The sequence below is a fragment of the Priestia filamentosa genome (assembly GCF_900177535.1).
Classification (GTDB): domain Bacteria; phylum Bacillota; class Bacilli; order Bacillales; family Bacillaceae_H; genus Bacillus_I; species Bacillus_I filamentosa.
The window spans coordinates 54,609-110,577 of the sequence record NZ_FXAJ01000005.1 but is presented as its reverse complement, the minus strand read 5'-3'; the positions used below and the strand labels follow the sequence as shown (position 1 = coordinate 110,577).

The window sequence follows — 55,969 nt, the reverse complement described above, 5'->3', positions numbered from 1 at the left end:
TGGCGAGATTTACGAGAAATATATTAATAACTAATTTCTTTCATTGAAAAGAAGAATAGATCTTAACAAGGTTCACTTTATTTTAAAGTGGACCTTGTTATGTAAAGAGAACACATTTCCAAATAGAAGAGAGGAAGGTGTATATGAAATATGGCTATCTTAAGTATGAAAAATGTTGAAGAACGAAAGGGAAATACCATTACGATTCCAAAAATGAATTTACATATTGATAAAGGGGAAATTGTTGCTATTCAATGCAATAGTGAAGTGGGAAAGAACCTATTAGGCATGCTTAGTGGAGAAATAGCAGTATTGAACGGAGAAATAACCCTTTTAGATGAGAAATACCCTTGCCCATTTCATAAGGTAGCTAATAAGATCGGAATCTTTTCATTAAATGAAGGAATGTACGAGCGCCTAACAGTTAAAGAATACTTGCAGCTATTTAAACGACTGTATGATGTTGCAATAGACGTTGAAGAATATATACATAAAGCAGGCTTAACGGAGCTTCGGCACAGTAAGATTGGCAAACTTTCTTACTCAGAGAAAAAAAGACTTCAGCTTGCTAAAACAATTTTACATCATCCGCAGTTAATCCTAATGGAGGAACCTGATCAAAACTTAGATATTGAGAGCAAATTTATTATCCAACAGGTGATTAAAGAGCTTGCAGCACAAGGTACTTCTTTTCTTATTACAACAAGTAATTTTGAAAGTGCTGTGCTTCTTACAAATCATGTATACAAGCTAAATGAAGATGGAATGAAAAAAATTAAAGTTGTGGAGGAGATAGAAGAAATAAGTGCAGCTTCTGATTCTGAAGTAAAGGAAGAAGAGAAAATAGTAGAAGAGATCCACCCGATTAACTTTGAGAAGATTCCAGCAAAAGTGGATGATAAAATTATTCTTTTTGATCCTACGGAAATTTCTTATGTTGAAAGCAATGAAGGGACAACATATCTTCATGTGAAAGAAGAAGTATTTCCTTGTACATATACTTTAAATGAACTGTTCAATCGTCTTCAACCATTTGGTTTTTTTAGATGTCATCGTTCGTATATTGTTAATTTACAAAAAGTACGAGAAGTTATTACATGGACAAGAAATAGCTATAGCCTTGTATTAGAAGATACCAAAAAAAGCTCGATTCCTCTTTCAAAAGGAAACTTAACAGAACTAAAACAAATTCTTAGAATCTAATTTTTACTTCCCAACATGTCGTTCTCACCTTGAAAAGGTGTTGATTCACCTTCAAAATGACTCCTTTTAAGATGTTCTATACTCTTTTTACCCTTATTTTAATGCAGGTAAGCTTATCTCTCTCTAAACTTAAAGTAACAAATACACCAAACCACATTTTAAGTTGGTTTGGTGAAAGGGAGCGAAATGGGTGGAAAACGTAATCGAAGTGAAAAACCTAGTAAAGTCTTTTGGAAATAAAACAGCTTTAAAAGACGTATCATTTAGTGTGAAAAAAGGAGAAACAATCGGATTTTTAGGGCCAAGTGGGTCAGGGAAAACAACGACAATTAAAATCCTTACAGCGCAGATTCAACCAACAGGTGGAGATGTAAAAGTGTTTAATACATCTCTTAAAAAATTAAAAGATCCTCAGTATATGAGAAAAATTGGTGTGTTAACAGATAACAGTGGTTTATATGACCGTCTTACTGTCTATGATAACTTATCTCTTTATTGTGACTTGTATGAAATAGATAAACGTCGTATTCATGAAGTTCTTGTTGATGTTAATTTAGTTGAGGAAAAGAAAACGCGTATTCAAAAACTATCAAAAGGGATGAAACAGCGCGTTACACTGGCAAGAGCTATTTTGCATAAGCCCCAATTATTGTTTCTCGACGAACCAACGTCAGCTCTAGACCCTGTAAATACTAAACATATTCACAAAGGATTGAAAAGATTAAATGCGGAAGGAACGACAATTTTTTTAACAACGCACGATATGCTTGAAGCGGAAGAGCTTTGTGATAGGGTTGCTTTTCTTCATAATGGAGAAGTTAGACTTTTTGATGCTCCTGAAAAACTGCGCAGTCAACATAGTGACTCAACCGTTTCCCTGCTTTTAAAAGGACAGCGAAAGGTTGTTGTAGAAACAAATGAAGAAGGAGCAAAAGAAATTTATAATTATATGAAACAAGGCGAGTTATTAACAATTCATTCAAATGAACCAACACTAGGAGACCTATTTGTGAAACTAACGGGGAGGGAACTGTAATGATTTTATCATATAAACGCATTCAAGCTATTTTTATGAAAGATTGGAAGGACTTAATGCGAAATAGCTATGTTCTTGTTACATTGGTTCTTCCGCTTGTTTTTGCTGTCATGTATGACAGAATGGGAGCTGGAGAAGTTGGGGCTTTGTTTGCCATCAACTTTGCTTTTGTTATTGCTGGAGCCTTTATTCAGTCAGCAATGGTTGCGGAAGAAAAAGAGAAAAATACGTTAAGAGGCTTACTGCTTTCTCCGGCAAGTATAATAGAGGTGTTTATTGGGAAAAGTCTTTTATCAGCATTTGCTACCATATTAATTATTGCTGGTTGTATCCTTTTATCAAATTATGAGATTCCTTCTCTAGGCCTTTTTATTCTTCTTTCGCTTATTAACATTATTACGTTTGTTGGAATAGGGACAATGCTTGGTTTAGTGTCAAAAACTGTTATGGAAACTTCTATCATTGGTATGCCTATATTAATTGTTTTTGGAATGGCATCACAAATAAAGCTAATGATAGAAAATGAAACGATCTTAAATATTATAGAATACTTGCCAAGTGAGCAATTTTCAACGGCGTTGATTGAACTTAGCAAAGGATCCGAATTGGTTGATATTACTAAAAACATAGCTATATTAGGAATATGGGCTATTGTTGCCGTTGTGGCTACTATTATCACATACAAAAAACGTCGCTTTGACTAAAAAAACCTGCTTAGGGCTTGTCCTCTAAGCAGGTTTTTGTTTATTAGCTGAAAATCTCATCAATTGCTTTAACTTCTTGTGAAGATAGTTCAACATTTAATGTTTGTAGGTTTGATTCAATTTGTGCTGGCTTTTTCGCACCAGGAATAACTAAGTCAATCGCATCACGTGTTAAGTACCATGCAAGCACAACGTTTGCCATGTCCTGAGGCTTTTTATCGACGATTTCACGAAGTTTTTCTACTTTTGCAAGGCTTTCTTGGAACTTCTCACCTTGGAATAAAGGCATATCTGCACGCAAGTCATTAAACTTTGTGTTTTTGTCATACTTACCAGCTAAAAGTCCTGCTGCAAGCGGGAAGTATGGAACGAAAGAAATGCCGTTCTCTGCTGCATATGGAAGCAGTTCTTTTTCTGCATCACGTTGGAAAAGGTTGTATTCACCTTGGTAAACATCAACATAGCCATCTTTGTTTGCTTCTTTTAACTGTTCTAGAGAGAAGTTTGAAACACCAATAGAGCGGATTTTACCTTGGTCTTTTAGTTCTTTTAGCGCGCCAACAGCTTCATCTTTTGGCGTATCTTCGTCTGGAAAATGAATATAAAATAAGTCAATGTAGTCTGTTTGCAAGCGTTGTAAGCTATCCTCTACACATTGTTTTAAAAAGCTTGGTGAATTATCAAGAACAGTGTCATCACCAACAAATTTATGAGCGCCTTTTGTTGCGATGATAACGTCGCTACGATTCCCTCTTTCTTGTAATACTTCGCCAATTAATTCTTCTGAACGTTTTGGACCGTAAATGAAAGCTGTATCTAGCAGTGTAATTCCTTTGTCTAAAGCTGTACGAACAAGGTCTTTGCCGACTTCTTCATCAAGGTTTGGATAAAGGTTATGTCCTCCAACAGCATTAGCACCAAATCCAATTGGGTTTGCATATAAATCTGTTTTTCCAATTTGTACTTTTTTAGTCATTATATTCATCTCCTTTTCGATTTTATTATAACGCTTTTAGAGCTTTTCGTTTAGCATTTTGCCTGGCCAAGTGTATGCCATATGACCGCCGTCTACTGTCACATATTCACCTGTCACATATGAGCTATCATCAGAAGCTAGGAAAAGAACAACGCCTGCAACTTCTTCAGGGGTGCCAAGTCTGCCCATTGGATCCACCCATTTATATGCTTCGCGAAATTTCTTTCCTGCTTTTGATCCCATTAAATCATCCAGAAGAGGGGTTTCAATTGTTCCTGGTGCAATTGCGTTAACGCGAATTCCATTTCTCGCATAGTCAATGGCCATCGCTCTTGTTAAGTTCGTAATACCGCCTTTCGCTGCATTATAACCTGAGCGGTCAAGGTCTGCTGCAAGGCCTGACACAGAGGAGTTATTAATAATTGAACCGCCTTCTTCAAGCATAAGTGGAATAAGATATTTACTAACAAGGAACGTACCTCGTAAGTCAACAGACATTAATTTATCCCACAATTCAACAGGATACTCATGAAGCCTTCCACCTTCTGTATCTGTTCCAGCATTATTGAATAAAATATCGATTGTTCCAAACTTTTCTTTCATCTCATTAGCAAACTTCATTACTTCATCTTGATTTGAAATATCTAGATGGTAAGCATATGCTTGTCCACCTTGCTTATTAATATGATCTACAACCTCTTTTACCGCATCTTTTTTAATATCAGCACAAATAACGACTGCTCCTTCTGTGGAGAATCGTTCTGCTGTTGCCTTTCCAATACCAGAGCTCGCTCCAGTAATAATGGCTGTTTTAGATTGTAATCGACTCATACACAAAAACCTCCCTAAACGTTTCATTTCCTTCTATCAACAGGTGTACCCGAATGATTAGTTTATAAAACGTCAAAGGAGTTCTTATAGAAATGACTGTTGATCATCTTCGTGAAGGGATTGTGGCGTTTCTTCACCATGATTATTTTTCTTTATTACGTATTGAACAGTTTCAATATCTGAAGAACACGGAAGCGCATAGGTGTTTTTATATTGTTCATTTCCTTTTCCTGTTACAAATACCCAGTCACCTTTAGTGCTTTTTTCAATAGCTTCTTTAATGGCAATTGTACGGTCTTTTGTTATGCTTCCTTTCTTATTGCCAGCTTCTTTTTGCAGTTTTGTTAGCTCAAGGAGCATATCTGTAGGAGAGACTGTTATTAAATCGTCAAGCGTTAGCGTATATTCATCTGAAAGTGAGCTTGATAATTGAACCATTTCTGCACGTTTTGATTGATCACGTCCATCACGGAAGCCAAAGACGTGGCGAATCGTTTTTGCTCCACATGTTTTCGCTGCATTTAGACAATAAGAAAAAGAGTCTGCTGTGTGGGCATAGTCTACAACAATTGTTGTTCCATGATAATCAAACATCTCGAAACGCCCTGGCACCCCTTTAAATGTTTTTAAGCTAGAAAGTAGTTTCTGCTTATCTAAACCAAGTTCAACCCCTGTAATATAAGCTATTGCAGCATTGTAAATGTTATGTTCACCAGGCATATTAAGATGAATATACAATTCCTCATGGTGTTGATGAACAAGTAACGCTGAAGAGCATTGATTAGAAAGAACATGAAGCATCTTATAATCTGCATCATGAAGATGACTGAGAGAGAGAGAGTTTACTTTTTTTTGCTGTAACATTGAAAAAAGCCTTTCGCCCCATTTAGTATCGATATTTATAATGGCTTTTCCACTTTCTTTAAGCTGTTGAAAGAGGCGTGCTTTTGTTAAAAAGTATTCTTCAAGACTACCATGATAATCAAGATGATCATGACTTAAGTTCGTAAACAAGCAAGCATCAAATGCAAGTCCTTCTACGCGGGCTTGTGCTAGGGCGTGTGATGAAACTTCCATAATGACGACATCATCGTTACTTTCAGAAAGAATACGGTTTAGTTCTAAACTATCTGGTGTTGTTGCTATTGAAGGGCGATTTTCTCCATTAATGATGTTCATAACAGAGCCAATCATTGTACAGCTTAACCCTTGTTCTTCAAAAAGGTGCTTTAAGATAAATGTTGTTGTCGTTTTTCCATTTGTACCTGTTACACCAATCATCATATGCTTTTTGGAAGGGTTATGATAAAAATTCGAAGAAAGTTTAGCAAGTGATTCACGGCTATTTCTAACACGAAAATAAGGAACGGGAAGGGGGGACTTCATCTCTTTTTCCCCAACAATAGCCACTGCTCCTCTATTGATTGCATCCTCAATGTACTGATGACCATCAAACTGTCCGCCTGAGATGGCTACGAAAAGAGAGTCGTTTTGTACCTTCTTAGAATTAAAAGAAATAGAGCGAATCTCTAAATGAGGAATTTGAGGTTGAAGTAAAAACTCTATGTCTTGTAAAACGTCCCTTATGTTCATGTTTTACCTCCTTGCTATCTATTTAGTAACGTTATTTTGTGAAGAAAGAGCGTTCTGTATACAAGAAATATAGGGAATATGACATTTGTCATACTCTCTATATGACATGTGCTACTACAAGCTAATTTTTTTCTTCTTTATAATGAAAGACAACGATGAGGGAAGGAATTAAAAATATGAATAAACAAAAGCAATTAAGAAAAGATGTATCTCCTTATGAGAAAGCGGACACAAAGGCAAGTGTTAGACAATTAGTAAATACACTTGTTCCGTTTTTTGCTTTATGGTTTCTTGCTTATCAATCTTTAGACATTTCTTATCTACTTACGCTTGCTTTCACTGTTATTGCGGCGGGGTTTCTTACACGAATTTTTATTATTTTTCATGACTGTTGTCACCATTCGTTCTTTAAAAATCGACGTTACAATAAAATTGTAGGAACTATAACTGGGATTATGACGCTTTTCCCTTACAATCAGTGGGCACATAGCCACGCTATTCACCATGCTACAAGCGGAAATTTAGATAAACGTGGCGTTGGGGATATGTGGGTGCTTACAGTAAACGAATATAAGGAAGCTTCTTTTTGGACCAAAGTGGCGTACCGTTTGTACCGAAATCCGCTTATCATGTTTGGACTTGGACCAACATACGTGTTCCTTTTAACAAACCGCTTTAATAAAAAAGGAGCAAAGAAGAAAGAAAGATGGAACACATATATTACAAACATTGCGATTGCACTCATTGTGACACTTTGCTGTGTTACACTCGGATGGCAGAACTTTTTGCTAGTACAAGGTCCCATTTTCTTGATCTCAGGAACAATTGGTGTTTGGCTCTTTTATGTACAGCATCAATTTGAAGATTCCTATTTTGAAGAAGATGAGCATTGGAATTATGTTCAAGCTGCTGTTGAAGGGAGCTCGTTTTATAAACTTCCAAAGCCTTTGCAATGGTTAACGGGAAATATTGGATTCCATCACGTTCATCACTTAAGTCCACGGGTGCCGAACTATAAATTAGAAGAAGTGCATAACAACACAGTTCCTCTTCAAAACGTCCCAACAATTACGTTAAAAACAAGTTTGCAATCTCTTAAGTTTCGACTATGGGATGAGGAACAGAAAACATTTATTAGTTTTCATGAGCTGAAAAGACGTTCAGTAACAGAGAAAAAAAGAAAGATTGTGGCTCAATCTAAAGTAGAGCTATAAGAAAGCTCGTTTAATACAGGTTTTTCACTGTGTTAAACGAGCTCCTTTTTTATGAGTTATAATAAGAGAATATTACATTTAAAGAGGGGTATTAATGAAAAGACGATATAGAGTATTCCAAAAGGTCACGGGTTTATCTCCGTATATTTGGAGTGTTTTTGCTATTTTACCTTTTTATTTTGTATTTCAATCTTCCTCTACTAATGAAGTGATAGCAGGGGTAGTGCTCAATATTTTGTTTTTTTTATTTTATCGTTTGGCTTTTATTTCAAAAGGATGGCCTGTTTATTTGTGGACATTTTTACTTATTAGCATTTCGATTGCACTAACGAGTATTTTCACCTATATTTATTTTGCTTTTTACTTTGCCTTTTTCCTTGCTTATTTTATTGGCCATGTTCAAAATAGGCTAATCTTTTTTACTCTTTATGGGGTTCATCTTATCAGTACATTTATATCTGTTAATTACAACACAATCATGACCGAAGAAGTGTACTTAAGACAGCTTCCTTTTATCTTTATCATTACATTAAGCGTTGTGGTGCTGCCATTTAGCATTTATAACAGAAGACAGCGTGATCGCCTTGAAGAAAAACTTGAAGATGCTAATAAACGAATTGCAGAACTAAGTAAACAAGAAGAAAGGCAGCGGATTGCAAGAGATCTTCATGATACGCTTGGACAAAAGCTTTCACTTATTGGACTGAAAAGTGATTTAGCGCGAAAATTAATTCAAAAAGACCCAGAACAAGCTAAAACAGAAATAAAAGATGTTCAGCAAACGGCAAGAACAGCTCTTAATGAAGTCCGGAAGATGGTGTCCCAAATGAGAGGGATTAAGCTGAAAGAGGAGCTTATTCGTGTTGAACAGATTTTAACAGCAGCAGATATTGATCTTGTTGTAGAGGAGCGTCTTGATGTGACTACGATTTCTCCGCTTCTTGAAAATATCTTAAGTATGTGTTTGAAAGAAGCGGTAACGAACGTTGTAAAACATAGCGGTGCATCGCTTTGTATTATTGAGACATGGAAAACTATTGATGAGAGCGGCATTACAATAAGAGATAATGGAAAAGGCTTTGATACGCATAAAAGGGCTGTAAAAGGACACGGGCTTATTGGGATGGAGGAGAGATTAGAGTTTGTGAATGGACAGCTTGAAATGGATATGGAGAGTGGAGCAACCATTAGAATTAAAGTGCCGAATATTGTAAAACAAGAAGAGAAGGGACGAGTGAGATGATTCGTATAGTCATTGCCGAAGATCAACGTATGCTTTTAGGAGCATTAGGTTCGCTTCTTAGTTTAGAAGATGATATGGAAATAGTCGGGAAAGCCTCAAACGGACAAGAAGCCGTTGCCTTAGCTCAGGAGCAGCAGCCAGATGTTTGTATTATGGATATTGAAATGCCTATAAAAACAGGTCTTGAAGCAGCTGAAGAATTAAAAGAGTCAAACTGTAAAGTGATTATTTTAACTACCTTTGCGCGTTCTGGCTATTTTCAGCGGGCATTAAAAGCAGGAGTAAGCGGCTACTTATTAAAAGATAGTCCAAGTGAAGAGCTCGCAAGCTCTATTCGCAGTATTATGAGTGGGCGGCGCATTTATGCTCCAGAGCTTATTGATGATGCATATGCAGAAGAAAATCCGCTTACAGAACGTGAAAAAGAAGTGTTAAGTCTTATTGCAGATGGAAAGAACACAAGAGAAATCGCAGACGCTCTTTCTATTAAAAATGGAACGGTTCGAAACTATATTTCAACAATCCTAGACAAACTGGAAGTGAAAAATAGAATTGAAGCTATTACACGTTTTAAAGAAAAAGGCTGGTTTAAATAAAAAAAGCGAGATGAGTGCTCATCTCGCTTTTTTGTTATGCTTTTGGCTTAAATCCTTCTTCATCTAAATATTCTAATGCTTCATCATATGTTAGAAATGATCCATCAAGGTTTAATCCTGCGTATGTGTTCCACATATCGTGTTCATACATAAGAATAAGAGAATGACCATCATCATCGATCCAATGTTCTACTTCTTCCTCTCCAGCAATAGCTTGTTCCTCAAGTGTTGGCGGAGCAAGAGATGCAATAGCTTTCCCAACGATTGTACGAAGCTCTTCTTCGGTAAAATCGCGAATATTCACCATACCTCTTTCATCAATCTCGTATTCGTCAAGATATTCACCGTAAACAAACCCATTTCCGTTCGGGTGAAGATGATATACAACATTCTTTTTATCTGTCACACTTTCTTCATAGTGGAAATTAACGCGCTTAAGCGAGACATTTTTACGCTGAAGCTGCGGAAAAGATTCAATAATAGCTAGTTTTTGTTCAAAAGTTAGCATGTGGCCTCCCAAAAAAGATATTTTTCGTTCGGTTCATTATATCACTAAGAACAGCAGAGACCAACAAGCGTTGTTAGTAGGCTTTACGTTTGAAAGAGAAGAAGCCGCAAATAAAGAAGACGAGAAAGCTTCCGCCGATAACGAAAATGAGCGTGTCCATTGGAAGAGAAAGTGAATAAACATTCTTAGTCACGCTTGAAATCATAGCAATAGCGGGCTGAGCCCATGGATAGAAAGGGCTGTAGGTTTCTGAGTTTATAACAAGCATGTTCGGCATTGTAAAAATAACGTTCAAAGCAAGAGATGCTCCAAAGCTTGCCCAAAGAGAGGCAACCCAAATTTGTAGAGTTGCGAGAGGAATAGAAGCAATAAAACCGCTCCATACGCCTTTTACCATATACTCTTCTGGTATGGCAGACCCTCCTCTAAGAGCAGAAGCAAGTGAAACACTTCCTAGAAATAGAAGCTGGATAAGAGCACAAATAATTACGATGAAAAAAAGTTTTGTAAGAAAAACGTTTCCCTTTCGAACAGGCTGAACAAGAAGCTGTTTCCACCCACCATTAAGGTGTTCATGACGACAAAGAAGTGCTACAAATATCCCAATAAGAAGAGGGAAGAACATAACGCTATGTGTTAATGCTCCGTATTGATATATGGCTACCATTATCTGTTGCTCGTTCCCTGGCGTTAACTCATCAGAAAGTGTTAAGCCTTCAATAAGAATGATAAGTGGGCTAATCAGCAATAATAGCCAAATTTTTGTGTGTTTCAACTTTAGTAATTCTGCTCTCATAAGAGATAGCATTAACTATTCACATCCTTTCTTGTGAAATGAATGGTGCTAATCCATAAAAGAATAAGACCAACAATGATTCCAAGACAAACGTTAATAATCGGTTTATCCCATTGGTTGCTTAAAGAAGGCCAGCTCCAAATCGTCCATCTTGGTAGAGCACTTCCAAAGATAGACCCTACAATTCCGATAAAAAGCGGAAGAGCTTGGTTATTAAATACAACAGAAAGCCATAGCTGCAAGGCTACAATTGGAAGTGAGGCTAAGTAAGGATAAAAGCATGTTTTTAACAAGTTAACTAAAGGAATATCATTTCCATAATTCAGGCTTATCCCAAGTATGATAGATCCAATAGCAAGTAGAATACACGATACTGTTAATAAGATAAAGACAAGTGCAAACTTGCCAATGAAAATTTTAGTTTTGGAAAGGGGAAGTGCTAAAAGGTGCTTCCAAGATGTTGATTGATGTTCGAGTGATGAAATCAATGATGCGAGAAGAGTAGCTCCGAACATAAGAGCAAAAACAGAAAGTGAACTTATATTTTTCAGTAATCCATCCCACAAGTCATCTTTATATAAATCTGTTAAATAGTCGTAGCGGATTCCAAAGTTTACAGCTTGTAAGGCAATCACCCCAAAGGGACCAAGAAACACTAATCCCCATATCCATTTTCGCTTAATTTTAAGAAATTCGGCTTGTAAAAGTGCTTTGTACATTTATGCCTTCCTCCTTTATAAGATCAAGGAAAATATCTTCTAGCGATTTCTTATTTTCTTCCACCCGATAAATGCTAATGCCGTGACGAACAAGGAGACTAATAACTTGCGCAATGGCTTCATCCTCCGCTTCTACCATGATTTTTTCTTCTTCTCGATAAGCTTGAATGCCATATGAAACAATATGTTTAAAGGTTTCTTCGGGAGAACTTGTTGTAAAAGAGACAGAGGTAGAAGAGAATCGTCGCAGTTCTTCAATCCGGTCTTGGAAGATGAGTCGTCCTTTCGAAATGATTCCAACATATGTAGCCATTTGGTCAATCTCACTTAAAAGGTGACTTGAAACAATAATCGTAATACCGCGTTCTTTTGCAAGAGCTTTAATGAGCATACGAATCTCTAAAATCCCTTGGGGGTCAAGTCCATTTGTTGGCTCATCTAAAATAAGTAATTTAGGATCTCCAAGAAGCGCAATCGCAATCCCAAGTCGCTGTTTCATTCCTAATGAGTATTCTTTAACTTTCTTTTTGGCTGCTTTTTCAAGTCCTACAATCTCTAACACTTCTTCAATTTTAGATTTTGGTGCTTTACGGAGAACACGGTAAACTTCTAAATTCTCAATAGCATTTAAATGTCCGTAGTAGGAAGGATTTTCAACAAGCGCACCAATTTCTTTTAATGCTTCAATTCGATTTTTGCGCAAATCTTTGCCAAAAACTGAAATAGAACCATGAGAAGGTTTGATTAAACCTAGGAGCATTCGGATTGTTGTTGTTTTTCCAGCTCCATTAGGTCCTAAAAATCCATAAACTGCTCCACGTGGAATTTGTAAATTAATGCGATTTACAACAGCGTCACTTTTATATTTTTTTGTTAAATCATTTGCCGTTAAAATATTTTCCATTTTCATCACCTCATAAATCAGTGTAGACAGCAAAGGTTAATAACAGAGAAGGGGAAGGTTAAGTTTTGGTTAAATGTAGAAAAATAGTTTCCAACTTCCTTTTTTAGTTCTATCATAAGATTAGAGACTATTAGGTTAAGGGTGGTTTTATGAAAAACATCGTTTATATAGAAGATGATGAAATAATTGGGAGTTGGCTAAAGGAAGAGCTTGAAGACAACGGATACCACGTGTCATGGTATCTTTCAGACGAGGGCAGCGAAGCGGGAATGAAAAATGCCGACTTAGTCATTCTGGACGTGATGCTTCCAGGGCTTGATGGGTTTACGCTCGGTCAGCGTTTTAAAAACAACTACAATGATGTGCCAATCATTATGCTGACCGCAAGAACAGCTCTTGATGACAAAGTGCAAGGCCTAACATTTGCAGATGATTATTTAACAAAACCTTTTCATCCAAAAGAGCTAATGGCCCGTATGGAAGTTCTGCTTAGGCGCTATAATCGACAGGAAGAAGACCGTAGAACGGTTGGACACTTGGATGTGTATACAAAACAACAGCGTATTATTTGTCGGAGCAATGGCGAAGAGATTATCCTGACAGGAAAACAGCATCAGCTTTTTTTCTTTTTTACACGACATTTTAATCAAACATTAACAAAAGAACAAATATTTGAAAGCATATGGAAAGACCCATATATTGAAGGAGATAAAACGCTCACCGTTCACATTCGCCATCTCCGTGAGAAAATAGAGGAAGACCCAAGCAAGCCAAAAATAATTGAAACAATCCGCGGCATTGGGTATCGGATGAAAGCATGAGAAGGCTTAATTCGTTAACAGCACGGTATATTTTTATCATTCTAATGGCAATCGTTATGCTGCCAGTAGCCATGCTAGCTAGTGGAGTTCTTTATATTAGTCCATGGTATAAAAAGCAGAATGAGCCTTATTATCCAAGCTATGAAGTTGTTGATGAATGGCATAAGGAATCTAAAAAAATGACGCCTGATGACGTTCAAAGTGTAAAAAAAGCTTTTAGTAAAGTAGAAAAGAGCTATAAATATAAAGCAATGGTTTATGTTAATGGAAATGGAGAAACAGTGTTAAAGGAAGGAGCGCCTGTAAACCTCCCAACAGAGTGGAATGTAATGACAACCATGGATTTTATGAAAAGCAGTATTGATAGTGATCCTTTTACTGTTGTTTCCTATGTAGGTGGGAAGAAAGAAGCAGGGTTTGTTATTTTACAAATGCCACGTTCTTATATTACGGCTATAAATAGGGAGGAGAGCCCACTATATGATTTCCTTACTTTTCTTCTCGCTATTATCATTATTGTTTTATTTCTACTGATTTCCTGGTTTTTCTTCCGCAGCATCCGAAGACGACTTTTGCGCCTTCAAGATGCAATGGAAATGCCAAATGCTCGGAATGTTCCTCCTAAAATACAAATATCAAGAAAAGATGAAATTGGAGCCCTTGAGCAATCATTTAATAATATGCTTACGGCATTAGAAGAAAGTCAGCAAAATGAGCGTGAAGAGGAAAGTGCACGTCGTAAGCTTATTGCCGACCTTTCTCACGATTTGCGAACACCGCTCACCGCCCTAAAAGCGCAAATTTATTCTTTAAAGAAGGAAGTACTTTCTCAGAAAGGTGAAGAAACCATTGCTCTTGCTGATGAAAAAATTCATTATTTAGGAGAACTCATCGAAAACCTCCTTTCTTATTCATTACTCACCTCAAACAAATATCCATATAAGCCGGAGCAAACGGATATGGTGAGGCTTGTTCGTACAACAATTGCCTGCTGGTATGACCGCTTAGAAGAGGAAGGCTTTGAAGTGGATATAGAGATTCAAGGAGATGACATTAAAAGCAATATCGATGTGAACTGGTTCCAGCGGATGATAGATAATGTCATTCAAAATGTGATTCGTCATGCAAAAGACGGTCAGTTTATTGGATTTTATATGGAAGGAAAAGGTGAAGAGTATAAAATATCAGTTGTAGATCACGGGCCAGGATTTACGAATACAAGTGGAAACAAACATGGCCGAGGGATTGGAATGTCGATTATTGCTCTTATGGCTGAAGCGATGAATATTAAGTGGAAAGTAGACTCAAATGAAAATGGCACAACTTTCGAGTTTTATTATAAGAATTCTTTACAATAAACCTGATTTAAGAGCAAAAGCTCATCTTCTTAGAAGATGAGCTTTTGCTTGTTAAGCAAGTTCACGTTGTTTGGTTTCCGTTCCAAAAAAGGCAACAGCAATAACCCCAACAATAATAGACAGACAGAAGACGGTAAAAATCGTGGCAACAGAAGATCCGCTGCTCATTAGATAGCCAACAGCAAGTGGACCTAAAATCCCACCAACTCTACCGAATGAAGCGGCCATTCCTGCGCCTGTTCCACGAACTTCAGTCGGATATTGCTCAGGTGTATAAGCATAAAGAGCTCCCCATGCTCCGAGATTAAAAAATGAAAGAAACATACCTGATGTTAGTAAAAGCGGTAATGTTTCGGCAGTTCCGAATAAAAGAGCACTTCCGGCAGTTCCGAGTAGAAATGTTACAAGTACAAATTTGCGTCCAGCTCGTTCAATGAGCCATGCCGCTGTAAAGTAACCTGGAAGCTGGGCAAGGGTCATAATAAGCACATATTCAAAGCTTTTAATAAGGCTAAAACCTTTCAACACCATAACGCTTGGTAACCATAAAAACATACCATAATAAGAGAATACAACTGTAAACCAAAGCACCCAAAGGACAATCGTTTGTTTGCGAACCTCTTTCGACCATACCTTTGCAATGTTTTGAGAAAATGAAGGTTTCTTCTCAAGAGCTAAATAGCGTGGTGAATCTGGTAACCCGATGCGTAGATATAATGCATAAAAAGCAGGAAGAGCTGTAATTAAAAGTGCAATTTGCCAGCCATACTTTGGAATAACGAAGTAGGAGATAAGAGCAGCAACCAACCAGCCGAAAGCCCAGAAGCTTTCAAGCAACACAACTGTTTTCCCTCTTTTTTCTGGAGCAACGGTTTCAGAAACAAGTGTAGAAGCAACAGGAAGTTCCCCGCCAAGTCCCATACCGATAAAGAAGCGTAATAATAAAAATACAAACAATGTTGGAGCAAGTGCTGATAAGCCACTACCAATTGAAAAAAGTAAGAGCGTTATAATAAAGACAGGTTTTCGACCAATTCGATCAGCTAAAAGTCCAAAAATCAGGGCCCCGACAGCCATACCAATTGAATTCACGCTTCCAATCCAGCTCATTTCTTCAGGTGTTAGTTTCCATTCAATTTGTAAAGCAGCAATAATAAAGGAAAGGATTCCGACGTCTAGGGCATCGAACATCCACCCAAGCCCAGCAACTCCAAGCAGTTTTCGCTCAGATAGGGATTTTTGTGCCTTCATATTCTTTTCATCTCCTGTATAGATTAATGTAGATACATATGCTGATTAATAGTTTACATGTGTCTTTACACTTTGTCACTAAATAGTTCAAAAATAATAAAAAACAGAATTTACTAATTATTTAGAAAAATATATAATAGATATATCTCTGTGGAAGGAGGGAAATTTGGAGGAGGAATGAACAATAAGGGGGAGTTGTTGTGGAAGGGAAAAAAGTGAAGTTAGAGAGGGAAGAACAAGAATTAGATTACACGGAGCTTGTCCAATCTCCAACATTTCAAAGGCTCATGCGTGAAAAACGTCGTTTTATTTTACCTTTTTCATTATTCTTTTTAGCTTTTTATTTCACACTACCTGTTTTAACTGCCTATTTTACATTCTTAAATGAGACGGCTTTTTGGTCTTTAACATGGGCGTGGGTTTTTGCATTTGCGCAATTCGTTATGACTTGGGCACTCTGTATGATTTACACAAAGCGTGCTCAAAAGTTTGACGTACTTGTAGAAGACCTAAAAAAAGAAGCTGGCCGTTAAAGGGGGAAGTTTAGGATGAATGTACTTGCTTTTTCACTATTTCTAGCAATTGTAGCTCTTACACTTATTATTACGTATTATGCCTCAAAACGAACAAAAACAACCAGCGATTTTTATACAGCAGACGGAAGTTTAACGGGATGGCAAAATGGATTAGCTATTGCAGGGGACTATATGTCGGCAGCTTCATTCTTAGGAATCGCCGGAATGATAGCGCTTTCAGGTTTTGATGGCTTTTTCTATAGCATTGGCTTTCTTGTTGCTTACCTTGTTGTTCTATACATTGTAGCAGAACCTTTAAGAAACCTTGGGAAATATACAATGGCGGATATGATTGCTGCTCGCTTTAATGAAAAAAAGGTACGTGGAGTTGCTGCTTTAAATACAATTACAATCTCTATCTTTTATATGATTGCTCAGCTTGTAGGAGCTGGTGGTCTCATTAAACTTCTCCTTGGAATTGATTATGTATATTCTGTTCTTATTGTAGGGGTTCTAATGACTATTTATGTTGTATTTGGCGGAATGACTGCTACAAGCTGGGTTCAAATTACAAAAGCTGTTTTACTTATGATTGGAACGTTTGTCATTTCTATTATTGTGTTTTCAAAATTTGATTTTAGCATTGCTAAGATGTTCAGTGAGATGAAAAGTGCTACACCGCTCGGAGAAAGCTTTCTTCATCCAGGTAATAAGTTTACAAATCCTCTTGATATGATTTCTCTTAACTTAGCTTTAGTACTTGGTACAGCAGGACTTCCGCATATTCTGATTCGCTTCTTTACTGTAAAGGATGCCATTACAGCTCGAAAATCAGTTGTTTATGCAACTTGGATTATTGGTATTTTCTATATTTTGACGATTTTCTTAGGGTTTGGAGCTGCGGCATTTGTAGGATTTGATAATATTACAGCAGCAGATGCAGCTGGAAATATGGCTGCTCCACTTCTAGCTCAAGTATTAGGAGGAGACTTTTTATTTGCTTTCGTTTCTGCTGTAGCTTTTGCGACAATTTTAGCAGTTGTTGCAGGGCTTGTTCTTTCAGCAGCTTCCGCTTTTGCACATGATTTTTATAGTCATATTGTAAGAAAAGGAAAAGCAACAGAAGGTGAACAAATTGTTGCTGCACGCTGGGCGTCAATTGGAGTTGCTGTCCTTTCCATCATATTAGCCCTATTCGCTCAAAAGCTTAATGTGGCATTTCTTGTAGCGCTTGCTTTTGCGGTTGCAGCAAGTGCTAACTTACCTATTATTTTATTTACGATTTTTTGGAAACGTTTCAATACAACAGGTGCTGTCACAGGTATGCTTGTTGGATTAATTAGTTCTCTTGTCCTCGTTGTTGTAGGTCCTAACGTTTGGTCTCCTGAGGTTGGGGGAGCTATTCTTGTAGGAGATCCACTCTTTTCATTAGCAAACCCTGGGATTGTGTCTATTCCACTTGGATTCTTAGGTGCCTACCTTGGCACAATCTTCTCTAGTAAAAAAGCAGATCAGAAAAAATTTGAAGAAATTCTGATTAAAGCAAATACAGGAATGAAAAACTAAGAAAGGCTGCCTTGTTTGGCAGTCTTTTTTATATATTAAAATGATGCGCTTTCTTACGTAGGAGAATAGAAATTCCCGCTAAACGTTTTCTTTTAAGAACCAAATAGTGATAGAATATAGTGTGATTAAAACAGCCCAATTGACAAGAGGCGGGGGTGAAGGTCGATGTTCAAGCATCGCCTAAAGTTAAGCTCTAGTATTATCATCTTTGTTTGTGTTGTTGTTATTTTGTCTTTATTCTTAACAGATATTTTAATTAGCCGGACCATTACTAAAACGATTCGAACAGATCAAGAAGAAAAAGCAATGAACGTAGCTCGAACTGTTGCGCTTTCTCCTGTTATTCGAGAAGGGCTCTTACATAAAGAAGAAAGCAAGGAGATTCAGGAGTATACAAAAGATATTCAAAAAGCCACAAAAGTGGAATTTGTCGTTGTTATTGATATGAAAGGCATTCGTAAATCACATCCAAATCCAAAAAACATTGGCAAGAAGTTTTCAGGAGGAGATGAAAAAGAAGTTCTAGAAGGAAAAGAAACTATCTCTATTTCAGAAGGAACACTTGGCATGTCTTCCCGCTCTTTCACACCTGTAGTGGATGATAGTGGAAATCAAATTGGGGCTGTTGCTGTAGGAACTTCTCTGAATAAGATTGAACAAGCTTTGCAAAAAGCTCATGATAGCATTTTAGTCGGGTCTATTGTTGGTCTTATCATTGGAGTTCTTGGAGCCATTTTGCTTGCTCGTTATATTAAAAAGACTCTTTTTGGGCTTGAACCATATGCGATTGCTAAAATATTAGAAGAGCGAAATACAATGCTTCAGTCTGCTCATGAAGGTATTGTTGCCGTTGACCGAGATGGTAAGATTACGCTTGTTAACCGCTCTGCTCTGCGTCTTTTTCAAAGAGCAGGCTTATCAAATGAGCCAATTGGGAAGGCTGTAGACGAATATCTGCCCGTATCAAAACTAAGCACCATTTTGAAAGAAAGACAGGTTCAGTTAGATGAAGAGATTAATATTAATGGGGTTTCAATGCTTGTGAACAGAGTTCCGCTTATTTTGGAAGATAAAGTTGTTGGAGCTATCTCAACACTTCGTGATAAGACAGAAGTGAACCAGCTAGCAGAGCAGTTAACAGGAGTACGACTTTATGCAGAAGCATTGAGAGCACAATCACATGAGTTTAAAAATAAACTTCATGTAATTTTAGGAATGACCCAAATGGAATATTATGATGAGCTATCTGATTACATTAACCAGCTTGTAAATCACCAAAATCAAGAAGTTGGGCTTGTGATGAAACATATTAAGAGCCCGGCGCTTGCAGGTTTTATTATCGGAAAATTAAGCTATGCGAGAGAAGAAAGAACAAGCTTGCAAATTGATAGTGAAACACCTATCCCTGAACCTAAATTACCAGAAGTAACTCACGAGCTTATTACAATCATCGGAAACTTAATTGATAATGCAATTGATGCTGTAGCAAAAGGGGAAAGAAAAGAAGTTACGGTTAATTTACACTATAAAAAAAATCGTCTAACGATTGAAGTAAATGATACAGGGGCTGGCATTTCAGAAGAAGTCCAGAAAAATTTATTTGTTAAAGGCTTCTCCACAAAAGGGGATAATAGAGGAATAGGACTTTATTTGGTAGAGAGAAGTGTAAGAGAGCTTGGTGGCTATATTGACGTAGAGTCAACGCCTAGTGAAGGAACAACGTTTGTTGTAGAACTATTTTATGAATCTAGAGGTGAAGAAGCGTGATTAGAGTCTTAATTGTTGAAGACGATCCAATGGTAGCTGAATTTAATAAACGCTACCTTGAAGAAATAGAAGGATTTGAACTTGCTGGGGTAGCTTATTCTGTCGATGAGGCACTGGGGAAGTTGCAAGACACGGTTGTTGATTTGATACTTTTAGATGTTTTTATGCCTGAACGTACAGGACTAGAGCTGTTAGATGAAATTCGTAAACAGCACAAGAAAATTGATGTTATCTTAATTACGGCAGCTTCTGAAGTGGACAAAGTCCAAACAGCATTGCGTTATGGAGCTGTAGATTATTTAATTAAACCATTTGAATTTGATCGTTTTAATCGTGCACTTGTATCATATCGGGAGAAACGAGCATTTTTTGACATGCAAACAAATGTTAAGCAAGAAGATTTGGATCAAAATATTCTAAATAGAACACAAAAAACAGTTTCGGAATCATTGCCAAAAGGATTAACTAAAAGCACTCTTAAAATTTTACTGGCAGCAATCGAGAATATGGACAAAGATCCATTCTCAACAGACGATGTTGCCGAAGATGTAGGGATTTCAAGGGTTTCTGTTCGAAAATATTTACGTTTTTTAACAGACATTCATGTATTAGAGGAAAAGATGACATATGGTACAGTAGGAAGACCTGTTTATCTTTATCACTTTAATGAAAAGAATCGTTCACTTGTTAAGAACTATTTGTAAGAGTAGGCGAATGACGTTTAAACAAACGTTTGATTAGCCTAAAAAGAGGGTTCTCCGCTCAGGGGAATCCTCTTTTTTTGGTGGACTGACATAAAAATAAGACTAGAGTCTTAGCGCAAAATGCACCGCTAAGACGTTATGAGAACAATAAAAATTACCTATAGTAAAAGTAACGAAACGAAAGGAGGGGACAAAACATTGAATGTAAAAGCATTGCTTGGAATTGTCTTCGTACTTATTGGAGGAAGCATTTTGCTAGGAAACGGCTTTTTAGGAGGGATTCTATCATTCCTTGTAGCATGCGTCCTTTTATACTATGGATGGCTAACGGTAAATAAAGGAGATTCAAAAGGAAAAAAAGTATTAGGCATCATTGCTATTTTCTTTGGAATCATCTTAATTGCAAACGCAGTACCGTTTCTAGCGGGAGTTGCTTTCGCTGCTTTCTTTATCTATGTTGGATGGAAGATGCTAACAAGCCAAAAAGAAACTTCATCAGAAGAATATCATTACAGTAGCCCAGTTGTTTCAGACCCTGTAACAAAAAGTTCATTTGATACAGAATGGGAAGATTTCTTGAAAAAAGATAAATAATTTAAAACCCCTGAGGAGGAAATAAAAATGGTATTAAGAAGAATTAGAAATATGGTTGTTGCAACAGTAAACGATAACTTAGACAAGATGGAAAATCCGCTAGTGATGATTAATCAATATTTACGCGATATGGAAGAAGAGCTTTCAAAAGCAAGGCATGCTGTCGCTCAGCAAGAAGCTATTAAAGCAGATTTTGAACGTCGTTTAACATACTCTCAAAAAATGAAAAAGAAACGCTATGATCAAGCTCAGATTGCTGTTAATTCTGGTGAGGAAGATTTAGCTCGAAAAGCACTCATGGAGATGAAACAATATGAAGAAAAAGTGTTACAATACGAAGAGATATATGAGCAATCTGTAGCACAGCTTGTTGAATTAAAAGAACAATTAGGAAAACTAGAAGAAAGAATTCAAGCTTTAAGAGATAAGAGACATACGCTTGTTGCACGTGCAAATGTTGTAAAAGCAAAAGAACATATGAATGCATCTATTAATCGAATTGATTCGAATAGTTCATACAGAGAATTTCAGCGTCTTGAAGCGCGTATTATGGACATGGAAACAAAAGCAAATGTATATACTTCTTACAACTTTGGTGGAGAACAAACATCATTTACAAAGCTTGAGCATGAGGAAGATGTAGAAAACGAGCTTCAAAAATTGAAAGAAGTACAAAAGGCTTAACTATGAAAAGTAAACAAACCATCGGTGTTCTTTCCGCACCGATGGGAATTTTACTTTAGGCTAAGGAGAAACGAATATGAAAAAATTAATAGGGCTTTTATTTGTTATTATAGGAATAACCGTGCTGTCTAGTTTTCTTATTAATCAAAGTTCTTTTGCATTTGGAGACAAGAGAACGAAAAGTGAGACGTTTGCAAAAGATGAGATTCATAATATTAAGTTAAACATTAAAAGTGCTGATGTTAACTTTATTGCAAAAGACCGTCGAGATATTAAAGTAATCGTAGAAGATAAGCGGGCATTTAAAAAGAGTATAAGCATGAATCAAGTTGGCGATGTGTTAAATATTAAACAAAAAGGTGCTACGTTTAATATGTTTCAATCTACAAAGGTTACAATAGAGGTACCAAGTAGCTATGAAAGAGATGTAAATATTGCATCAAGCTCTGGTAATGTTTCCATTAAGAATAATGGAGAGAAACCATTGGAATTAGATCGGCTTATCGTTCAAGCTACCTCAGGAGATACGCAGATTTTTGATGTAGGTGCTAAACAGCTTCATATTGAAAAGTCTTCTGGAAATGTGAAGGGTGAAAATCTTAGCACAGAGACAACACTTGCGCATTTAACATCAGGAAATTTGACGCTTAACGGATTTGAGGGAGAAATTGATGCAAAAGCAACATCAGGCGATATATCCATTGTAATGGATAAGGTTAAAGGTAATGGAAGTGTGAAAGCAACGTCAGGCGATATTGACGTCAAACTTCCACATAAGAGCAATACGCACCTCAAAGCCCATGTTTCTTCAGGCGATATTAACGTAGATCAAAGATTTAAAGTAAAAACAAAAATGGAAGAGGACTTAGAGGCTAAAGAAGGAAATGGAAAATATGCTTTTAACATCAAGGCTACAAGCGGTGATATTGATATTCAATAATGAGAAAAGGAGGGGAGGATGTGCGCCTGCCTAAAAACAAACTACTCGGACTTCTAGTTGTTTTTACCGGAATTAGTATTTTACTCAACATTGTTCATTTAGCTGGTATATTAGCAGGTCCTCTCTTTTTATTTATGGTTGGCGCCTTCTTTTTACGATACGGCAATCGAATGATTGGCATAGGATTTTTAGGTCTTTCAGCAGTTGTTGCTTTTCAAAATATTTTCAATGTAAATCTAGCAGGCTTAGCAGTTGCAGCAGCTTTTATATATGTTGGCTATCGTCTTCTTACAGGGAAGAAGATGTGGAAAACACGAGAAAAGCAAGAGAACCGTAAAAAGAAAGGGTTCTTTTCTAAGAAGGGTAAGGAACCTATTTCATTTCAAAAAGAGGAACAAGTATACAAAGAAGATATACATGTGCGAGGGATACCATACCAAAATTCACTTCTTGGTGATTTTCGTTTGATTAATCATCAGTTTGATTTAAAAGATTTAAATCTTTCTCACCTTATTGGAGATGTGAAAATTGATTTATCTAAAGCAATCGTTCCAGTGGGTGAAAATGCCATTGTTATTAGCGGACTTATTGGAGATGTTGATATTTATGTACCATATGACTTGGAAGTTTCGGTAACAACAACAAATCTATTTGGGAAAACAAAAGTTTTTCACTATGAACAAAGCGGATTCAATCGACAAGCCTCTATTGTTACAAACGGATATGAAGGGGCTGATGCGAAAGTGAAGATTGCTATTACAACACTTATTGGGGATATTGATGTGAGGCATTTATGAAAAGGAAACGATTAAATATTCAGTGGCGCTTTATTAATATTTTCGTAGTCATGAACATTATTACTCTTCTTTTTGTTTTAACAATTGTAATGTCTTATTTCAAACTTAATCCCCTCGATTTTTTGAGCTTGAATTGGTTTAATATCCCCTTTATTTTCTTTCTTCTCTTTGCTGTGATAGGAATTGGTGTTGTAGCAGGCTACTCATATGGAAATCCTCTTAAAGAACGGCTGGAAGTCTTATTCGAATCTATTTTACGGTATGAAAAAGGAAACTTTTCTTATAGATTATCTAACCTTGGGGAAGACGAGGTTGGTTTAATCGGAGAACAGCTTAATCAGATGGCTAGTCAAATTGAAAAGCAAGTAGCTTCTCTTCAAAAACTTTCAGCAGAGAAAGTAGAGTGGCGTGATCAGCTAAGACGTTCAGCTGTTGTTGAAGAGCGTCAGCGTTTGGCACGAGAGCTTCATGACGCAGTAAGTCAGCAACTTTTTGCTATCTCAATGATGTCTTCTGCTGTAAAGGAAATGACGCAGCAGGACAGCAAGCATTTAAAACAACTTACGTTAATCGAGAAAATGGCAGGAGATGCTCAGAATGAAATGAGAGCCCTTTTATTACATTTGCGTCCAGCAACGCTTGAAAATAAATCGCTCAATGAAGGACTCCAGGAACTTTTGCAAGAATTAAATAGCAAACAAACAATGGACATTCATTGGGATTTTGAAGATATTCTCCTTTCAAAAGGCATTGAAGATCACTTGTTTCGTATTGTCCAAGAAGCACTTTCAAACGTCTTTAGACATTCAAAGGCAAGCGCTGTCGTTGTGAAGCTTCATAAAGTACATAATGGAGTATATTTAAAGATTATTGATAATGGTGTAGGATTTGATCAGGGAGATACAAAAGCTTCTTCATACGGTTTGCAGTCTATTACAGAGCGAGCAAGTGAGGTTGGAGGAGTAGCCGAGATTATATCGCTTCCTGATAAAGGAACACAAATAACAGTAAAAATACCGATTGTAGATGAGAGTAAGGAGAGAGAATAATGATTCGGGTACTGCTAGTAGACGACCATGAAATGGTTAGACTTGGAATGGCTGCTTATTTAGAAGCACAGCCTGACATTGAAGTTGTTGGAGAAGCATCAAACGGGAAGGAAGGAATCCAGCTTGCTTTAGAGCATAAACCAGACGTTATCTTAATGGATCTTGTGATGGAAGGAATGGATGGTGTTGAAGCAACAAAAAGAATTTGTTCATCTATGTCAGATGCTAGAATTATCGTTCTAACAAGCTTTATTGATGATGATAAAGTGTATCCCGTTATTGAAGCTGGGGCATTAAGCTATTTGCTTAAAACCTCGAAAGCCCATGAAATTGCTTCTGCAATTAGAGCTGCTGCTAAAGGTGAGTCTGTCCTTGAAGCAAAGGTAACCGGAAAAGTGCTATCAAGAATGCGAACGCCTTCACAGTCTTTTCCACATGACTTTTTAACAGCACGCGAGCTTGAAATTCTTCGTCTTATTGCAGAAGGAAAAACAAATGGAGAGATTGCAGAAGCTCTTTTTATTGCTGTGAAGACAGTTAAAACTCATACAACAAATATATTTTCAAAACTAGAAGTAGAAGATCGGACACAAGCAGCCATTTATGCTCACCGAAACAAACTTGTGGACTAGTTGGATTTATGCATAAGAGTATTCTCCTATGCTTTTTTGCTTTATAAAAGAAGGAGGGAAGAGATGAGTAACATTCGTAAGATTGCAGAGCTTGCAAATGTTTCTATTACAACAGTTTCTAGAGTGTTAAATAATCATCCATATGTGGCTGAAGAAAAGCGAAAAGCAGTATTAGACATCATCAAACAATTAAATTATACTCCTAATATTAATGCGATTCATCTTGCAAAAGGCCACACAGGTATTGTTGGTGTTGTCGTTCCTAATATGACTCTTCCTTATTTCAGCGCTGTTGTAGATGGAATTTCAAATAAAGCGATGAAACATGATTATAAATTAATGATTTATCAAACAAAGTATGAAAGAGAAAAGGAAATTGAAGCCCTAGAAATGTTAAAGAAAAAGCAAGTTGATGGCCTTATTATTATTTCTAGGAAAGTAGAATGGAGTCTTATCGAATCTTATAGTGAGTACGGTCCTATCCTTATCTGTGAAGATCGAGAAAGTAAAAAAATCTCTACGATCTCAATTAACCATTACGAAGGCTTTGCCATTGGCATGAACTATTTGAGAGAAAAGGGACACAAGAGAGTTGGCTGCTGTCTTAGTCGTTTAGAAGGATCAAATAGTAAAAGAAGGATACAAGCTTACTATGACTTTGGAGAAAAGTTTGAAATGGATGTTAGAGAACAGTGGATTTTTAAGGGATGTTTATTTATTGAAGACGGGAGAAGAGTTATAGAGCAATTAAAGAAGATGCCTGAGTCTCCAACTGCTTTACTTGTTGCAAGTGATTATGTTGCAGCAGGGGTCATGACGAGCTGTAATGAATACGGGGTAAAAGTTCCAACAGATTTAGCATTTATAGGTTTTGATAATCACCCATTAGCAGAAGCACTTCATATTACGACAATTGAACATCCAATTGTAGAGCTTGGTTCAAGAGCTCTTGCAAAGATTCATTCCGTTCTGCATGAAGCAGAAGCTCCTTCTCAATCTCAACTTCCTTTAAAATTAATTGAACGAAAAACAGTATAAAAAGGAGGCTATTATTAGCCTCCTTCATATTATTTCTTATTCAAAAAGTATTTTTCAATATCATCAAGCATTTTATCTGCGGCAATTACACCACCTGCAGTGTTCCAAATGGCATCATCAACTTTATAAACTTGTCCGTTTTTAGAAACGGAAAGGTTTTTGAAAAGCTCTTTGTTCGTCCACTCTTTTTCTACTTCATTTCCTTTTTTATCGCCTGTATCATACGTGAAATAGAAGAGAACATCTCCATCCATTGCAGGAATGCGCTCGTCTGTTACACCCATCTCAGCAAAGTCTGCTTTATTCTGTTCTTCAGGACGCTTAAAACCTAGTTGATCTAAAATAATTCCTGCAAATGTATCTTTATGATAAATTCTTGTTTCACCAGCCATAAAGCGAACAAGCGAGACTTTTTTATTTGTTTCATCCCCAAGTTCCTCTTTTAGTTCGGCAACACGATTATCAAAATCACTTAATACTTTATTTCCTTCTTTTTCTTTATTAACCGTTTTTGCGTACACCTTGAAGTTTTCCTTCCAATCTCCGCGAAGTTCTTCAGTGAAAACAGTTGGAGCAATAGCATTTAACTTATCATATACTTTCTCTTGTCGTACTTTATTTCCGATGATTAAATCTGGTTTAAGAGACGCAATTGTTTCAAGACTTGGTTCCATTTCTGTTCCGACAACTTTAACGTCTTTCATATCATCTTTAATATGGTTATACCATGGATTGCCTGTCCATGATTGAACAGCACCAACAGGTTTAATACCAAGTGCAAGAAGAGCCTCTGTTCCTTCATTTGTTAGCACCACAACCCGTTTCGGATTCTTTGGAACTTTGGATTCTCCCATCGCATGCTTAATTGTTATTGTTTCTTTTTCGGTGCTTTTTTCCTTTCCTGAGCTTTCACTGTTTCCGCATGCTGCTAATACAAATAGCAATGTGAGAACAGTAAAAAGAGCCAGAAAACGGTTTTTTGTACCTCTAATCATATCTCCATCCCCCTCATTATATGAAAACCATTATCAATTAGATAATAGGAGAAAGAAAATGGAAAGTCAATAATAATTGAAAATGATTTTCAAAGTCATTGACAGTACTTTTGTCATCTCATACACTAAAGAAAGAAAAAAAACAGAAAATTTTATACTTAAGATAGAATAGGGGTCACCGTCATGAATCTGAGCACACCTCTTCAAAAAAGTCTTGGACTTTTTTTGCTCATCCTCTTGTTAATACTTTGCATGTGTTTAAGTGTTTTAATGGGTTATACAAATACAGGAATACATACTGTTATAAATGCTGTATCGCATTTTAACGGTTCTAATGAGCAAATTGTCGTAAGGACTGTGCGAATCCCAAGAGCTTTAATTGCAACGGCAATAGGGAGCAGCTTAGCTATCTCCGGTCTGCTTTTGCAAGCTTTAACTAAAAATCCGCTCGCTTCTCCAGATATTATTGGCTTTAATGCAGGAGCAAGTTTTTTCATTGTGATAGGACTTATGCTTTTTTCTATCAATTCGTTGCAAGGATTTACTTGGCTTGCTTTTTTAGGAGCTGCTTTTTCAGGTATTGTCGTTTACTTGCTTGCTTCAGCTGGGCGAGATGGTCTTACACCAATGAAGCTTACGTTAGCAGGAGCAGCGATTGCAGCCATGTTTGCTTCATTAACGCAGGGTTTACTCGTTTTGGATGAACAAGCTCTTGAACAGATGCTTTTCTGGTTGGCTGGTTCTGTACAAGGCCGTGATTTATCACTTTTACAAGCTGTTTTACCTTATCTTATAGGAGCAACAGCTGTCTCCTTATTTCTAGGAAGAAAATTAAATACACTAGCAATGGGTGAAGAGGTAGCGCTTGGACTCGGTCAGCGAACAGGAACTGTCAAACTGATAACAGCAGTTGTGACCATTCTGTTAGCAGGAGGAGCAGTTGCTGTAGCAGGACCAATTGGCTTTGTTGGCATCATTATTCCACAACTTGCTCGTTTTGTGATTGGAAATGATTATCGATGGCTCATTCCTTATAGCGGAGTGCTAGGAGCTATGCTACTCCTTCTAGCAGATATTGGAGCACGATATGTAATTATGCCAGAAGAAGTGCCTGTGGGAATTATGACGGCTATTTTGGGAACTCCTTTTTTCATATACATTGCGCGTAGAAAAGGAGAGGTTTTATGAACAAATACACACCTTTTCGGATGCGTAATAGCTTTTCGTTCCTAATAGATCGGAAGTCATTAAACATTAATATTGTCTTTTTTGTCTTATTGTTGGGGAGTGCGATTGTTGTAATAGGGCTTGGAGAACAGTTTATTTCACCTTTAAAAGTTGTCTCTGTCTTGTGGGGGAATGGAGATCCTTTTTCAACCCTTATTGTTAACTCCTTTCGTCTACCTCGAATCATTATTGCGATGCTTGTTGGTATTTGTTTAGCAATCGCAGGTGCAATTTTACAAGGAGTGGTAAAAAACCCTATAGCATCTCCTGATATCATTGGGATCACGGGGGGAGCAGCTGCTGCCGTTGTGCTATTTTTAAATCTTTTTAGCACAGATAGTGGGACACTAACTGTGAGTATTGAGTGGCTTCCGCTTGCAGCATTTACTGGAGCCTGTATCATTTCTATTCTTCTTTACCTTTTTGCATGGCAAGGTGGAGTTTCACCCGTTCGGATGGTTCTTGTAGGTATTGGAATGTGGGCTTTTACAAAGGCTGCAACAACGCTTCTTCTTATTATGGGACCGATCCATCAACAAAGTCAGGCAAATATTTGGATTACAGGATCAGTATATGGAGCTTCATGGGAAGGAGTTCGGATTCTTTTTCCTATTACGCTTATTTTATTTTTTGTTACAATAGTGATGATTAGAATGATTAATATTCAAGAGTTTGGAGAAGACGTAGCAACTTCAGTTGGAAACCGTGTTCAACTTTCCCGCTTTTTCCTACTGCTTGTAAGCACAGCGTTAACAGGAAGCGCCGTTGCTTTTGGTGGAGGGATTAGTTTTGTCGGTTTATTAGCTCCACATATTGCAAGAAGACTTGTAGGGTCATCATTTGGGGCATTGCTTCCACTAAGTGCTTTTATTGGAGCCATTTTAGTTTTGATTTCAGATACGATTGGAAGAGTTGTATTTCTTCCATTAGAGATACCAGCCGGAGTCTTTACGGCAGCTGTCGGAGCTCCTTATTTTATTTTTTTACTCTACAAACAACGCAATGTAGGATAGGGAAACAGAAGTTTACGGAGTGTATAAATAAGAAAAGAAAATTTCTGTTGAAGGAGCGTTAGCACATATGAAGGCAATGGAAACAAAAGATTTAACATTAGGATATGGAGAAACGGTTATTATTGACGAACTGAACTTGGAAATCCCTAAAGGAGAGATAACTGTTTTTATTGGGGGAAATGGCTGTGGAAAATCAACATTGCTTCGTTCAATGGCGCGTTTGCTAAAACCACAGCAAGGCTCTGTTGTACTTGAGGGAGAAATGATGAGCAAAATTGCTACAAAAGAAGTGGCTAAAAAGCTTGCTATTTTACCACAGGGCCCTGTAGCTCCAGAAGGACTTACTGTGTTACAACTTGTAAAACAAGGACGTTATCCTTATCAAAACTGGTTAAAACAGTGGTCTGAAGAAGATGAGAGAAAAGTTCAGAATGCGCTTGAATCAACAGGGATGAGCGCTCTTGCGGATCGCCACGTTGATTCCCTTTCAGGTGGTCAACGTCAAAGAGCATGGATTGCTATGACGCTTGCTCAAGATACAGAAATTATTTTGCTTGATGAACCAACAACATATTTAGATATGACACACCAAATTGAAATTTTAGATTTGCTATTTGATTTAAATGAGAAAGAACAGCGCACGATTGTAATGGTACTTCATGATCTGAACCTTGCCTGCCGTTATGCACATCATATTGTAGCTATTCGTGATAAAAAAGTATATGCGCAAGGGCGTCCAGAAGATATTGTAAGCTGTGAACTTGTAAAGAACGTTTTTGAAATGAGCTGTCAAGTAACGGTTGACCCGCTCTTTGGAACACCTCTTTGTATTCCACATGGAAAAGGAAGATGTATTGTTCAGCAAGTAACGAAAAATCAAAATGTAGACGTTGGATAACAAGCAAGCCGTAAAGGGAAACCTTTAAAAGCTTGGAGGGATGATAATGAAAGAAGAGTTCCAAGGTCAATTTTCAGCATTAATTGAAAAATATACAGACCTTATGCTTGGAGATACGTCAGAAGAACTTCAAGAAAAAATCAAAATGTGGGCTCTGTATACCCATATCTCTAAAACGATGCCACCTCTTGCTAAACATTGGAACAGTCAGTATCCAGATGCAAAGAAAGAAATGATTGATCTTGTGCGTGAGATTAAAGAACTGAACGAGAGACATCGGGAAAATCAAAAAAAGGCTTGATACTTTAGTATCAAGCCTTTTTTTAATGAGTTGGAAATTGATTCATATATCCTTGGAATTGTTCATAGCTTTGCTGAAGTTTATTTGAATCCTGAGCTTCAATACCGTAAAATCCCTTTTTAAACATAAGGTTATAAATCTCACGCTGACAGTCTTGTGATTCGTTAAAGATTGCTGAAATCTCTTGATAAAGTTCATTATGACTAAATTCATTAAGAGCCGTACAATATGAAGCTGTCATATATTTCTCAGTTGAAAGGATGTCTGTAATAAAATCAAGATCGTTCATTGCAGACGTTTTGTTAATTGGTAATTCTGGATTTTTGATTTTCTGATCAGCCATCGTTTATTTCTCCTTTACTGTAAAGTTTGCTGTGATTGAGTATTTTCGAGATGAGGTAAGATTCTTTCATAATGGCGCTGATGCATTTTACATACTTTTTCTATTTCTTGTGCAATCTCTGCATCTTGACATTGAGAAGCAAAGAAATGTGCTTTTTTCATTGCTACTAAGTTCCAAGTTAACATATCTGCGATATAAAGAGCGTCTTTTGTGGAAATGACTTTCGGTGGTTCCATAAACATTGGTTGTGATTGATTTGTACTTTGTTCATTCATTTCATTTTGCATAAAAATCCCTCCTTAAAACCAAAAAATTCTCCTTTATTTTGTCTTCTTTAGGATGTTCCTATTCACTGGAATTTTCATATTATATAGCATAAATATATGTTTGAATAAAAAGAAAAAAAGACCTGAGTAAATGAGCCTACTTTTTGAAAAAATGTTTGTCTTTTTTTTAGGGAGGGTAAATTTCTAGTACATTACCCTTTACACGTAGAAACATTTAAAGATATTCAATCTAGCTCTTATGGTCTACTGCTGTTTTAAAGGAATGAAATTATTTAGGTAGCATTAAATGTTATTTAATCAAGGGGGAGAAAGAAATGGAACAAGCAATGCGAGGTTTTTTTCTATATTTATCTAGGAATAAAGCGCTTACGAAAGTAGCTAAAAAGTATGGTTTACAATTTGGAGCTAAACGGTTTGTAGCAGGGGATACAATTAATTTAGCAGTGGATGTTATTAGAGGGTTAAATAATAAAGGATTAGACGTCACAATTGATTATCTTGGTGAGTTTATTGAAAGCGAAGAAGAAGCAATGGAAATGACAAATCAGTGCATTGAAGCAATACAAGCAATCGGACGCGAAAGTATAGAGTCTCAGCTCTCTCTTAAGCTCACATCACTTGGACTTGATTTGTCTTCAGATATAGCGATACAAAATATGAAGCGTATTTTAGATGAAGCAGAGGCAAACGGTGTGTTTGTAACAATTGATATGGAAGATTATTCACGCTGTGAGAAAACACTTAGAATCTTCAAAGAACTTAAAACAAAGTATGATAATATTGGAACAGTGATTCAAGCATATTTGCGCCGGACAGAAAATGATATGAAAGAACTTGATGCATACGAGCCAAATTTGCGTCTTGTTAAAGGTGCATACAAGGAACCAAAAGAAGTAGTTTTCCCAAAAAAGCAGGATGTTGATGAGAATTTTAAGAAGATTATTGAAATGCATATGCTCAATGGTCATTATACAGCTGTTGCAACACATGATGACAAAATCATCGAATACACAAAAAATCTAGTTTCAAAGCATAACATTCCAAAGGAACAGTTTGAGTTTCAAATGCTGTATGGGATTCGAACTGAAAAACAGGAAGCGCTTGTGAAAGATGGATACAGAATGCGGGTGTATGTTCCTTATGGGACAGACTGGTATGGCTATTTTATGAGAAGATTAGCAGAGCGTCCTGCAAACGTAGCCTTTGTTTTAAAAGGAATGAGCAAAAAGTAAAAAAAGACTTGCTACTATTTTAGCAAGTCTTTTTATCGTTAATGTCCTTGGGTATTTTCTTGTTTGTACTGTTGGTTTTGTGATTTTTGTTTTCCCGTATTATCTCTTCCATGAGGACCTGCATTTCCTTTCACACTTGCAGCGCTTACGCCATTTCGAGACGGATTTTTTTGCAAACGTGCCATCGCATAACCACCTCCCTTTTTTAACATAACCTGAAAAAAGCAAAATAACCAAACGTTTAGTATTGAGAAAATTCTAAAAATAATATATATTAAAAGGAGGGTAAATAAGGCGTTTTTTAGCCATAAAATGAATGGTCATTCATTCAATAGAGTTTGGAGGGAATTTATATGGTGAAAACGATCCGAAAAGCAGCTGTCATTGGTTCAGGTGTAATGGGGTCAGGGATTGCTGCTTTACTTGCAAACGTAGGTATTCAAACACTCCTCTTAGACGTCGTGCCAAACGAGCTCACAGAAGTTGAAAAGAAGAAAGGATTATCTAAAGATGATGATGAAGTGCGGAACAGACTAGCGAAAACATCGTTAGAGCAATCTTTAAAAAGAAAGCCAGCTCCTTTTACTTCAAAGAAAAACATCGCCTTTATAACGATTGGAAATACTGAAGACCATTGGCATGAATTAAAAACATGTGATTGGATTGTTGAAGTTGTCGTAGAGAATTTACAAGTGAAGAAACAAGTGCTTCAAAACATTGATAGAGTGAGAAAGAAAGGAAGCATTGTAAGTTCTAACACATCAGGAATCTCTGTTCATGACATGTCGGAGGAGTGCTCACAAGATTTTAAAGAGCATTTTCTAGGCACTCACTTTTTTAACCCACCTCGCTACCTCAAACTACTAGAAATTATCCCAACAAAAGAGACAAAACCAGCTATTGCTCAATATATGAAAAACTTTGGTGAAGAAGTACTTGGTAAGAAAGTAGTGTTTGCCAAAGACACGCCAAACTTTATTGCCAATAGAATTGGCACGTATGGATTACTTGTAACAGTAAGAGAGATGAACAAAAGTCAGTTAAATGTTGGGGAAGTCGATTCTCTGACAGGTCCTCTTATTGGAAGACCAAAAAGCGCAACATTTCGAACGCTCGATGTTGTTGGATTAGATACATTTGCTCACGTTGCACACAATGTATTTCAGCATGTAGAGGGAGAAGAAAGAGAGCTTTTTACCATTCCATCTTTTATGGAAGCGATGTTAGAAAAGGGCTTGTATGGAAGCAAAGCTGGAAAGGGTTTTTATAAAAAAGAAGGAAAAGAAATTCTTCAATTAAATACTGATACACTTCAATATGAACCACGTCAAAAGTTCCCGCTGAAAGATAAAAATAAAGGTAAAAAGAAAGATATGAAAGCGCTTTTATATTCGTCGGAAAGAGAAGATCAATTTCTATGGAACATCATTAGCCCTGTATTACTTTACTCTGCCCATCTTGTGTCACAGATTGCTGACAATATCATTGATGTTGATGAAGCAATGCGAGCTGGGTTTGGATGGAAGAAAGGACCATTTGAGCTATGGGATGAGCTTGGTGTAGAAGAGACCGTCGCCAAAATGAAAAACGAAGAAAAAACGGTTCCAAGCTGGGTTGAAGAAATGCTTGAAAGTGGCTTCACTACCTTCTATAAGCAAACATCTGAAGCTCTATTCTATTTTAAAGAGAGTGAGTACAAAGTAAAAGAAAGAGAGGAAAAAAGGATTCATCTAGCGAGTCTTGAAAAAACAAACGTACTTCAAAAAAATAGCGGTGCTGCTTTACTTGATATGGGGGACGATGTGCTTTGTTTACAATTTACATCACCGAACAATGCAATTGGTCTTGATATTATCGATATGATTCATAAAGGCATTAATGAAGCAGAGCGAAATTATAAAGGGCTTGTTATTGGAAATCAAGGAAAAAACTTCTGTGTTGGCGCCAATCTTGCCATGATGCTAATGGAAGCGCAGGACGATAACTATGAAGAAATTGATTTTGTGATCTCCAAATTTCAAGGAGCAATGCAGCATATAAAATATAGCCTTATACCTGTTGTAACTGCTCCATTTTCCATGACTCTTGGTGGAGGAGCGGAAGTTTGTTTGCCTTCTGCCCATATTCAAGCTGCAAGTGAAACATATATGGGGCTTGTAGAAGGTGGAGTTGGTCTTATTCCTGGTGGAGGAGGAAGTCAAAACCTTTATCAAAAAGTTCTTTCTCAAAGTGGGAACGTGACAGATCTTTTAAAAGTAGCTTCACACGTTTTCGAAACGATTGCGATGGCAAAAGTGTCGACTTCTGCTCGTGAAGCAGGGGAGCTTGGTTTTTTAAATCCACAAGATAAAATCACACAAAATGAAGAATTCCTACTCTATGATGCAAAGCAAGCAGTCATTCATCTTTCTTCTGATTATCGAGCGCCTGTACAGCAAAAGATTCCGGTTGTTGGAGAGAGCGGTTATGCGACGCTTTTACTTGGAGCGCAAAGCATGAAATACTCTGGGTATGTTTCTGATCATGATTTGAAAATTGCTAAAAAGCTTGCTTTTGTGATCGCTGGTGGGAGACTACCTTTTGGCACAAAAGTTGATGAACAATACTTGTTAGATTTAGAGCGTGAAGCTTTTTTAAGCCTGATTGGAGAGCTAAAGTCACAGGAGAGAATGCAGCATATGCTTTTGAAAGGCAAACCATTGCGCAATTAGAAGGGGGAGTAGGACTGTGAGAGAAGCAGTTATTGTAGCTGGAGCAAGAACACCTGTTGGAAAAGCGAAAAAAGGATCATTAGCAAATGTAAGACCTGATGACTTAGGGGCCCTTGCTGTGCAAGAAACGTTGAAAAGAGCAGGCGGATATAGTGGTGAAATTGATGATCTCATTATCGGATGTTCGATTCCAGAAGCAGAGCAAGGGTTAAACTTAGCGCGAAACATTGGGGCTTTAGCAGGATTACCGTATACCGTTCCAGCGGTTACGATCAATCGGTACTGCTCATCTGGATTACAAACGATTGCGTATGGTGCAGAGAGTATTATGCTTGGAAAAGCAAATGCAGTATTAGCAGGAGGCGTCGAATCAATGAGCCTTGTGCCGATGATAGGGCATGTGACACGATTAAATGTTCGCCTCGCAGAAGAAAAACCGGAGTATTATATGGCAATGGGGCATACAGCTGAACGAGTTGCCGATAAGTATGGCATTAGCAGGGAAGATCAAGATGCATTTGCTGTAAGAAGTCACCAAAAAGCAGCAAAAGCAGTACAGGAAGGTAAATTTAAAGATGAAATAGTACCTGTTGAAGTGCCGATAAGAACAGTGGATGAACATCATAAATGGCAAGAGAAGAAAGTGTTGTTTAGCAAAGATGAGGGAGTACGTCCTGGTACAACACTGGAAGCTCTTAGCCATCTTCGTCCAGCTTTTGCCCTGAATGGTTCAGTGACAGCAGGAAATGCTTCACAAACAAGCGACGGAGGAGCAGCTGTCTTTTTGATGGATCATGAAAAGGCGAAAGCAGAAGGTCTTAAACCAATGGCCAAATTCCGTTCATTTGCTGTTGGGGGAGTTCCGCCTGAAATAATGGGAGTTGGTCCTGTTGTTGCTATTCCAAAGGCTTTGAAGCAAGCTGGCCTGTCGTTGAGTGATATCGGGTTGTTTGAATTAAATGAAGCATTTGCATCACAAGCCATCCAGATTATTAGAGAGCTAGGGATAGACGAAGAAAAAGTAAACGTAAATGGAGGAGCAATTGCGCTTGGTCATCCACTTGGATGTACAGGAACAAAACTAACTTTATCACTTTTGCATGAGATGAAGCGAAGAGGAGAACAATTTGGCATTGTGACAATGTGCGTTGGCGGCGGTATGGGAGCGGCTGGGGTTTTTGAACTTTTAGCATAAAGGGAGGAAGAGTTATGAAAAGCAAAGGAGAGAAAGTAGTAAAAGGTGGAGGTTTCATTTTAGAAGATATTGATCCTGCTATGGTATACACCCCAGAAGACTTTACAGATGAACACAAAATGATTGCTAAAACAGCAGCTGACTATATTGACAAAGAAGTATTAAAAGAAGTGGAGCATCTTGAAAACCATGAGTTTGATCGATCTGTGAAGCTGTTGAAAAAAGCAGGGGACCTTGGATTGCTTGGCGGAGATATTCCAGAGGAGTATGGGGGACTTGATCTTGATAAAATTAGCTCAGCCCTTGTAGCAGAAAAGTTTTCAAAAGCCGGCGGGTTCTCTATTACTCACGGAGCGCACGTTGGAATAGGTTCCTTGCCAATTGTGCTTTTCGGTACAGAACAGCAAAAGCAAACATATTTACCTGAACTTGCAAGTGGAGATAAGATTGCAGCATATGCTTTAACAGAGCCTGGATCTGGTTCTGATGCCCTTGGTGCTAAAACAACGGCACGTCTAAATGAAGAAGGAACGCATTATCTTTTAAATGGTGAAAAGCAGTGGATTACAAATGCAGGATTTGCGGATCTCTTTATTGTATATGCAAAAGTAGATGGAGAGCACTTTAGCGCATTTATTGTAGAACGAACAGCAGAGGGAGTTTCCACAGGCCCAGAAGAAAAGAAAATGGGAATCAAAAGTTCATCAACAAGAACACTTATTTTAGAAGATGCTAGAGTTCCTAAAGAAAATGTGTTAGGAGAAATCGGAAGAGGGCATATCATTGCTTTTAATATTTTAAATATAGGCCGCTATAAATTGGGTGTTGGAGCAATTGGAGCTTCAAAACATGCCTTTGAGATTGCTGTAAAATATACAAATGAGCGAAAACAGTTTAAAACAAAGATTTCAGAGTTCGCTTTAACAAAGGAAAAGTTGGCCACAATGGCAGCTAAGATTTATGCAACAGAAAGCTCTGTTTATCGAACAGTAGGGCTTTTTGAAGAGAGAATGGGAGCTTTAAACGAAGCAGAAAGAAAAGATGGTGGAAAAGTAGCAGATTCAATTGCTGAATACGCTATTGAATGTTCACTAAATAAATTCTTTGGTACAGAAGTGCTTGATTATGTTGTTGATGAAGGGTTGCAGCTTCATGGTGGCTACGGATTTATGGAAGAATACGAAATTTCACGGCTTTATCAAGATTCACGCATTAATCGGATTTTTGAAGGCACGAATGAAATTAATCGTTTGCTCGTCCCAGCAACTTATTTGCGTAAAGGAGTAAAAGGAGAGCTACCTCTATTTGAGAAAGCGCAAGCTCTGCAAGAAGAAATGATGATGACAAGAGCTGTAGAAGCAGGGGAAGGGCTTCTTGATCAAGAAGAGAACTTAGTGAAGAACGGTAAAAAAGTCGCTTTATTAATTCTTGGTCTTATTGCTCAAAAGTATGGAAAAAAGGCAGCAGAAGAACAGGAAATTTTAGCAAATGCTGCTGATATTATTAGTGAAGTATATGCAATGGAATCTGTTTTACTGCGCACACAAAAGGCAGTAAGAGCTACTGGTGAAGAGAAAAACCAATTAAAAATACGTTATACCGAAATCTTTTGTCAAGAAGCATTCCAAAAAATTGAACAACATGCAAAAGAAACTCTTTCATATGTGGAAGAAGGGGATAGCCTTCGAATGATGCTTTCTGCTTTGCGTAAATTCACGAAATACATTCCTAAAAATCTGATTGCTAAAAAAAGAGAAGCAGCTGAAGTGCTAATTGAGCAAGAGGAGTTTACTGTGTAATGACTATAAAAAAACAGGGAGAGCGTTCGAGCTTTCCTTGTTTTTTAATGAAGGTTCACGATAAAATGAGAAAGAAAATACAGAGGATTGTGGTGGTGTAATAAGTGAGTATAACAATATATGAATATCCAAAATGTAGCACATGTCGAAATGCAAAGAAATGGCTTGATGAACATAATGTGGAATACAATGCAATACATATTGTAGAAAACCCTCCTTCAAAAGAGGAAATTAAGGAACTTTACGAAAAGAGCGGTTTAGAGCTGAAGAAATTCTTTAATACAAGTGGGAAAAAGTATCGTGAGCTTGGATTAAAAGATAAAGTAGCTTCTGCTTCAAATGAAGAACTTTTTGAAATTTTAGCTTCAGATGGCATGCTTTTAAAACGACCAATTGTGACAGATGGGGAGAAAGTAACGGTTGGGTTTAAAGATGAGATATTTCAGAAAGAATGGAAATAGAAGGATAATGCTTATTAAAAGTTTTTCTTATTTTAGAATGCCTTTAAATAGAAAATATTCTATTTTTACGTTACAATTAAGATAATATGAGAGCGTTTATGTGCTCCCTTTGATAACGAATAAAAATGATAAGAAAATGAACGATGTATGGAGGGAACTGGAATGAATTTACCAAAAGATTTACGTTATTCAGAAGAACACGAGTGGGTAAAAGTTGAGGGTGACAAAGTAACAATTGGAATTACTGACTTTGCGCAATCAGAACTAGGTGATATCGTATTTGTTGAGCTTCCTGAAGTAGGAGCAACAATTGAAGCGGACGAGCCTTTTGGGAGCGTTGAATCTGTTAAAACAGTATCTGAGTTGTACGCACCAATTAGCGGAAAAGTAGTTGAAATCAACGAAAACCTAGATGACAGCCCAGAGTTTGTTAACGAATCTCCATACGAAAATGCATGGATGATTGTTTTAGAACCTGATAATAAGGAAGATATTGAGAAATTAATGACAGCAGAAGAATATCAAAAAATGATTTCAGAATAAAAAAAGGAATGTTTCCCTTTTGGAAACATTCCTTTTTTTTATTTTTGAAAAGGGAAAAATTTCATTTATGAACCCTTCGCTTTCAGGAGAATCTATAGTTAGATTCGTCTAGAAGGAGTGAAGCTTAATGTTAGAAAAGCGTCATATTGATGTAACGGACCGCGTTGTCGGAAAGTATGTAAATGATGAATTGAATTTATACGTTGAAAATGAACCGATTGGGAAGATGACTGTTAACGAGCAAGGAAAATCAGAGTATCAGTTAAATAACGGATATCAATATCGCGATAATAAATTTTACCAACATACAGATGTTACAACAGGTAAAGATATGAAGTACACAGATTGTGACAATGAAGAAGGTTGGTGTTAAAAAGCAGCGGGATTCCGCTGCTTTTTCTCTTAAAGAAAGCATTTTATAAAATTAAATATGAAGAAACAGGGGAAAAGACGTGAGAAAGCGAATACTGTATACTAAAGGATAAATGGATATTGGTGTACATTCTAACAAACAGGTGATGACAATGGTAGAAGGTATGGATAAGGTAATTATTGTTGAGGGAAGATCGGATAAAAAAAGAATTGAAAACATTATTAGAGAACCGATTGAGATCATTTGTACAAATGGCACGCTTAGCGTTGCCAAACTTGATGAAATTATTGATGCAACATTCGACAGGGACGTCTATATATTAGTCGATTCAGACGATGCTGGAGATAAGCTTAGAAAACAATTTCGTCGTGAATTTCCTGAAGCAGAACATCTTTATATTGATCGAGCTTATCGAGAAGTAGCTGCTGCACCAAGAAACCATATTGCGACCGTGTTGTTGAGTGCTAATATTGATATCAACACAGAATTTTTAGTTTAAAGGATTTGGTTAATGATGCAGGAATGGACAGAAGAGATTGTAAATGAAAATATAAACAAAGAAGGATATCGCTTTCTCTATTTTTACACACCACTTTGTGGAACATGTCAGCTTGCGAAGAAGATGCTTGAAGTAAGTGAGAAAGTGCTACCAGATGTAAATATTGGAGTAGCTAATTTAAACTATATGCCAAATAAGGCAAGTGAATTTAAGATAGAAAGTGTGCCGTGTTTGCTCATTTTGAAAGATGGGAAATTAGAAGAAAAAGTATATGCTTTTCATTCAGTTGAAAATATTATTGGAAAATTAGGCTCTTATGAAAGTGCTTTACGCTAATGTAAAGCACTTTTTGACATATTTCTTAGGAAATAAAAGTGTTACGACATTGTTTGAAGTTTAAGAAAAGAGATTGTCGAGAAAAAGAACAAGGAACAGGAAAAAAAAGAGAGAACTTTAACAATACGAGAAAAAAGGAGTGTAAGCGGATGAAACTAAAAACATTAGTTCACAGTTTTATGAAACGCCTTACTAAAAGCGCTCACTTACTGCCGTTAATGGGAGAAGAATATTTTGTTATTTCTCTTCAAGATGAAACAGATTCCTATTCCTTGCTTATTTCAAAAGGCGAGCAAATTGTTGTGTCTGGATTAGTTCAACAAGCAAACGTTCGGATTCAGGGTGATAATAAAAGTTATTATGATTTGCTACTAAGTTTAGAAGCTCTGCAGAAGCTAAGTAAACAGCACCAAGTGGTTATAGAAGGTAGTTTTGCAGACGTTCTGAAAGCTGAAATGTTGATTAAACTGGCTACAAAAGAGCAAAAAGGAAAAGTTGTGCAGTTAGCCTCATAGCAAAAAATAGAAATGTTACCACTGTTGAAAATTATTTGACATTGTTTATGATAGGTGCTACAATCACTCTCGTAACTTCTAATCGTTTAATTAAATATTGCAACTCTTATCAAGAGAGGTGGAGGGACTGTGCCCGATGAAGCCCGGCAACCGTCAGATAATCTGAAAAGGTGCCAATTCCTGCAAAGTTGTGTAATACGACTTTGAGAGATGAGAGAGAGGCTTGAACATACACAACCTTTCTGCTCGTCGTGCAGAAAGGTTTTTTTATTATGCTGAAAAGATTTTGTTTGGGGATACTATTCTTCATTACTAGGCCTCTTTATCGGAAAAAACTGACTTTTTAAACGGTAAATAAGAATAACTGACAGATCGAAGAAGGTGAATACGCAATGATTACATTGAAGAACGTCAACAAGACATATAAAACAAAATCAGGTGAAGTTGTAGCAGTCAAAGACGTCAATCTCGAAGTTGGAAAGGGAGAAATCTTTGGGATTATCGGTTACAGCGGAGCCGGAAAAAGTACGATGGTTCGGCTTTTTAACGGCCTTGAGAAACCTACAAGTGGGGATGTCGTAGTAGCAGATAACAATATTGGTCATATAAAGGGCGAACAGCTTCGAAAAGCTCGTCAAGAAATAGGGATGATCTTTCAACATTTCAATTTATTATGGTCCCGAACTGTACGTGACAATATTTCGTTTCCTCTTGAAATTGCCGGAGTACCAAAGAAAGAGAGACAAAAAAGAGCGGAGGAGCTTATTAAGCTTGTTGGGCTTGAAGGGCGCGAGAAAGCTTATCCTTCTCAATTAAGTGGGGGACAAAAACAAAGGGTTGGAATTGCGAGAGCACTTGCTAACAATCCAAAAGTCCTTCTTTGTGATGAAGCAACTTCAGCACTTGATCCTCAAACAACAGATTCGATTTTAGATTTACTTGTAGACATCAATAAAAAATTAGGACTAACAATTGTCCTTATTACGCATGAAATGCACGTTATTCGCAAAATTTGTCATCGTGTAGCAGTGATGGAGAGCGGGAATATCGTGGAGCATGGTGAAGTATTAGAAGTCTTCCGCAACCCACAGCAGAACGTAACAAAACGTTTTGTTAAGCAAATAGCAGAAGCAGAAGATGCTTCTGAAACAATCTCTACTTTAGTAGAACGCTATAAGAGTGGACGAATTGTACAGCTCACATTTATTGGAGATGATGCAGAACAGCCGCTTATTACTCAGCTTATCAGAAAATTTGATATTGCAGTAAATATTGTACAAGGGAAAGTGTCTCAGCTCCAAGATGGTGCGTACGGTACATTATTTATCCATCTTGATGGAAATGAAGAAGAACTAAACAAGGCATTAGCCTTTTTACAACAAGAGAACATCGAAGTAGAGGTGATCAATCATGCTTAGTGAATGGTTTCCAAACGTTGACTTAGAGTCTTTTCAGCAAGCAACAGTTGAGACGCTCTATATGACGTCTATCTCAGTTATTGCAACGTTTATTTTAGGGATTTTACTTGGACTCTTATTATTTTTAACATCTAAGGGAAGTCTATGGGAAAACAAGTTCTTTAACACGGTTATTGCTGTTATTGTGAACGTATTTCGTTCCATTCCCTTTATCATTCTAATCATTCTATTGCTTCCTTTTACAAACTTTATCATCGGTTCTATGTTTGGTCCAAAAGCAGCTCTTCCAGCATTAATTATTGGAGCAGCCCCTTTCTATGCGCGACTTGTAGAAATTGCGCTTCGTGAAATTGATCGTGGGGTTATTGAAGCAGCTCAAGCAATGGGAGCGAAAACAAGAACTATCATTTTTAAAGTATTGTTACCAGAGTCATTGCCAGCCCTTATTTCAGGTATTACTGTAACAGCTATTGCTCTTATTGGATACACAGCAGTAGCAGCGGCAATTGGAGCAGGAGGACTTGGCGCTCTAGCATATGACCAAGGATTTAAACGTAATGAGAATGATGTAACGTTTTTAGCAACAGCCTTAATTTTAGTTATTGTATTTATTCTTCAATTTATTGGCGACTTAGCGACAAAGAAAATCGACAAACGCTAATGCTATAAACTAATTTTGAAATAAAAGGAGAGTCATTACATGAAAAAGTTATTTGCATCAGCTGTTCTAGCTTTATCTGTGACAAGCCTTGCAGCTTGTGGTTCAAACGGCGGTAGCGACAGCTCTAAGGAAAAAGAAATTAAAATTGTAGCAACAAGTACTCCACACGCTGAAATTTTAGAAGAAGCAGCCTCAATTTTAGAGAAGAAAGACATCAAGCTCGATGTTGAAGTAAATGACGATTACAGTTTACAAAACAAAATGCTAGCTAGTGGTGAAGTTGATGCAAACTTTTTCCAACATACACCATACCTTAAAAATGCAATGAAGGAAGACAAAAGTTTTAATCTTGTAAGTGCAGGTGGCGTACACCTTGAGCCAATGGGTGTATACTCTAAAAAATATAAAAACCTTGATGAAATTCCTAAAAACGGAACAATTATGATTAGTAATAACGTAGCAGAAGAAGGACGCATGCTTTCTCTTTTACAACAAGGCGGTCTTATTAAACTAAAAGAGGGCGTTGACCCTGTTTCAGCAACGAAGAAAGATATCGTAGAAAATAAGAAAAATATCAACATTAAAGTTGGTGGAGATGCTGCTTTAATGCCAAAAGCATATGAAAATGAAGAAGCAGACGCAGTTATTATTAATACTAACTATGCAATCGGAGCTGACTTAACGCCAACAAAAGATGCGATTGAGTTAGAAGGAGAAGATTCACCATACGTGAATATCGTTGCAGTTAAAAAAGGTGACGAAGATCGTGAGGAAATTAAAGAACTTATGAAAGTTCTTCATTCAAAAGAGATTCAAGATTTTATTAAAGAGAAATATAAAGGTTCTATCATTCCAGTTTCAAAATAATAAAAAAGGGGCGCATTTGCGCTCCCTTTTTTATTTTTATGAGAGATGCAGAAAGCATACATTTTTTCTAGAAGACCATACTAACGTTGAAAAGTTTAAAGAAATGGAGTTGATAGGGATGGATACAGGTCAAAATTCAACAGACCAGGCGTTGCATGCGTATAAAATGGGTATCGGCGAATTTACACAGAAGCTTCCAGACGTTGCTGAAGCATTTAATGCATTTACAGAAACATGTTTTAAAGAAGGAGAACTTTCAGCAAAACAGAAACAGCTGATTGCTCTTGGAATCAGCCTTGTAGCACAAGATGAATACTGTATTATTTATCATACAAAAGGATGTCTAGATGAAGGAGCAAGTGAGAAGGAAATTCTTGAAGCGTGCGGCGTTGGCGCAGCATTTGGCGGGGGAGCAGCAATGAGTCAAGCTGTTACGCTCGTGCAAGAATGCATTGGAGAACTAGATCAGCGCACACATTAAACAAACGTTTGATTAAGGTTTCGAGATTAATGTTCAAGCTTTACAATGCCCCTTTTTTAAAAGGGGTCTTTTACATAAATAAGAAAAGAAACCGATAACAAGTATATTCCTTAAATTAAGTTAAAGCTTTTCCCTGTTTCTATAGTAGAAAATAGGATAGAATGAGAAGAGATTAAGAGCTAGACCTATTAGGGAGATTAGCCTTTCTGGGTTGCCATAGGATTTTATTTGTTATAAAATTATAATGAGAATAAAATGAGAATGATTAGTAATAAAATTAATAATAAATATTGGCATATATAAGCTAATAATTGGAGGGTTTACGAATGGCAGGTTCAACATTAAAGATTACAGACCTTCATGTTGAGATTGAAGGAAAAGAGATTTTAAAAGGTGTTAACTTAGAAATTAAAGGCGGCGAAATCCACGCTGTTATGGGACCGAACGGTACTGGTAAATCAACGTTATCATCTGCAATTATGGGACACCCTAAGTATGAAGTAACAAAAGGTAGCATCACGCTTGATGGAAAAGATGTTCTTGAGATGGAAGTTGACGAACGTGCACAAGCGGGTCTTTTCCTTGCAATGCAATACCCAAGTGAAATCAGTGGAGTAACAAACGCAGATTTCCTACGTTCAGCAATTAATGCTCGTCGTGAAGAAGGTGATGAAATTTCTCTAATGAAATTCATCCGTAAATTAGATTCAAAAATGGAATTACTTGAAATGGATCAAGACATGGCACAGCGTTACCTAAACGAAGGTTTCTCTGGTGGGGAGAAGAAACGTAATGAAATTCTTCAACTTATGATGCTTGAGCCAAAACTAGCAATCCTTGATGAAATTGACTCTGGTCTTGATATTGATGCATTAAAAGTTGTTTCTAAAGGAATCAATGAAATGCGTGGAGAAGACTTTGGTTGCTTAATGATTACTCACTATCAACGTTTACTTAACTACATCACACCTGATCATGTTCATGTTATGATGCAAGGACGCGTTGTTAAATCTGGTGGTCCAGAACTAGCACAACGTCTAGAATCAGAAGGTTACGACTGGATTAAAAAAGAACTTGGCATTGAAGATGAAACAGTAGGACAAGAAGCATAAAGTAAGCGTTAGGAGGAAATGTCATGACGATTGAGACAACATTACCATTTGATAAAGAGTACGTCCGCAATTACTCACAGCAGTCAGAAGAGCCAACATGGCTAACAGACATCCGCTTACAAGCTCTTGAACAAGCGGAATCTCTTCCACTGCCAAAAGCAGAAAAAACAAAGATTACAAACTGGAATTTTACAAGCTTTAAGGAGCATACAGTAGAGGGTTCTGCAATTTCTTCTATTGATGAGCTACCTGAAGTTGTAAAGTCTTTAATTAATAAAGAGAATGCAAATAACTTATACGTTCAGCAAAATCAAACGGCTGTTTACTCAGAATTAACAGCAGAGCTTAAAGAGCAAGGCGTTATTTTTACAGACATCCAAAAAGCAGCAAAAGAGCATAGTGACCTTGTACAAAAATATTTCATGCAAGGGGCAAAAGTGGATGAAAACCGTCTGACAGCTCTTCACGCAGCTCTAATGAATGGCGGCGTGTTTGTTTATGTTCCAAAGAACGTTGAAGTAAAAGAACCGTTGCAAGCTGTTTTTGTTCATGAAAATGCTAAAACACCGTTATTCAACCATGTTATTGTTGTTGCTGATGATAATAGTTCTGTAACATATGTTGAGAACTACGTTTCAACAACAAATGCAGATGAAAGTATCGCAAACATCGTGACGGAAGTTTTCGCAAACAATAATGCGAAAGTAACATTTGGTGCTGTAGACTACCTTGGAGAAGGTACAACAACATATGTAAACCGTCGTGGTATTGCAGGCCGCGATGGCCGTATTGAATGGGCACTTGGATTAATGAATGAAGGCAATACTGTTGCTGAAAACATTACACATCTAATCGGAGATGGTTCATATGGCGATATTAAAACAGTAACAGTTGGCCGTGGTCATCAAACACAAAACTTAACAACGAACATTACACACTTCGGTAAAAACTCTGAAGGATATATCTTAAAGCATGGCGTTATGAAAGATAGTGCATCTTCAATTTTTAACGGTATCGGTAAAATTGAGCATGGTGCATCAAAATCAAATGCTGAACAAGAATCTCGCGTTCTTATGTTAAGCGAAAAAGCACGTGGAGATGCAAATCCAATTCTTCTTATTGATGAGGATGATGTAACGGCAGGACACGCAGCTTCTGTTGGTCGCGTTGATCCAATTCAACTTTACTATCTAATGAGTCGCGGTATTTCAAAAGCTGAAGCAGAACGTCTAATTGTTTATGGTTTCCTTGACCCAGTTGTTCGCGAATTACCAATTGAAGAAGTGAAAAAACAGCTTGTTGAGGTAATTGAAAGGAAAGTTAAGTAATGAATATCCACGATATTCGTGAACAGTTTCCAATTCTACATCAAGAGGTCAATGGAAATCCGCTTGTTTATCTAGATAGTGCCGCAACGTCACAGAAACCTTTAAAAGTGATCGAAGCAGTTGATAAATATTATCGCGAGTATAACTCAAACGTGCACCGCGGTGTTCATACGCTCGGTACAAGAGCAACAGATGGATATGAAGGGGCTCGTGAAAAAGTACGTAAATTTATTAATGCTTCATCAACAGAGGAAGTTATTTTTACAAGAGGTACAACAACGGCTCTTAATACGATTGCTGCAAGCTATGGGCGTGCAAATGTAGGTGAAGGCGATGAAATTGTTATCACTTATATGGAGCACCATAGTAACATCATTCCATGGCAGCAAGTTGCCAAAGCAACAGGAGCTACGTTAAAATATATACCATTAACAGATGATGGTTCCCTAGATTTAGAAGAAGTACGCAATACAGTTACATCAAACACAAAGATTGTAGCTGTTATGCATGTTTCGAACGTTCTTGGAACAATCAACCCTGTTAAAGAAATTGCTCGCATTGCTCATGAAAATGAAGCAGTTATGGTTGTAGACGGAGCGCAAAGTGCGCCACATATGAAAGTGGATGTACAAGATCTTGACTGTGATTTTTATGCTTTTTCAGGCCATAAAATGGGTGGTCCGACTGGTATCGGTGTTCTCTATGGAAAGAAAGCACTTCTAGAAAAAATGGAGCCTGTTGAATTTGGCGGAGAAATGATTGATTTTGTTAACCTTTATGATTCAACATGGAAAGAGCTTCCATGGAAGTTTGAAGGTGGGACACCAATCATTGCAGGAGCGATTGGATTAGGCGCTGCAATTGATTTTCTAGAAGATGTAGGTCTTGATAACATTGCTGCACATGAACATAAACTTGCACAATATGCGTTAGAAAAGTTGTCAACAGTTGAAGGCATTACGATTTATGGACCGAAAGAACGCGCAGGAGTTGTAACGTTCAATCTAGATGAGGTGCATCCACATGATGTAGCAACAGTACTTGATGCAGAGGGAATTGCTGTCCGTGCTGGTCATCACTGTGCACAGCCTCTTATGAAGTACTTGAACGTATCTGCAACAGCTCGTGCAAGTTTCTATCTATACAATACAGAAGAAGAAATCGACCGTTTTGTTTCTTCATTAATTAAAACGAAGGAGTATTTCACAAATGTCTTTTAGTAACCTTGATACACTGTACCGTCAAGTGATTATGGATCATTATAAAAATCCTCGCAACAAGGGTAACCTTGAGGACGACACAGTGACAATTAATATGAACAACCCAACTTGTGGTGATCGAATTCAACTTTCTTTAAAAGTTGAGGATGATAAAGTCGTCGATGCGAAGTTTGATGGTGAAGGTTGTTCAATTTCATTATCAAGTGCTTCTATGATGACACAAGCTATTAAAGGCTTAAAAGTTGAAGATGCTCTTAAAATGTCAAAAGTTTTTTCAGATATGATGCAGGGAAAAGAATATGAAGATAGCAGCCTTGAGTTAGAAGATATCGAAGCACTACAAGGTGTATCCCAATTTCCAGCCCGCATTAAATGTGCAACATTAGCTTGGAAAGCAATGGAAAAAGGTTTGCACGAGAAGGATAGCGACGCATAAGTAGCTTTATGATCGTATCAAACCAATATGTAGGGGGTAGTAAAAAATGGCGAAGAAGATGCCAGAAATCGGCGATTACAAGTACGGTTTTTCCGATAAAGACGTATCCATTTTCCGTTCAGAACGTGGTTTAACGAAAGAAATCGTAGAAGAAATTTCGCGTATGAAGGAAGAGCCGCAATGGATGCTTGATTTCCGCTTAAAGTCGCTTGAACATTTTTATAATATGCCAATGCCTCAATGGGGCGGAGACTTAAATAGCTTAAACTTTGATGAGATTACGTATTATGTAAAACCATCAGAGCGTTCAGAGCGTTCTTGGGATGAAGTACCTGAAGAAATTAAACAAACGTTTGATAAATTAGGAATTCCAGAAGCAGAACAAAAGTATCTTGCAGGGGTGTCTGCTCAGTACGAGTCAGAAGTTGTTTACCATAACATGCAAGAAGATCTTGAAGCAAAAGGGATTGTCTTCAAGGATACAGATTCAGCACTAAAAGAAAATGAAGAGCTTTTCCGTGAACACTGGGCAAAAGTAATCCCGCCAACAGACAATAAGTTTGCAGCACTAAACTCAGCAGTTTGGTCTGGTGGATCATTCATTTACGTACCAAAAGGTGTAAAAGTAGAAACACCTCTTCAAGCTTACTTCCGTATTAACTCAGAAAATATGGGACAGTTTGAACGTACGCTTATTATTGTTGATGAAGGCGCACATGTACACTATGTTGAAGGCTGTACAGCACCTGTTTATACAACAAACTCACTTCATAGTGCTGTTGTAGAAATCATCATTAAAAAAGATGCTTATTGTCGTTATACAACAATTCAAAACTGGGCGAACAACGTATACAACCTTGTAACAAAACGTGCAGTTTGTGAAGCAAACGCGACAATGGAATGGATTGATGGTAATATCGGTTCAAAACTTACAATGAAATATCCAGCAGTTATCTTAAAAGGTGAAGGTGCTCGTGGTATGACACTTTCTATCGCTCTAGCTGGTAAAGGACAGCACCAAGATGCAGGAGCTAAAATGATTCACTTAGCGCCAAATACGTCTTCTACAATCGTTTCTAAATCGATTTCTAAACATGGCGGAAAAGTAACGTACCGTGGTATTGTTCACTTTGGTCGTCGTGCAGAAGGTGCTCGTTCTAATATCGAGTGTGATACGCTTATCATGGATAACAAATCAACATCAGATACAATTCCGTACAACGAGATTTTAAACGATAACATCTCGCTTGAACACGAAGCAAAAGTTTCAAAAGTATCTGAAGAACAGCTTTTCTATCTAATGAGCCGTGGTATTTCAGAAGAGGAAGCAACAGAAATGATCGTAATGGGCTTCATCGAGCCGTTTACAAAAGAACTTCCAATGGAATATGCGGTTGAAATGAACCGTCTTATCAAGTTTGAAATGGAAGGTTCTATTGGTTAATAGACAGAAAAAAGGGTGAACCTCTTTCAAAGAGGTTCACCCTTTTTCTTTATCGTAGAGCGTTAAGGCTTTTTTGTTTGGCTTCTTCTACCATTCTTTTTGCTTTTTGGTCTTCAATATGGTCTCTTTTCGCTTTTTCTTCAATCTTTTCTGTCTCATTGTTAGAATGAGGGATTTCCACTTGTCGATCATTCCTTTTTTAAAATTTGTAATCAAAGCAGCTTACGTACTGTCCATTAGATTGTTCTAGAAATTAAGCTTCTACCATATCTTCCTCCTCTTAAAAAGCATTCATCTATCCTTTTCCCTATTTTTTTTAGAATAAACCTTATTAAAATTGTAACCTATCGCCCTGTTTAAAGAAAAATTAAACGTGGTACTGATAAATATAACAATTAAAGATAATGGCAAGGAGGAATTAAGAATGAAGGACACAAATCGACAAGTTGGCGGAACAAAAGGACAAACTCAAGATCGTCAGCCAGGAATTGAAAGTGAAATGGACCCTAGACCAGTATATGAAGAGAAGGACTATAAAGGTGCGGACAAATTAAAAAACAAAGTAGCTCTTATTACAGGTGGAGATAGCGGAATCGGTAGAGCTGTAGCAATTGCTTATGCCAAAGAAGGCGCACATGTTGCTGTTTCTTACTTAGATGAAGAAGGGGATGCAGAAGTTGTTAAAGAAGCAGTTGAGAAAGAAGGAGTAAAATGTACGCTTCATGCAGGTGACGTAGGAGATGAAGATTTCTGTAAACGTCTTATTAAAGATGTTGTAGCTGAGCATGGCCGTATTGATATTCTAGTAAACAATGCAGGTGAACAGCACCCACAAGACGGAATTGAAAATATTTCAACAGAGCAATTGCATAAAACGTTCCAAACAAACTTCTTCTCTATGTTTTATCTAACAAAAGGTGCTCTTCCACATATGAAAGAAGGAAGCACAATTATCAATACAGCTTCTATTAATGCCTATAGAGGGCATGCAACTCTTATTGACTATTCTTCAACAAAAGGAGCAATTGTAGCCTTCACACGTTCAATGGCACAGTCTCTTGCAGATAAAGGGATTCGAGTGAATGGGGTAGCACCAGGACCGATTTGGACGCCGCTTATTCCTGCGACATTCCCAAAAGAACAAGTAGAAGAGTTTGGTTTAGACACATTAATGAATAGACCAGGACAGCCTGTAGAGCACGTAGGAAGTTATGTACTGCTTGCAAGTGATGAATCATCATATATGACAGGACAGTTTATCCACATTAATGGAGGAGCCTACATTTCAAGCTAAAAAAGCCGATTTCCGGCTTTTTTTTATTATCAATACTGCTCAATCGAGAAATCGAAAAGAATAGGATATAATAGAATAAAATAAAATGGTGTGGGGTTTTGATATGATTCAAATAGGTGTAACAGGCTGGGGTGATCATGATTCCCTTTATCCAGCTGGAACAAGAAGTAATGAAAAATTAGAAGTATACAGCGGCCATTTTCCGATTGTTGAGGTGGATTCCTCATTTTATGCTGTTCAACATTCTTCAACATTTGAGAAATGGGTAGCGCAAACACCAAAATCATTTGGATTTATTGTAAAGGCATATCAAGGAATGACAGGGCATTTGAAAGAAGAAATTCCTTTTGAGTCGAAAGAGGAAATGTTTGAGAAGTTTAAGCTATCCATTTCTCCTCTCCTAAAAGCAGGTAAGCTAAAGGCTGTTCTCTTTCAATATCCGCCTTGGTTCAGGTGTGAAAAAGCTTCAGTCAACTTACTGAACTATACAAAGAAAATGATGGGTCCTATTCCTATTGCAATTGAATTTCGCAATAAAACATGGTTTGAAGGGGATATGAGAGAGCGTACAATATCTTATCTAAAAGAAAACGGATGGATTCACACTGTATGTGATGAACCACAGCTTCAAAGTGGAGAAGGATACGTTCCAATTGTGCCAAAGGCAACATCCAAAGAGTTAACAATTATTCGTTTTCACGGTCGTAATAGTGCAGGATGGACGAGAGGGAATCGCTCAAATGCAGAATGGCGAAAAGTACGCTGCTTGTATCGCTATAATGAAAAGGAATTAGTAGAGTGGAAAAATCGACTTGAAGAGATGAAAAAGGAAACAAAAGAAATTTGTCTTCTTTTTAACAACAATTCAGCAGGAGATGCTGCCGATAATGCTAAGCAGATGATTGACCTTCTTGGTCTAGAGTATGAAGGGCTTGCTCCAAAGCAGCTAGATTTCTTTGATTTATAACTAGTCTTTAATCACCTTTCTAAATGGCTATCATACATTGACTATAGAAGGGGTGTAGTCAAAATGATAACGTTAGAACCGATTGTAATTGAAGGAAAAACATTCAATGCTACAACAGTTGCTCTGCCAAAAACAACGCTGCTTGTTGTCTCTAACGATAAAGGATACATTATGTGTGGTGCCCTTGATGTTGGATTATTAAACGATAAGTTAAAAGATCGCAATATTCTAGCAGGACGGGCAACAGGGGTTAAAACGATTGACCAACTCTTAGAGGCTCCTCTTGAATCTGTGACACTTTATGCAGAACAAAAAGGGATTGTAGCTGGCATGAAGGGAAAAGATGCTTTATTGAAAATGGTGTAGGAAGACGGAAGATGCCGTCTTCTTTTTTGTGAATTTAGAAATGAGCTTATCTTCTCTTGCATATATATAGTTTGTAGGGGGGATAAGCCGTGTACAGATTAAGAAGAAGACCCCATCGCAAAGGTCCTTTGCCATTTCGGTATGTATTGTTGTTAAGCTTTGTTTTCTTTATTTTCTCGACGTCGCTTGGAATTTGGCTTATTAACAAAGCGGTAGAACCGACACTTATGGCTTATGCAAATATGCAAACGAAAAAAATTGCTCAATATGTCATTAATGAAGCAATTGATAAAGAAATTACAAACCAGCTTGACCCTGAGTCAGTATTTAGTACAACTGGAGAAGCAGGAGATGGCACAGCAGTAAATCTTAATACAGCTGTTGTAACAAATGTTTTAAAAGAGACAACAACCCTCGTACAAAAAAGCCTGCGTGATATTGAAAAAGGAGAAGGACAAATTACAGATCCCCCTAGTGGAGTAGAAATAGAAGAAAATAAAAAACTCCGTGAAGAGGGGATTTTGTATCATATTCCACTTGGGCGTGCTACAGATAATGCGTTGCTTGCAAATTTAGGTCCAAACATTCCAGTAGAGTTTAGCACAATTGGAGCGGCCCATACAGATGTAGAAACAAGTATTGAGGAGTACGGAATTAATAATGCTATGATCACTGTTTATGTGAAAGTTCAAGTTGATGTGCAAGTAGTGCTTCCGTTTGCAACAGACGTAGCTAGGGTAACAACGAAAGTTCCTGTTGCAATGAGAATTCATGAAGGAAGTGTACCAGACTATTACAATAGAGGCGGAGACGGAAGTGGAGCAGCTGTAGAGCTTCCTAATAAGAAAAAATAAAAAAGGGAAAGAAGTAATCTTTCCCTTTTTTATTCTGAAAAGAAAAACTATTTTGACATAAAAGGATAGTATGGTTATAATGTTTTAAGAAAAATATATCTAATGACCTAAATAGTCAGAAAAATTAGAAATTTATTTGAAGGAGAGAGAAAAATGGACAATCGTCCTCAGTGGGGAACAAGAACAGGTTTCATTTTAGCTGCAGCTGGCTCAGCAGTAGGGTTAGGGAATATTTGGAGGTTTCCAGCTGTAGCATATGAAAATGGGGGTGGAGCTTTTCTTATTCCTTATCTTTTTGCATTATTAACAGCGGGGATTCCATTACTTGTAATGGAGTTTACTATTGGTCACAAATATCGTGGTTCGTCACCGCTTTCTTTTGCTAGGTTGAATAAGAAAGTCGAATGGCTTGGATGGTGGCAAGTTGGGATTTCATTTGTTATTGCAACATATTATGCCATTATCATTGCATGGGCGATGTCTTATACAGTGTTCTCATTTGATTTAAGCTGGGGTTCTGATCCTGAATCATTTCTTTATGGCACTCATTTACAGCTGACTGAGCAAGAGGGACAGTTCGGGGGGATGAACTATAGTGTACTTATTCCGTTAGCCATCGTTTGGATTGTTGTATTAGGTATTTTAATTAAGGGCATTAAAAAGGGCATTGAAATAGCTAATAAAATATTCCTTCCTACATTAGTTGTTCTGTTTTTAATTATTGTTATTCGAGCTCTAACACTTGATGGGGCAATCGAAGGCCTTAATGCATTTTTCACACCAAACTGGGAAACAATCACAAGTGGAAAAGTATGGGTAGCTGCATACGGACAAATCTTCTTTAGTTTATCAATTGGTTTTGCAATCATGGTTACTTATTCAAGCTACCTTCCAAAGAAGTCTGATATAACAAACAATGCATTTATTACAGCATTTTTTAATTCAGGGTTTGAACTTTTAGCAGGTATTGGAGTATTCTCGGTACTTGGATTTATGGCTATGCAACAAGGAGTGGACATTAGTGAGGTAGTAAAAGGTGGGGTTGGACTTGCATTTGTAGTTTTTCCGCAAATTATTAATGAATTTCCTGCTTTTAATCAATTTTTTGGTGTTCTTTTCTTCTTATCACTTGTACTTGCGGGCTTAACATCTCTCATCTCTATTGTGGAGACATTTGTAGCTGGAATTCAGGATAAGTTTCATGTTTCACGTACAAAAGCTGTAGCTGTTGGTGGGGGCTTAGCAGCTGTTTTTTCTCTTTTATATGCAACAAAAGGTGGTCTTTACTTCCTTGATGTTATAGATTATTTCATTAATAACTTAGGTGTAGCATTGGCAGGTCTTGTAGAAGTAATTGCTATTGGATGGATATTCCGTCAGCTTCACTCTCTTCAGAACCATGCAAACGGCGTATCGGATATCTTGCTTGGTGTATGGTGGAAGCTATGTTTACTATTTATTACACCTCTTGTTCTAGGATATATGATGTTTGAGAATATTCGTCAAAATTTATCGGAGAATTATGGAGAATATGCTACGTCATTTGTTGTTTCATACGGATGGATTGTAGCAGGAGGAGTCATCCTACTAGGCATCTTATTCTCTTTAAAAGGATGGAGTAAAACATCTTTATCAATTCCGACCGACAAGAAGGAGGTTTCAAAGTAATGGGAACAAGTGCAATTGTAATGATGGTTCTTGGAATGACTATTATTTGGGGCGGACTAATCGCAAGTATTTCTAATGTTATCATTAAAACAAGAAAACAACAGTAAAAAAAGAGAGCCTTTTCTAAAGGCTCTCTTTTAATTTATTTTTTGGCTGCTTTTTGACGATCTGCTCGTTCCCACATTTTTAAATGTGAGTAAGGGTCAAAAGACCACTCAGTTCGCCCATTGTCTTTATACATCCCGTAATGAAGATGAGGTGGGAACTTTCCTGATGTTCCAGGCGGGCCATAACCAGTGCTTCCAACACCGCCGACGACCATTCCTGGCTCTACAACCTGTCCAACTTCAATATCTTTCGTAAATCCGCTTAAGTGAGCAAAGTAGTGATAATTATTATTTACATCACGTATGCCAAGCCGCCATCCGCCATATCTATTCCAACCTTTCATTTCAATAATTCCATAGCAAGTAGAACGAACAGGGACGCTATAGTTGGCAAAGATGTCTGTTCCTTCATGGATGCGACGTCCACCCCACCCACGTGCATCTCCCCATGTGTTTTTGTAGCTAAAATTAGCATTGAGAGGGAGTGGGAAAGCATGATGATCTAAATCTAGAGTGCCAAAGGTTTTAAAGAGCTTTGCATGTCCTAGAATGATACTTACAGTTCGGTCACGGTGATAATACTGCCAAAGACCAATCTTAATTTGAGAAGGGGTAATTCCATATGACTGCAAATAAGAACCAATTGTATATAAAATGTCTTCGTCGTCATACTGATCCGCTTTTCCATCACCATTTCCATCTTTCCCTATTCCTCCAAACAAGGAGATAACTGTTTCATCCTGAGCTTCTTTATGAGGATTCATTGGTCCAACCCAACGGCTTGGCTCGATATAAATCCCAAGTGCTCCTTTTTCATGCGGAATATCTTTATGAGTGCGTCGGACTTGGCGCTCATATTGATCAATTCCAGCAAAGTAATACCAAGGAATATGTGTTGTTGCTTCTGCTTTTTTATACAAGCTCATACGTTCTTCACGAAGCGTTTTTTCATCTTTTTCATTCTCCGCGCTAAAAGCAG

Annotated in this window: 63 protein-coding genes and 1 riboswitch (2 of these 64 only partly in view); of the genes, 49 read left to right on the top strand and 14 right to left on the bottom strand. The window is 37.3% G+C overall.

The genetic code is table 11. The features are described from left to right. From B9N79_RS18320 to B9N79_RS18305, 4 genes are all read left to right on the top strand, one after another. Positions 1 to 34, top strand: partial view of a PH domain-containing protein gene (locus tag B9N79_RS18320; protein ID WP_019394963.1) — the end only. It extends 581 nt beyond the left edge of the window; 34 of the gene's 615 nt are visible here — the last part of the coding sequence; its start codon lies off the left edge, out of view; the stop codon is at positions 32 to 34. Positions 35 to 150: 116 nt separating this feature from the next. Continuing rightward, a complete protein-coding gene (locus B9N79_RS18315) occupies positions 151 to 1,203 on the top strand; it encodes a LytTR family transcriptional regulator DNA-binding domain-containing protein (RefSeq protein WP_048896884.1) in 1,053 nt (350 codons plus the stop codon). Positions 1,204 to 1,393: 190 nt separating this feature from the next. Next, positions 1,394 to 2,239: an ABC transporter ATP-binding protein gene (locus tag B9N79_RS18310; RefSeq protein ID WP_046218014.1), complete on the top strand. Its 846-nt coding sequence runs from the start codon at positions 1,394 to 1,396 to the stop codon at positions 2,237 to 2,239. After that, positions 2,239 to 2,943: an ABC transporter permease gene (locus tag B9N79_RS18305; protein ID WP_040060207.1), complete on the top strand. Its 705-nt coding sequence runs from the start codon at positions 2,239 to 2,241 to the stop codon at positions 2,941 to 2,943. The genes B9N79_RS18310 and B9N79_RS18305 overlap by 1 nt, the downstream gene beginning before the upstream one ends. 43 nt (positions 2,944 to 2,986) lie before the next feature. On the opposite strand, the gene B9N79_RS18300 is transcribed toward B9N79_RS18305, so the two are convergent. The 3 genes from B9N79_RS18300 to B9N79_RS18290 form a co-directional block, all read right to left on the bottom strand. Next, positions 2,987 to 3,919: an aldo/keto reductase gene (locus tag B9N79_RS18300; RefSeq protein WP_085118774.1), complete on the bottom strand. Its 933-nt coding sequence runs from the start codon at positions 3,917 to 3,919 to the stop codon at positions 2,987 to 2,989. 36 nt (positions 3,920 to 3,955) lie between these two features. Beyond that, the gene (locus B9N79_RS18295) at positions 3,956 to 4,750 is read right to left on the bottom strand and encodes an SDR family oxidoreductase (RefSeq protein WP_040060205.1); all 795 of its coding nucleotides are present in this window, start codon (positions 4,748 to 4,750) and stop codon (positions 3,956 to 3,958) included. Between the two features lie 84 nt (positions 4,751 to 4,834). Next, entirely contained in the window at positions 4,835 to 6,343 is a 1,509-nt protein-coding gene (locus B9N79_RS18290; RefSeq protein WP_019394969.1) for a UDP-N-acetylmuramoyl-L-alanyl-D-glutamate--2,6-diaminopimelate ligase, read from the bottom strand. Between the two features lie 176 nt (positions 6,344 to 6,519). Here B9N79_RS18290 and desA point away from each other — a divergent pair, with 176 nt between their 5' ends. From desA to B9N79_RS18275, 3 genes are all read left to right on the top strand, one after another. After that, positions 6,520 to 7,557 (top strand): Delta(5) desaturase DesA, encoded by a 1,038-nt coding sequence (gene desA / locus B9N79_RS18285; RefSeq protein WP_094041290.1) that lies wholly within the window; start codon positions 6,520 to 6,522, stop codon positions 7,555 to 7,557. A gap of 94 nt (positions 7,558 to 7,651) precedes the next feature. Then, positions 7,652 to 8,800, top strand: coding sequence for a sensor histidine kinase (locus B9N79_RS18280; protein WP_040060203.1), 1,149 nt, complete (start codon positions 7,652 to 7,654; stop codon positions 8,798 to 8,800). Next, the gene (locus tag B9N79_RS18275; RefSeq protein ID WP_019394972.1) at positions 8,797 to 9,396 is read left to right on the top strand and encodes a response regulator transcription factor; all 600 of its coding nucleotides are present in this window, start codon (positions 8,797 to 8,799) and stop codon (positions 9,394 to 9,396) included. Before B9N79_RS18280 ends, B9N79_RS18275 begins: the two co-directional genes overlap by 4 nt. 34 nt (positions 9,397 to 9,430) lie before the next feature. Here B9N79_RS18275 and B9N79_RS18270 read toward each other — a convergent pair whose 3' ends face one another. The 4 genes from B9N79_RS18270 to B9N79_RS18255 form a co-directional block, all read right to left on the bottom strand. Beyond that, positions 9,431 to 9,904 carry a hypothetical protein gene (locus B9N79_RS18270; RefSeq protein ID WP_019394973.1) on the bottom strand — a complete coding sequence of 158 codons (474 nt, stop codon included), beginning with the start codon at positions 9,902 to 9,904 and terminating at the stop codon, positions 9,431 to 9,433. Between the two features lie 73 nt (positions 9,905 to 9,977). Next, positions 9,978 to 10,700: an ABC transporter permease gene (locus B9N79_RS18265; RefSeq protein ID WP_275080545.1), complete on the bottom strand. Its 723-nt coding sequence runs from the start codon at positions 10,698 to 10,700 to the stop codon at positions 9,978 to 9,980. An 11-nt stretch (positions 10,701 to 10,711) separates the two neighbouring features. Next, positions 10,712 to 11,419, bottom strand: coding sequence for an ABC transporter permease (locus B9N79_RS18260; protein WP_040060200.1), 708 nt, complete (start codon positions 11,417 to 11,419; stop codon positions 10,712 to 10,714). Further along, on the bottom strand, positions 11,385 to 12,323 hold the full coding sequence (locus B9N79_RS18255; RefSeq protein WP_085118772.1) for an ABC transporter ATP-binding protein: 939 nt from the start codon (positions 12,321 to 12,323) through the stop codon (positions 11,385 to 11,387). The genes B9N79_RS18260 and B9N79_RS18255 overlap by 35 nt, the downstream gene beginning before the upstream one ends. Positions 12,324 to 12,472: 149 nt before the next feature. Here B9N79_RS18255 and B9N79_RS18250 point away from each other — a divergent pair, with 149 nt between their 5' ends. Both B9N79_RS18250 and B9N79_RS18245 read left to right on the top strand, forming a co-directional pair. After that, the gene (locus B9N79_RS18250; RefSeq protein ID WP_040060197.1) at positions 12,473 to 13,144 is read left to right on the top strand and encodes a response regulator transcription factor; all 672 of its coding nucleotides are present in this window, start codon (positions 12,473 to 12,475) and stop codon (positions 13,142 to 13,144) included. Then, a complete protein-coding gene (locus tag B9N79_RS18245; RefSeq protein ID WP_040060196.1) occupies positions 13,141 to 14,502 on the top strand; it encodes a HAMP domain-containing sensor histidine kinase in 1,362 nt (453 codons plus the stop codon). Before B9N79_RS18250 ends, B9N79_RS18245 begins: the two co-directional genes overlap by 4 nt. Positions 14,503 to 14,553: 51 nt before the next feature. On the opposite strand, the gene B9N79_RS18240 is transcribed toward B9N79_RS18245, so the two are convergent. Continuing rightward, positions 14,554 to 15,753 carry an MFS transporter gene (locus tag B9N79_RS18240; RefSeq protein WP_046218012.1) on the bottom strand — a complete coding sequence of 400 codons (1,200 nt, stop codon included), beginning with the start codon at positions 15,751 to 15,753 and terminating at the stop codon, positions 14,554 to 14,556. A 200-nt stretch (positions 15,754 to 15,953) separates the two neighbouring features. Here B9N79_RS18240 and B9N79_RS18235 point away from each other — a divergent pair, with 200 nt between their 5' ends. From B9N79_RS18235 to B9N79_RS18185, 11 genes are all read left to right on the top strand, one after another. Then, positions 15,954 to 16,286 (top strand): DUF485 domain-containing protein, encoded by a 333-nt coding sequence (locus B9N79_RS18235; protein ID WP_019394980.1) that lies wholly within the window; start codon positions 15,954 to 15,956, stop codon positions 16,284 to 16,286. A gap of 15 nt (positions 16,287 to 16,301) precedes the next feature. Continuing rightward, entirely contained in the window at positions 16,302 to 17,834 is a 1,533-nt protein-coding gene (locus B9N79_RS18230; RefSeq protein ID WP_040060195.1) for a solute symporter family protein, read from the top strand. Between the two features lie 165 nt (positions 17,835 to 17,999). After that, positions 18,000 to 19,601 carry a DcuS/MalK family sensor histidine kinase gene (dcuS, locus tag B9N79_RS18225; RefSeq protein WP_040060193.1) on the top strand — a complete coding sequence of 534 codons (1,602 nt, stop codon included), beginning with the start codon at positions 18,000 to 18,002 and terminating at the stop codon, positions 19,599 to 19,601. Further along, positions 19,598 to 20,305 (top strand): response regulator, encoded by a 708-nt coding sequence (locus B9N79_RS18220; RefSeq protein WP_019394983.1) that lies wholly within the window; start codon positions 19,598 to 19,600, stop codon positions 20,303 to 20,305. The genes dcuS and B9N79_RS18220 overlap by 4 nt, the downstream gene beginning before the upstream one ends. 198 nt (positions 20,306 to 20,503) lie before the next feature. After that, complete coding sequence (locus B9N79_RS18215; RefSeq protein WP_019394984.1) at positions 20,504 to 20,899, top strand: LiaF transmembrane domain-containing protein; 396 nt, start codon at positions 20,504 to 20,506, stop codon at positions 20,897 to 20,899. A 27-nt stretch (positions 20,900 to 20,926) separates the two neighbouring features. Then, positions 20,927 to 21,583 carry a PspA/IM30 family protein gene (locus tag B9N79_RS18210; RefSeq protein WP_019394985.1) on the top strand — a complete coding sequence of 219 codons (657 nt, stop codon included), beginning with the start codon at positions 20,927 to 20,929 and terminating at the stop codon, positions 21,581 to 21,583. A 76-nt stretch (positions 21,584 to 21,659) separates the two neighbouring features. After that, positions 21,660 to 22,523, top strand: a complete 864-nt coding sequence (gene liaG, locus B9N79_RS18205; protein ID WP_040060191.1) for a LiaG family protein — start codon at positions 21,660 to 21,662, stop codon at positions 22,521 to 22,523. Positions 22,524 to 22,543: 20 nt separating this feature from the next. Beyond that, entirely contained in the window at positions 22,544 to 23,320 is a 777-nt protein-coding gene (gene liaF / locus B9N79_RS18200) for a cell wall-active antibiotics response protein LiaF (protein WP_019394987.1), read from the top strand. Next, positions 23,317 to 24,369, top strand: a complete 1,053-nt coding sequence (locus B9N79_RS18195) for a sensor histidine kinase (RefSeq protein ID WP_019394988.1) — start codon at positions 23,317 to 23,319, stop codon at positions 24,367 to 24,369. Before liaF ends, B9N79_RS18195 begins: the two co-directional genes overlap by 4 nt. Continuing rightward, a complete protein-coding gene (locus tag B9N79_RS18190) occupies positions 24,369 to 25,001 on the top strand; it encodes a response regulator (RefSeq protein ID WP_019394989.1) in 633 nt (210 codons plus the stop codon). Before B9N79_RS18195 ends, B9N79_RS18190 begins: the two co-directional genes overlap by 1 nt. Before the next feature lie 63 nt (positions 25,002 to 25,064). Further along, a complete protein-coding gene (locus B9N79_RS18185; RefSeq protein WP_040060190.1) occupies positions 25,065 to 26,039 on the top strand; it encodes a LacI family DNA-binding transcriptional regulator in 975 nt (324 codons plus the stop codon). 29 nt (positions 26,040 to 26,068) lie between these two features. Here B9N79_RS18185 and B9N79_RS18180 read toward each other — a convergent pair whose 3' ends face one another. Continuing rightward, positions 26,069 to 27,034 (bottom strand): ABC transporter substrate-binding protein, encoded by a 966-nt coding sequence (locus B9N79_RS18180; protein ID WP_019394991.1) that lies wholly within the window; start codon positions 27,032 to 27,034, stop codon positions 26,069 to 26,071. Between the two features lie 183 nt (positions 27,035 to 27,217). Here B9N79_RS18180 and B9N79_RS18175 point away from each other — a divergent pair, with 183 nt between their 5' ends. The 4 genes from B9N79_RS18175 (at position 27,218) to B9N79_RS18160 (ending at position 30,473) form a co-directional block, all read left to right on the top strand. After that, positions 27,218 to 28,222: a FecCD family ABC transporter permease gene (locus tag B9N79_RS18175; protein ID WP_085118769.1), complete on the top strand. Its 1,005-nt coding sequence runs from the start codon at positions 27,218 to 27,220 to the stop codon at positions 28,220 to 28,222. Then, positions 28,219 to 29,274, top strand: a complete 1,056-nt coding sequence (locus B9N79_RS18170; RefSeq protein ID WP_019394993.1) for a FecCD family ABC transporter permease — start codon at positions 28,219 to 28,221, stop codon at positions 29,272 to 29,274. Before B9N79_RS18175 ends, B9N79_RS18170 begins: the two co-directional genes overlap by 4 nt. Before the next feature lie 67 nt (positions 29,275 to 29,341). Beyond that, on the top strand, positions 29,342 to 30,172 hold the full coding sequence (locus tag B9N79_RS18165; RefSeq protein WP_040060187.1) for an ABC transporter ATP-binding protein: 831 nt from the start codon (positions 29,342 to 29,344) through the stop codon (positions 30,170 to 30,172). A 46-nt stretch (positions 30,173 to 30,218) separates the two neighbouring features. After that, a complete protein-coding gene (locus B9N79_RS18160) occupies positions 30,219 to 30,473 on the top strand; it encodes a DUF2573 family protein (RefSeq protein WP_040060186.1) in 255 nt (84 codons plus the stop codon). Positions 30,474 to 30,495: 22 nt separating this feature from the next. On the opposite strand, the gene B9N79_RS18155 is transcribed toward B9N79_RS18160, so the two are convergent. After that, complete coding sequence (locus B9N79_RS18155; RefSeq protein WP_019394996.1) at positions 30,496 to 30,816, bottom strand: spore coat protein; 321 nt, start codon at positions 30,814 to 30,816, stop codon at positions 30,496 to 30,498. Between the two features lie 14 nt (positions 30,817 to 30,830). After that, positions 30,831 to 31,103: a hypothetical protein gene (locus B9N79_RS18150; protein ID WP_040060185.1), complete on the bottom strand. Its 273-nt coding sequence runs from the start codon at positions 31,101 to 31,103 to the stop codon at positions 30,831 to 30,833. A 314-nt stretch (positions 31,104 to 31,417) separates the two neighbouring features. Here B9N79_RS18150 and B9N79_RS18145 point away from each other — a divergent pair, with 314 nt between their 5' ends. Further along, the gene (locus B9N79_RS18145) at positions 31,418 to 32,335 is read left to right on the top strand and encodes a proline dehydrogenase family protein (protein WP_046218011.1); all 918 of its coding nucleotides are present in this window, start codon (positions 31,418 to 31,420) and stop codon (positions 32,333 to 32,335) included. 38 nt (positions 32,336 to 32,373) lie between these two features. On the opposite strand, the gene B9N79_RS18140 is transcribed toward B9N79_RS18145, so the two are convergent. Beyond that, complete coding sequence (locus B9N79_RS18140; RefSeq protein WP_019394999.1) at positions 32,374 to 32,520, bottom strand: YuzL family protein; 147 nt, start codon at positions 32,518 to 32,520, stop codon at positions 32,374 to 32,376. Positions 32,521 to 32,688: 168 nt separating this feature from the next. Between B9N79_RS18140 and B9N79_RS18135 the strand changes: the two genes are divergently transcribed. From B9N79_RS18135 to sufB, 18 genes are all read left to right on the top strand, one after another. Further along, complete coding sequence (locus tag B9N79_RS18135; protein ID WP_046218010.1) at positions 32,689 to 35,046, top strand: 3-hydroxyacyl-CoA dehydrogenase/enoyl-CoA hydratase family protein; 2,358 nt, start codon at positions 32,689 to 32,691, stop codon at positions 35,044 to 35,046. A 16-nt stretch (positions 35,047 to 35,062) separates the two neighbouring features. Then, positions 35,063 to 36,241 carry an acetyl-CoA C-acetyltransferase gene (locus B9N79_RS18130; RefSeq protein WP_019395001.1) on the top strand — a complete coding sequence of 393 codons (1,179 nt, stop codon included), beginning with the start codon at positions 35,063 to 35,065 and terminating at the stop codon, positions 36,239 to 36,241. A 14-nt stretch (positions 36,242 to 36,255) separates the two neighbouring features. Continuing rightward, complete coding sequence (locus B9N79_RS18125) at positions 36,256 to 38,040, top strand: acyl-CoA dehydrogenase family protein (RefSeq protein ID WP_040060180.1); 1,785 nt, start codon at positions 36,256 to 36,258, stop codon at positions 38,038 to 38,040. A 104-nt stretch (positions 38,041 to 38,144) separates the two neighbouring features. Then, positions 38,145 to 38,501, top strand: a complete 357-nt coding sequence (locus B9N79_RS18120) for an arsenate reductase family protein (RefSeq protein WP_019395004.1) — start codon at positions 38,145 to 38,147, stop codon at positions 38,499 to 38,501. 162 nt (positions 38,502 to 38,663) lie between these two features. After that, positions 38,664 to 39,044: a glycine cleavage system protein GcvH gene (gene gcvH / locus B9N79_RS18115; protein WP_019395005.1), complete on the top strand. Its 381-nt coding sequence runs from the start codon at positions 38,664 to 38,666 to the stop codon at positions 39,042 to 39,044. 127 nt (positions 39,045 to 39,171) lie between these two features. Next, positions 39,172 to 39,417: a YusG family protein gene (locus tag B9N79_RS18110; RefSeq protein WP_040060178.1), complete on the top strand. Its 246-nt coding sequence runs from the start codon at positions 39,172 to 39,174 to the stop codon at positions 39,415 to 39,417. Positions 39,418 to 39,568: 151 nt separating this feature from the next. Beyond that, the gene (locus B9N79_RS18105) at positions 39,569 to 39,916 is read left to right on the top strand and encodes a toprim domain-containing protein (protein ID WP_019395008.1); all 348 of its coding nucleotides are present in this window, start codon (positions 39,569 to 39,571) and stop codon (positions 39,914 to 39,916) included. Positions 39,917 to 39,931: 15 nt separating this feature from the next. Further along, the gene (locus B9N79_RS18100) at positions 39,932 to 40,252 is read left to right on the top strand and encodes a thioredoxin family protein (protein WP_040060475.1); all 321 of its coding nucleotides are present in this window, start codon (positions 39,932 to 39,934) and stop codon (positions 40,250 to 40,252) included. A 149-nt stretch (positions 40,253 to 40,401) separates the two neighbouring features. Further along, positions 40,402 to 40,767: an SCP2 sterol-binding domain-containing protein gene (locus B9N79_RS18095; protein WP_046218009.1), complete on the top strand. Its 366-nt coding sequence runs from the start codon at positions 40,402 to 40,404 to the stop codon at positions 40,765 to 40,767. Between the two features lie 103 nt (positions 40,768 to 40,870). Continuing rightward, a riboswitch (SAM riboswitch) is annotated at positions 40,871 to 40,984 on the top strand. 175 nt (positions 40,985 to 41,159) lie between these two features. Next, positions 41,160 to 42,185 carry a methionine ABC transporter ATP-binding protein gene (locus tag B9N79_RS18090; protein WP_019395012.1) on the top strand — a complete coding sequence of 342 codons (1,026 nt, stop codon included), beginning with the start codon at positions 41,160 to 41,162 and terminating at the stop codon, positions 42,183 to 42,185. Then, positions 42,178 to 42,846 (top strand): methionine ABC transporter permease, encoded by a 669-nt coding sequence (locus tag B9N79_RS18085; RefSeq protein WP_019395013.1) that lies wholly within the window; start codon positions 42,178 to 42,180, stop codon positions 42,844 to 42,846. The genes B9N79_RS18090 and B9N79_RS18085 overlap by 8 nt, the downstream gene beginning before the upstream one ends. 39 nt (positions 42,847 to 42,885) lie before the next feature. Further along, positions 42,886 to 43,713, top strand: coding sequence for a MetQ/NlpA family ABC transporter substrate-binding protein (locus B9N79_RS18080; protein WP_019395014.1), 828 nt, complete (start codon positions 42,886 to 42,888; stop codon positions 43,711 to 43,713). Between the two features lie 118 nt (positions 43,714 to 43,831). Beyond that, positions 43,832 to 44,194, top strand: a complete 363-nt coding sequence (locus B9N79_RS18075) for a carboxymuconolactone decarboxylase family protein (RefSeq protein WP_040060473.1) — start codon at positions 43,832 to 43,834, stop codon at positions 44,192 to 44,194. A 326-nt stretch (positions 44,195 to 44,520) separates the two neighbouring features. Then, positions 44,521 to 45,306 (top strand): Fe-S cluster assembly ATPase SufC, encoded by a 786-nt coding sequence (gene sufC / locus B9N79_RS18070; protein WP_040060177.1) that lies wholly within the window; start codon positions 44,521 to 44,523, stop codon positions 45,304 to 45,306. Between the two features lie 23 nt (positions 45,307 to 45,329). Then, positions 45,330 to 46,634 carry a Fe-S cluster assembly protein SufD gene (gene sufD / locus B9N79_RS18065; protein WP_019395017.1) on the top strand — a complete coding sequence of 435 codons (1,305 nt, stop codon included), beginning with the start codon at positions 45,330 to 45,332 and terminating at the stop codon, positions 46,632 to 46,634. Then, a complete protein-coding gene (locus B9N79_RS18060; protein ID WP_019395018.1) occupies positions 46,634 to 47,854 on the top strand; it encodes a cysteine desulfurase in 1,221 nt (406 codons plus the stop codon). The genes sufD and B9N79_RS18060 overlap by 1 nt, the downstream gene beginning before the upstream one ends. Next, complete coding sequence (sufU, locus tag B9N79_RS18055) at positions 47,844 to 48,290, top strand: Fe-S cluster assembly sulfur transfer protein SufU (protein ID WP_046218008.1); 447 nt, start codon at positions 47,844 to 47,846, stop codon at positions 48,288 to 48,290. The genes B9N79_RS18060 and sufU overlap by 11 nt, the downstream gene beginning before the upstream one ends. Before the next feature lie 46 nt (positions 48,291 to 48,336). Beyond that, complete coding sequence (gene sufB, locus B9N79_RS18050) at positions 48,337 to 49,734, top strand: Fe-S cluster assembly protein SufB (protein ID WP_019395020.1); 1,398 nt, start codon at positions 48,337 to 48,339, stop codon at positions 49,732 to 49,734. Between the two features lie 49 nt (positions 49,735 to 49,783). Here the strand turns inward: sufB and B9N79_RS26795 are convergent, their stop codons facing one another. Next, the gene (locus B9N79_RS26795) at positions 49,784 to 49,915 is read right to left on the bottom strand and encodes a hypothetical protein (protein ID WP_019395021.1); all 132 of its coding nucleotides are present in this window, start codon (positions 49,913 to 49,915) and stop codon (positions 49,784 to 49,786) included. 243 nt (positions 49,916 to 50,158) lie between these two features. Between B9N79_RS26795 and B9N79_RS18045 the strand changes: the two genes are divergently transcribed. The 6 genes from B9N79_RS18045 (at position 50,159) to B9N79_RS18020 (ending at position 54,990) form a co-directional block, all read left to right on the top strand. Then, complete coding sequence (locus tag B9N79_RS18045) at positions 50,159 to 51,028, top strand: SDR family oxidoreductase (protein ID WP_019395022.1); 870 nt, start codon at positions 50,159 to 50,161, stop codon at positions 51,026 to 51,028. Positions 51,029 to 51,131: 103 nt separating this feature from the next. Continuing rightward, positions 51,132 to 51,995, top strand: coding sequence for a DUF72 domain-containing protein (locus tag B9N79_RS18040; RefSeq protein ID WP_019395023.1), 864 nt, complete (start codon positions 51,132 to 51,134; stop codon positions 51,993 to 51,995). 63 nt (positions 51,996 to 52,058) lie between these two features. Beyond that, the gene (locus B9N79_RS18035) at positions 52,059 to 52,361 is read left to right on the top strand and encodes a YunC family protein (RefSeq protein ID WP_019395024.1); all 303 of its coding nucleotides are present in this window, start codon (positions 52,059 to 52,061) and stop codon (positions 52,359 to 52,361) included. 89 nt (positions 52,362 to 52,450) lie between these two features. Further along, the gene (gene yunB / locus B9N79_RS18030; RefSeq protein ID WP_019395025.1) at positions 52,451 to 53,215 is read left to right on the top strand and encodes a sporulation protein YunB; all 765 of its coding nucleotides are present in this window, start codon (positions 52,451 to 52,453) and stop codon (positions 53,213 to 53,215) included. 153 nt (positions 53,216 to 53,368) lie between these two features. After that, positions 53,369 to 54,883 carry a sodium-dependent transporter gene (locus B9N79_RS18025; protein ID WP_040060173.1) on the top strand — a complete coding sequence of 505 codons (1,515 nt, stop codon included), beginning with the start codon at positions 53,369 to 53,371 and terminating at the stop codon, positions 54,881 to 54,883. Further along, the gene (locus B9N79_RS18020) at positions 54,883 to 54,990 is read left to right on the top strand and encodes a methionine/alanine import family NSS transporter small subunit (RefSeq protein WP_082023740.1); all 108 of its coding nucleotides are present in this window, start codon (positions 54,883 to 54,885) and stop codon (positions 54,988 to 54,990) included. The genes B9N79_RS18025 and B9N79_RS18020 overlap by 1 nt, the downstream gene beginning before the upstream one ends. 35 nt (positions 54,991 to 55,025) lie before the next feature. Here B9N79_RS18020 and B9N79_RS18015 read toward each other — a convergent pair whose 3' ends face one another. Continuing rightward, a protein-coding gene (locus tag B9N79_RS18015; RefSeq protein ID WP_040060171.1) for a M23 family metallopeptidase crosses the window boundary here: on the bottom strand, positions 55,026 to 55,969 show its 3' portion. 58 nt of this gene lie beyond the right edge of the window; the window shows 944 of its 1,002 coding nt (coding positions 59–1,002); the start codon falls outside the window, past its right edge; it ends in the stop codon at positions 55,026 to 55,028.

Excerpts from the sequence above, each read along its gene's own strand:
- B9N79_RS18315 (WP_048896884.1), top strand. The coding sequence starts at position 151 with ATGGCTATCTTAAGTATGAAAAATGTTGAAGAACGAAAGGGAAATACC.
- B9N79_RS18305 (WP_040060207.1), top strand. The coding sequence starts at position 2,239 with ATGATTTTATCATATAAACGCATTCAAGCTATTTTTATGAAAGATTGG.
- B9N79_RS18300 (WP_085118774.1), bottom strand. The coding sequence starts at position 3,919 with ATGACTAAAAAAGTACAAATTGGAAAAACAGATTTATATGCAAACCCA.
- B9N79_RS18295 (WP_040060205.1), bottom strand. The coding sequence starts at position 4,750 with ATGAGTCGATTACAATCTAAAACAGCCATTATTACTGGAGCGAGCTCT.
- B9N79_RS18290 (WP_019394969.1), bottom strand. The coding sequence starts at position 6,343 with ATGAACATAAGGGACGTTTTACAAGACATAGAGTTTTTACTTCAACCT.
- desA (WP_094041290.1), top strand. The coding sequence starts at position 6,520 with ATGAATAAACAAAAGCAATTAAGAAAAGATGTATCTCCTTATGAGAAA.
- B9N79_RS18280 (WP_040060203.1), top strand. The coding sequence starts at position 7,652 with ATGAAAAGACGATATAGAGTATTCCAAAAGGTCACGGGTTTATCTCCG.
- B9N79_RS18275 (WP_019394972.1), top strand. The coding sequence starts at position 8,797 with ATGATTCGTATAGTCATTGCCGAAGATCAACGTATGCTTTTAGGAGCA.
- B9N79_RS18270 (WP_019394973.1), bottom strand. The coding sequence starts at position 9,904 with ATGCTAACTTTTGAACAAAAACTAGCTATTATTGAATCTTTTCCGCAG.
- B9N79_RS18265 (WP_275080545.1), bottom strand. The coding sequence starts at position 10,700 with ATGAGAGCAGAATTACTAAAGTTGAAACACACAAAAATTTGGCTATTA.
- B9N79_RS18260 (WP_040060200.1), bottom strand. The coding sequence starts at position 11,419 with ATGTACAAAGCACTTTTACAAGCCGAATTTCTTAAAATTAAGCGAAAA.
- B9N79_RS18255 (WP_085118772.1), bottom strand. The coding sequence starts at position 12,323 with ATGGAAAATATTTTAACGGCAAATGATTTAACAAAAAAATATAAAAGT.
- B9N79_RS18250 (WP_040060197.1), top strand. The coding sequence starts at position 12,473 with ATGAAAAACATCGTTTATATAGAAGATGATGAAATAATTGGGAGTTGG.
- B9N79_RS18245 (WP_040060196.1), top strand. The coding sequence starts at position 13,141 with ATGAGAAGGCTTAATTCGTTAACAGCACGGTATATTTTTATCATTCTA.
- B9N79_RS18240 (WP_046218012.1), bottom strand. The coding sequence starts at position 15,753 with ATGAAGGCACAAAAATCCCTATCTGAGCGAAAACTGCTTGGAGTTGCT.
- B9N79_RS18230 (WP_040060195.1), top strand. The coding sequence starts at position 16,302 with ATGAATGTACTTGCTTTTTCACTATTTCTAGCAATTGTAGCTCTTACA.
- dcuS (WP_040060193.1), top strand. The coding sequence starts at position 18,000 with ATGTTCAAGCATCGCCTAAAGTTAAGCTCTAGTATTATCATCTTTGTT.
- B9N79_RS18210 (WP_019394985.1), top strand. The coding sequence starts at position 20,927 with ATGGTATTAAGAAGAATTAGAAATATGGTTGTTGCAACAGTAAACGAT.
- liaG (WP_040060191.1), top strand. The coding sequence starts at position 21,660 with ATGAAAAAATTAATAGGGCTTTTATTTGTTATTATAGGAATAACCGTG.
- B9N79_RS18195 (WP_019394988.1), top strand. The coding sequence starts at position 23,317 with ATGAAAAGGAAACGATTAAATATTCAGTGGCGCTTTATTAATATTTTC.
- B9N79_RS18190 (WP_019394989.1), top strand. The coding sequence starts at position 24,369 with ATGATTCGGGTACTGCTAGTAGACGACCATGAAATGGTTAGACTTGGA.
- B9N79_RS18185 (WP_040060190.1), top strand. The coding sequence starts at position 25,065 with ATGAGTAACATTCGTAAGATTGCAGAGCTTGCAAATGTTTCTATTACA.
- B9N79_RS18180 (WP_019394991.1), bottom strand. The coding sequence starts at position 27,034 with ATGATTAGAGGTACAAAAAACCGTTTTCTGGCTCTTTTTACTGTTCTC.
- B9N79_RS18175 (WP_085118769.1), top strand. The coding sequence starts at position 27,218 with ATGAATCTGAGCACACCTCTTCAAAAAAGTCTTGGACTTTTTTTGCTC.
- B9N79_RS18170 (WP_019394993.1), top strand. The coding sequence starts at position 28,219 with ATGAACAAATACACACCTTTTCGGATGCGTAATAGCTTTTCGTTCCTA.
- B9N79_RS18165 (WP_040060187.1), top strand. The coding sequence starts at position 29,342 with ATGAAGGCAATGGAAACAAAAGATTTAACATTAGGATATGGAGAAACG.
- B9N79_RS18160 (WP_040060186.1), top strand. The coding sequence starts at position 30,219 with ATGAAAGAAGAGTTCCAAGGTCAATTTTCAGCATTAATTGAAAAATAT.
- B9N79_RS18155 (WP_019394996.1), bottom strand. The coding sequence starts at position 30,816 with ATGGCTGATCAGAAAATCAAAAATCCAGAATTACCAATTAACAAAACG.
- B9N79_RS18150 (WP_040060185.1), bottom strand. The coding sequence starts at position 31,103 with ATGCAAAATGAAATGAATGAACAAAGTACAAATCAATCACAACCAATG.
- B9N79_RS18145 (WP_046218011.1), top strand. The coding sequence starts at position 31,418 with ATGGAACAAGCAATGCGAGGTTTTTTTCTATATTTATCTAGGAATAAA.
- B9N79_RS18140 (WP_019394999.1), bottom strand. The coding sequence starts at position 32,520 with ATGGCACGTTTGCAAAAAAATCCGTCTCGAAATGGCGTAAGCGCTGCA.
- B9N79_RS18135 (WP_046218010.1), top strand. The coding sequence starts at position 32,689 with ATGGTGAAAACGATCCGAAAAGCAGCTGTCATTGGTTCAGGTGTAATG.
- B9N79_RS18125 (WP_040060180.1), top strand. The coding sequence starts at position 36,256 with ATGAAAAGCAAAGGAGAGAAAGTAGTAAAAGGTGGAGGTTTCATTTTA.
- gcvH (WP_019395005.1), top strand. The coding sequence starts at position 38,664 with ATGAATTTACCAAAAGATTTACGTTATTCAGAAGAACACGAGTGGGTA.
- B9N79_RS18110 (WP_040060178.1), top strand. The coding sequence starts at position 39,172 with ATGTTAGAAAAGCGTCATATTGATGTAACGGACCGCGTTGTCGGAAAG.
- B9N79_RS18105 (WP_019395008.1), top strand. The coding sequence starts at position 39,569 with ATGGTAGAAGGTATGGATAAGGTAATTATTGTTGAGGGAAGATCGGAT.
- B9N79_RS18100 (WP_040060475.1), top strand. The coding sequence starts at position 39,932 with ATGCAGGAATGGACAGAAGAGATTGTAAATGAAAATATAAACAAAGAA.
- B9N79_RS18095 (WP_046218009.1), top strand. The coding sequence starts at position 40,402 with ATGAAACTAAAAACATTAGTTCACAGTTTTATGAAACGCCTTACTAAA.
- B9N79_RS18090 (WP_019395012.1), top strand. The coding sequence starts at position 41,160 with ATGATTACATTGAAGAACGTCAACAAGACATATAAAACAAAATCAGGT.
- B9N79_RS18085 (WP_019395013.1), top strand. The coding sequence starts at position 42,178 with ATGCTTAGTGAATGGTTTCCAAACGTTGACTTAGAGTCTTTTCAGCAA.
- B9N79_RS18080 (WP_019395014.1), top strand. The coding sequence starts at position 42,886 with ATGAAAAAGTTATTTGCATCAGCTGTTCTAGCTTTATCTGTGACAAGC.
- B9N79_RS18075 (WP_040060473.1), top strand. The coding sequence starts at position 43,832 with ATGGATACAGGTCAAAATTCAACAGACCAGGCGTTGCATGCGTATAAA.
- sufC (WP_040060177.1), top strand. The coding sequence starts at position 44,521 with ATGGCAGGTTCAACATTAAAGATTACAGACCTTCATGTTGAGATTGAA.
- sufD (WP_019395017.1), top strand. The coding sequence starts at position 45,330 with ATGACGATTGAGACAACATTACCATTTGATAAAGAGTACGTCCGCAAT.
- B9N79_RS18060 (WP_019395018.1), top strand. The coding sequence starts at position 46,634 with ATGAATATCCACGATATTCGTGAACAGTTTCCAATTCTACATCAAGAG.
- sufU (WP_046218008.1), top strand. The coding sequence starts at position 47,844 with ATGTCTTTTAGTAACCTTGATACACTGTACCGTCAAGTGATTATGGAT.
- sufB (WP_019395020.1), top strand. The coding sequence starts at position 48,337 with ATGGCGAAGAAGATGCCAGAAATCGGCGATTACAAGTACGGTTTTTCC.
- B9N79_RS18045 (WP_019395022.1), top strand. The coding sequence starts at position 50,159 with ATGAAGGACACAAATCGACAAGTTGGCGGAACAAAAGGACAAACTCAA.
- B9N79_RS18040 (WP_019395023.1), top strand. The coding sequence starts at position 51,132 with ATGATTCAAATAGGTGTAACAGGCTGGGGTGATCATGATTCCCTTTAT.
- B9N79_RS18035 (WP_019395024.1), top strand. The coding sequence starts at position 52,059 with ATGATAACGTTAGAACCGATTGTAATTGAAGGAAAAACATTCAATGCT.
- B9N79_RS18025 (WP_040060173.1), top strand. The coding sequence starts at position 53,369 with ATGGACAATCGTCCTCAGTGGGGAACAAGAACAGGTTTCATTTTAGCT.
- B9N79_RS18020 (WP_082023740.1), top strand. The coding sequence starts at position 54,883 with ATGGGAACAAGTGCAATTGTAATGATGGTTCTTGGAATGACTATTATT.